At 71.8% G+C, this 54,683-nt stretch carries 59 protein-coding genes and 2 pseudogenes (2 of these 61 cut by a window edge); 17 read left to right on the top strand and 44 right to left on the bottom strand.

The window, feature by feature from the left end:
- Positions 1–1,916, bottom strand: the 5' portion of a protein-coding gene (locus JW592_RS09230) for a phosphocholine-specific phospholipase C (RefSeq protein ID WP_209264454.1). The gene continues 145 nt to the left of window position 1, outside the view; only the first 1,916 of its 2,061 coding nucleotides appear in the window; the start codon lies at positions 1,914–1,916; the stop codon falls past the left edge of the window.
- Between the two features lie 321 nt (positions 1,917–2,237).
- Here JW592_RS09230 and JW592_RS09225 point away from each other — a divergent pair, with 321 nt between their 5' ends.
- Positions 2,238–3,485, top strand: coding sequence for an FUSC family protein (locus tag JW592_RS09225; RefSeq protein WP_209264453.1), 1,248 nt, complete (start codon positions 2,238–2,240; stop codon positions 3,483–3,485).
- Positions 3,486–3,514: 29 nt separating this feature from the next.
- On the opposite strand, the gene JW592_RS09220 is transcribed toward JW592_RS09225, so the two are convergent.
- Positions 3,515–4,090: a hypothetical protein gene (locus JW592_RS09220; RefSeq protein WP_209264452.1), complete on the bottom strand. Its 576-nt coding sequence runs from the start codon at positions 4,088–4,090 to the stop codon at positions 3,515–3,517.
- Positions 4,091–4,231: 141 nt separating this feature from the next.
- Positions 4,232–4,759: a phospholipase A2 gene (locus tag JW592_RS09215; protein ID WP_209264451.1), complete on the bottom strand. Its 528-nt coding sequence runs from the start codon at positions 4,757–4,759 to the stop codon at positions 4,232–4,234.
- An 85-nt stretch (positions 4,760–4,844) separates the two neighbouring features.
- On the opposite strand from JW592_RS09215, the gene JW592_RS33325 reads away from it, so the two are divergent.
- On the top strand, positions 4,845–5,084 hold the full coding sequence (locus JW592_RS33325; protein WP_209264450.1) for a hypothetical protein: 240 nt from the start codon (positions 4,845–4,847) through the stop codon (positions 5,082–5,084).
- A 75-nt stretch (positions 5,085–5,159) separates the two neighbouring features.
- Here JW592_RS33325 and JW592_RS09205 read toward each other — a convergent pair whose 3' ends face one another.
- Together JW592_RS09205 and JW592_RS09200 are read right to left on the bottom strand one after the other, a co-directional pair.
- Positions 5,160–5,393 carry a hypothetical protein gene (locus JW592_RS09205; RefSeq protein ID WP_209264449.1) on the bottom strand — a complete coding sequence of 78 codons (234 nt, stop codon included), beginning with the start codon at positions 5,391–5,393 and terminating at the stop codon, positions 5,160–5,162.
- A gap of 587 nt (positions 5,394–5,980) precedes the next feature.
- A complete protein-coding gene (locus JW592_RS09200; protein ID WP_209264448.1) occupies positions 5,981–6,982 on the bottom strand; it encodes an ATP-dependent DNA ligase in 1,002 nt (333 codons plus the stop codon).
- Between the two features lie 403 nt (positions 6,983–7,385).
- On the opposite strand from JW592_RS09200, the gene tdh reads away from it, so the two are divergent.
- The 3 genes from tdh to JW592_RS09185 are packed head-to-tail and all read left to right on the top strand — an operon-like array spanning position 7,386 to position 10,563.
- A complete protein-coding gene (gene tdh, locus JW592_RS09195) occupies positions 7,386–8,414 on the top strand; it encodes an L-threonine 3-dehydrogenase (protein ID WP_209264447.1) in 1,029 nt (342 codons plus the stop codon).
- 35 nt (positions 8,415–8,449) lie between these two features.
- Positions 8,450–9,667: a glycine C-acetyltransferase gene (locus tag JW592_RS09190; protein ID WP_209264446.1), complete on the top strand. Its 1,218-nt coding sequence runs from the start codon at positions 8,450–8,452 to the stop codon at positions 9,665–9,667.
- A complete protein-coding gene (locus tag JW592_RS09185; protein ID WP_209264445.1) occupies positions 9,664–10,563 on the top strand; it encodes a LysR family transcriptional regulator in 900 nt (299 codons plus the stop codon). The genes JW592_RS09190 and JW592_RS09185 overlap by 4 nt, the downstream gene beginning before the upstream one ends.
- Before the next feature lie 61 nt (positions 10,564–10,624).
- Here the strand turns inward: JW592_RS09185 and JW592_RS33570 are convergent.
- From JW592_RS33570 to JW592_RS09150, 8 genes and pseudogenes are all read right to left on the bottom strand, one after another.
- Positions 10,625–10,795 (bottom strand): annotated as a pseudogene (locus JW592_RS33570) (uracil-DNA glycosylase); the annotation flags it as partial.
- 30 nt (positions 10,796–10,825) lie between these two features.
- A complete protein-coding gene (locus JW592_RS09180) occupies positions 10,826–12,373 on the bottom strand; it encodes a serine/threonine-protein kinase (RefSeq protein ID WP_209264444.1) in 1,548 nt (515 codons plus the stop codon).
- Positions 12,366–13,154 (bottom strand): serine/threonine protein kinase, encoded by a 789-nt coding sequence (locus tag JW592_RS09175; protein ID WP_209264443.1) that lies wholly within the window; start codon positions 13,152–13,154, stop codon positions 12,366–12,368. Before JW592_RS09175 ends, JW592_RS09180 begins: the two co-directional genes overlap by 8 nt.
- Positions 13,155–13,288: 134 nt before the next feature.
- Positions 13,289–14,437, bottom strand: a complete 1,149-nt coding sequence (gene dgoD, locus JW592_RS09170; RefSeq protein ID WP_209264442.1) for a galactonate dehydratase — start codon at positions 14,435–14,437, stop codon at positions 13,289–13,291.
- A gap of 15 nt (positions 14,438–14,452) precedes the next feature.
- Positions 14,453–15,313: a carbohydrate ABC transporter permease gene (locus JW592_RS09165; protein ID WP_209264441.1), complete on the bottom strand. Its 861-nt coding sequence runs from the start codon at positions 15,311–15,313 to the stop codon at positions 14,453–14,455.
- Positions 15,310–16,308, bottom strand: coding sequence for a carbohydrate ABC transporter permease (locus tag JW592_RS09160; protein WP_209264440.1), 999 nt, complete (start codon positions 16,306–16,308; stop codon positions 15,310–15,312). Before JW592_RS09160 ends, JW592_RS09165 begins: the two co-directional genes overlap by 4 nt.
- Complete coding sequence (locus JW592_RS09155) at positions 16,305–17,636, bottom strand: ABC transporter substrate-binding protein (RefSeq protein WP_209264439.1); 1,332 nt, start codon at positions 17,634–17,636, stop codon at positions 16,305–16,307. The genes JW592_RS09160 and JW592_RS09155 overlap by 4 nt, the downstream gene beginning before the upstream one ends.
- Positions 17,637–17,795: 159 nt before the next feature.
- Positions 17,796–19,841, bottom strand: coding sequence for a beta-galactosidase (locus JW592_RS09150; protein ID WP_209264438.1), 2,046 nt, complete (start codon positions 19,839–19,841; stop codon positions 17,796–17,798).
- A 163-nt stretch (positions 19,842–20,004) separates the two neighbouring features.
- Here JW592_RS09150 and JW592_RS09145 point away from each other — a divergent pair, with 163 nt between their 5' ends.
- Positions 20,005–20,733, top strand: a complete 729-nt coding sequence (locus JW592_RS09145; protein ID WP_209264437.1) for a FadR/GntR family transcriptional regulator — start codon at positions 20,005–20,007, stop codon at positions 20,731–20,733.
- A gap of 47 nt (positions 20,734–20,780) precedes the next feature.
- Here JW592_RS09145 and JW592_RS09140 read toward each other — a convergent pair whose 3' ends face one another.
- Complete coding sequence (locus JW592_RS09140) at positions 20,781–21,842, bottom strand: MBL fold metallo-hydrolase (protein ID WP_209264436.1); 1,062 nt, start codon at positions 21,840–21,842, stop codon at positions 20,781–20,783.
- Between the two features lie 149 nt (positions 21,843–21,991).
- Between JW592_RS09140 and JW592_RS09135 the strand changes: the two genes are divergently transcribed.
- Both JW592_RS09135 and JW592_RS09130 read left to right on the top strand, forming a co-directional pair.
- Positions 21,992–22,900: a LysR family transcriptional regulator gene (locus JW592_RS09135; protein ID WP_209264435.1), complete on the top strand. Its 909-nt coding sequence runs from the start codon at positions 21,992–21,994 to the stop codon at positions 22,898–22,900.
- A complete protein-coding gene (locus tag JW592_RS09130) occupies positions 22,897–23,805 on the top strand; it encodes a serine hydrolase (RefSeq protein WP_307805351.1) in 909 nt (302 codons plus the stop codon). Before JW592_RS09135 ends, JW592_RS09130 begins: the two co-directional genes overlap by 4 nt.
- Positions 23,806–23,869: 64 nt before the next feature.
- Here JW592_RS09130 and JW592_RS09125 read toward each other — a convergent pair whose 3' ends face one another.
- From JW592_RS09125 to JW592_RS09115, 3 genes are all read right to left on the bottom strand, one after another.
- A complete protein-coding gene (locus JW592_RS09125; protein WP_209264434.1) occupies positions 23,870–24,565 on the bottom strand; it encodes an HAD family hydrolase in 696 nt (231 codons plus the stop codon).
- 86 nt (positions 24,566–24,651) lie between these two features.
- Complete coding sequence (locus JW592_RS09120) at positions 24,652–25,701, bottom strand: SigB/SigF/SigG family RNA polymerase sigma factor (protein WP_229375473.1); 1,050 nt, start codon at positions 25,699–25,701, stop codon at positions 24,652–24,654.
- 564 nt (positions 25,702–26,265) lie between these two features.
- The gene (locus JW592_RS09115) at positions 26,266–26,496 is read right to left on the bottom strand and encodes a DUF6480 family protein (protein WP_209264433.1); all 231 of its coding nucleotides are present in this window, start codon (positions 26,494–26,496) and stop codon (positions 26,266–26,268) included.
- 101 nt (positions 26,497–26,597) lie between these two features.
- Between JW592_RS09115 and JW592_RS09110 the strand changes: the two genes are divergently transcribed.
- On the top strand, positions 26,598–27,368 hold the full coding sequence (locus JW592_RS09110; RefSeq protein WP_209264432.1) for an IclR family transcriptional regulator: 771 nt from the start codon (positions 26,598–26,600) through the stop codon (positions 27,366–27,368).
- Entirely contained in the window at positions 27,368–28,213 is an 846-nt protein-coding gene (locus JW592_RS09105; protein WP_209264431.1) for an SMP-30/gluconolactonase/LRE family protein, read from the top strand. The genes JW592_RS09110 and JW592_RS09105 overlap by 1 nt, the downstream gene beginning before the upstream one ends.
- A 72-nt stretch (positions 28,214–28,285) precedes the next feature.
- On the opposite strand, the gene mmsB is transcribed toward JW592_RS09105, so the two are convergent.
- From mmsB to JW592_RS09045, 12 genes are all read right to left on the bottom strand, one after another.
- Entirely contained in the window at positions 28,286–29,533 is a 1,248-nt protein-coding gene (gene mmsB, locus JW592_RS09100; RefSeq protein WP_307805350.1) for a multiple monosaccharide ABC transporter permease, read from the bottom strand.
- An 8-nt stretch (positions 29,534–29,541) separates the two neighbouring features.
- Entirely contained in the window at positions 29,542–31,134 is a 1,593-nt protein-coding gene (mmsA, locus tag JW592_RS09095; RefSeq protein ID WP_443742755.1) for a multiple monosaccharide ABC transporter ATP-binding protein, read from the bottom strand.
- On the bottom strand, positions 31,131–32,255 hold the full coding sequence (gene chvE / locus JW592_RS09090) for a multiple monosaccharide ABC transporter substrate-binding protein (RefSeq protein WP_209264430.1): 1,125 nt from the start codon (positions 32,253–32,255) through the stop codon (positions 31,131–31,133). Before chvE ends, mmsA begins: the two co-directional genes overlap by 4 nt.
- A 1-nt stretch (position 32,256) precedes the next feature.
- On the bottom strand, positions 32,257–33,174 hold the full coding sequence (locus JW592_RS09085; RefSeq protein WP_229375555.1) for a hypothetical protein: 918 nt from the start codon (positions 33,172–33,174) through the stop codon (positions 32,257–32,259).
- A 103-nt stretch (positions 33,175–33,277) separates the two neighbouring features.
- Positions 33,278–34,303 carry a zinc-dependent alcohol dehydrogenase gene (locus JW592_RS09080; RefSeq protein WP_307805349.1) on the bottom strand — a complete coding sequence of 342 codons (1,026 nt, stop codon included), beginning with the start codon at positions 34,301–34,303 and terminating at the stop codon, positions 33,278–33,280.
- A complete protein-coding gene (locus tag JW592_RS09075) occupies positions 34,300–35,466 on the bottom strand; it encodes a mandelate racemase/muconate lactonizing enzyme family protein (RefSeq protein WP_209264427.1) in 1,167 nt (388 codons plus the stop codon). The genes JW592_RS09080 and JW592_RS09075 overlap by 4 nt, the downstream gene beginning before the upstream one ends.
- Positions 35,467–35,756: 290 nt before the next feature.
- Positions 35,757–36,152 (bottom strand): DUF2795 domain-containing protein, encoded by a 396-nt coding sequence (locus JW592_RS09070; protein WP_209264426.1) that lies wholly within the window; start codon positions 36,150–36,152, stop codon positions 35,757–35,759.
- 10 nt (positions 36,153–36,162) lie between these two features.
- On the bottom strand, positions 36,163–36,888 hold the full coding sequence (locus JW592_RS09065; protein ID WP_307805348.1) for a VOC family protein: 726 nt from the start codon (positions 36,886–36,888) through the stop codon (positions 36,163–36,165).
- A gap of 192 nt (positions 36,889–37,080) precedes the next feature.
- Entirely contained in the window at positions 37,081–37,896 is an 816-nt protein-coding gene (locus JW592_RS09060; RefSeq protein WP_209264424.1) for an SAM-dependent methyltransferase, read from the bottom strand.
- Between the two features lie 40 nt (positions 37,897–37,936).
- A complete protein-coding gene (locus JW592_RS09055) occupies positions 37,937–38,719 on the bottom strand; it encodes an MBL fold metallo-hydrolase (RefSeq protein WP_209264423.1) in 783 nt (260 codons plus the stop codon).
- 76 nt (positions 38,720–38,795) lie between these two features.
- Positions 38,796–38,966, bottom strand: a complete 171-nt coding sequence (locus JW592_RS09050; protein WP_209264422.1) for a hypothetical protein — start codon at positions 38,964–38,966, stop codon at positions 38,796–38,798.
- 17 nt (positions 38,967–38,983) lie between these two features.
- Positions 38,984–39,340 (bottom strand): PRC-barrel domain-containing protein, encoded by a 357-nt coding sequence (locus tag JW592_RS09045; protein ID WP_209264554.1) that lies wholly within the window; start codon positions 39,338–39,340, stop codon positions 38,984–38,986.
- 392 nt (positions 39,341–39,732) lie between these two features.
- Between JW592_RS09045 and JW592_RS09040 the strand changes: the two genes are divergently transcribed.
- From JW592_RS09040 to JW592_RS09025, 4 genes and pseudogenes are all read left to right on the top strand, one after another.
- Complete coding sequence (locus tag JW592_RS09040; protein WP_209264421.1) at positions 39,733–40,104, top strand: hypothetical protein; 372 nt, start codon at positions 39,733–39,735, stop codon at positions 40,102–40,104.
- 214 nt (positions 40,105–40,318) lie between these two features.
- Positions 40,319–40,939, top strand: a complete 621-nt coding sequence (locus JW592_RS09035) for a carbonic anhydrase (protein ID WP_209264420.1) — start codon at positions 40,319–40,321, stop codon at positions 40,937–40,939.
- An 11-nt stretch (positions 40,940–40,950) separates the two neighbouring features.
- A complete protein-coding gene (locus JW592_RS09030; protein ID WP_209264419.1) occupies positions 40,951–42,456 on the top strand; it encodes a SulP family inorganic anion transporter in 1,506 nt (501 codons plus the stop codon).
- Positions 42,457–42,460: 4 nt separating this feature from the next.
- Positions 42,461–43,268, top strand: a pseudogene (locus tag JW592_RS09025) (SDR family NAD(P)-dependent oxidoreductase).
- 84 nt (positions 43,269–43,352) lie between these two features.
- Here JW592_RS09025 and JW592_RS09020 read toward each other — a convergent pair.
- From JW592_RS09020 to JW592_RS08960, 13 genes are all read right to left on the bottom strand, one after another.
- Positions 43,353–44,462: a M23 family metallopeptidase gene (locus JW592_RS09020; RefSeq protein WP_229375471.1), complete on the bottom strand. Its 1,110-nt coding sequence runs from the start codon at positions 44,460–44,462 to the stop codon at positions 43,353–43,355.
- Between the two features lie 200 nt (positions 44,463–44,662).
- On the bottom strand, positions 44,663–45,037 hold the full coding sequence (locus tag JW592_RS09015) for a DUF6479 family protein (protein ID WP_209264418.1): 375 nt from the start codon (positions 45,035–45,037) through the stop codon (positions 44,663–44,665).
- 118 nt (positions 45,038–45,155) lie between these two features.
- Positions 45,156–45,875 carry an MgtC/SapB family protein gene (locus JW592_RS09010; protein WP_209264417.1) on the bottom strand — a complete coding sequence of 240 codons (720 nt, stop codon included), beginning with the start codon at positions 45,873–45,875 and terminating at the stop codon, positions 45,156–45,158.
- Positions 45,876–45,903: 28 nt separating this feature from the next.
- A complete protein-coding gene (locus JW592_RS09005) occupies positions 45,904–46,206 on the bottom strand; it encodes a gas vesicle protein K (RefSeq protein WP_209264416.1) in 303 nt (100 codons plus the stop codon).
- On the bottom strand, positions 46,203–46,388 hold the full coding sequence (locus JW592_RS09000; RefSeq protein ID WP_229375542.1) for a gas vesicle protein: 186 nt from the start codon (positions 46,386–46,388) through the stop codon (positions 46,203–46,205). The genes JW592_RS09005 and JW592_RS09000 overlap by 4 nt, the downstream gene beginning before the upstream one ends.
- Before the next feature lie 76 nt (positions 46,389–46,464).
- Positions 46,465–47,259, bottom strand: coding sequence for a GvpL/GvpF family gas vesicle protein (locus JW592_RS08995; RefSeq protein ID WP_209264414.1), 795 nt, complete (start codon positions 47,257–47,259; stop codon positions 46,465–46,467).
- Positions 47,249–47,590, bottom strand: coding sequence for a gas vesicle protein (locus JW592_RS08990; RefSeq protein ID WP_372446475.1), 342 nt, complete (start codon positions 47,588–47,590; stop codon positions 47,249–47,251). Before JW592_RS08990 ends, JW592_RS08995 begins: the two co-directional genes overlap by 11 nt.
- An 8-nt stretch (positions 47,591–47,598) precedes the next feature.
- Complete coding sequence (locus JW592_RS08985; RefSeq protein ID WP_307805347.1) at positions 47,599–48,618, bottom strand: SRPBCC family protein; 1,020 nt, start codon at positions 48,616–48,618, stop codon at positions 47,599–47,601.
- Positions 48,611–49,303, bottom strand: coding sequence for a DNA primase (locus tag JW592_RS08980; RefSeq protein ID WP_209264412.1), 693 nt, complete (start codon positions 49,301–49,303; stop codon positions 48,611–48,613). The genes JW592_RS08985 and JW592_RS08980 overlap by 8 nt, the downstream gene beginning before the upstream one ends.
- Positions 49,300–49,533, bottom strand: coding sequence for a gas vesicle protein GvpG (locus JW592_RS08975; protein ID WP_209264411.1), 234 nt, complete (start codon positions 49,531–49,533; stop codon positions 49,300–49,302). The genes JW592_RS08980 and JW592_RS08975 overlap by 4 nt, the downstream gene beginning before the upstream one ends.
- 27 nt (positions 49,534–49,560) lie before the next feature.
- A complete protein-coding gene (locus JW592_RS08970) occupies positions 49,561–50,334 on the bottom strand; it encodes a GvpL/GvpF family gas vesicle protein (protein WP_209264410.1) in 774 nt (257 codons plus the stop codon).
- Positions 50,331–50,741, bottom strand: a complete 411-nt coding sequence (locus JW592_RS08965) for a gas vesicle structural protein GvpA (protein WP_209264409.1) — start codon at positions 50,739–50,741, stop codon at positions 50,331–50,333. The genes JW592_RS08970 and JW592_RS08965 overlap by 4 nt, the downstream gene beginning before the upstream one ends.
- Before the next feature lie 182 nt (positions 50,742–50,923).
- Positions 50,924–51,367, bottom strand: a complete 444-nt coding sequence (locus JW592_RS08960) for a hemerythrin domain-containing protein (RefSeq protein WP_209264408.1) — start codon at positions 51,365–51,367, stop codon at positions 50,924–50,926.
- A 112-nt stretch (positions 51,368–51,479) separates the two neighbouring features.
- On the opposite strand from JW592_RS08960, the gene JW592_RS08955 reads away from it, so the two are divergent.
- Together JW592_RS08955 and JW592_RS08950 are read left to right on the top strand one after the other, a co-directional pair.
- A complete protein-coding gene (locus tag JW592_RS08955; RefSeq protein ID WP_209264407.1) occupies positions 51,480–51,641 on the top strand; it encodes a hypothetical protein in 162 nt (53 codons plus the stop codon).
- Between the two features lie 139 nt (positions 51,642–51,780).
- A complete protein-coding gene (locus tag JW592_RS08950; protein ID WP_307805346.1) occupies positions 51,781–52,077 on the top strand; it encodes a gas vesicle protein GvpO in 297 nt (98 codons plus the stop codon).
- A gap of 40 nt (positions 52,078–52,117) precedes the next feature.
- Here the strand turns inward: JW592_RS08950 and JW592_RS08945 are convergent, their stop codons facing one another.
- The gene (locus JW592_RS08945) at positions 52,118–53,953 is read right to left on the bottom strand and encodes a PP2C family protein-serine/threonine phosphatase (protein ID WP_209264405.1); all 1,836 of its coding nucleotides are present in this window, start codon (positions 53,951–53,953) and stop codon (positions 52,118–52,120) included.
- Between the two features lie 103 nt (positions 53,954–54,056).
- Here JW592_RS08945 and JW592_RS08940 point away from each other — a divergent pair, with 103 nt between their 5' ends.
- Positions 54,057–54,470 (top strand): RNA-binding S4 domain-containing protein, encoded by a 414-nt coding sequence (locus JW592_RS08940; protein ID WP_209264404.1) that lies wholly within the window; start codon positions 54,057–54,059, stop codon positions 54,468–54,470.
- An 8-nt stretch (positions 54,471–54,478) separates the two neighbouring features.
- On the opposite strand, the gene JW592_RS08935 is transcribed toward JW592_RS08940, so the two are convergent.
- A protein-coding gene (locus JW592_RS08935) for a response regulator (protein ID WP_209264403.1) crosses the window boundary here: on the bottom strand, positions 54,479–54,683 show its 3' end. The gene runs 500 nt beyond the window's last position; only the last 205 of its 705 coding nucleotides appear in the window; the start codon falls outside the window, past its right edge; its stop codon occupies positions 54,479–54,481.

The raw sequence follows: 54,683 nt of genomic DNA, 5'->3' as shown, positions 1-54,683 counted from the left end.
ACCACCGTGCCGCCGGCCGGCACCTTGTGAGTGGCCTTGGCGCCGCCGTAGGCATTGGTCACCGTCAGCTCGCAGTCGGTGTCGCCCGCGTTGGTGAGGGTGAGCTCGATGTCGCCGCTCTTGTCCAGGTGACGTGCCCTCACCTCGGGTCCCGCCTGCTTGCCCGGTCCCTTGAAGGTGCGCAGAAAGCCGTTGGGTCCGTGCGCTGTCAGGTCGTAGCTGCCGTGGGAGTAGGCGCTGTTCCAGGTGTCGGAGAGCCGCTTGCCCGACTCGGTGCTGTAGGTCCAGGGGCCGTCGGTGCGGTTGGCCGAGGTGACCAGGAAGAAGGCGCCCGCCGAGGAGCCGCCGCTGAAGGTGAGGGTGAACTTGCCCTGCTCCGGATGGGCCGTGCCGTCCACCAGCGGCGCGTACGGCAGCGGTCGCGTGGGCCGGGAGCCCGCCTCCTGCTTGGGCAGCGCCGGCTTGGCCGGCGGCTTGGGCACATAGCTGTCGTGCCGCTCGTTGTCCGGCGGCTCGTAGGCGTCCGTGCTGGGCAGGTCAGCGGGGTCGGTGTCCTTGAGGGTGAAGTCGAAAGCGGAGGTCAGGTCGCCGCACAGGGCGCGCCGCCAGGGCGAGATGTGGGGCTCGTGCACACCGAAGCGGCGCTCCATGAAGCGGATGATGGAGGTGTGGTCGAACAGTTCGGAGCACACATAGCCGCCCGTGCTCCACGGGGAGACCACGAACATGGGCACGCGCTGGCCGAAGCCGTAGGGTCCGGGCTCGTAGCCGGCGACGCCGCCCTTGTAGTAGTCGGGCGCGGTGTCCACGGTGGAGCGGCCCTGGGCCGCGGAGGCCGGCGGGTAGGGCGGGACGACGTGGTCGAAGTAGCCGTCGTTCTCGTCGTAGGTGATCAGCAGCGCCGTCTTCGCCCACACCTTCGGGTTGGAGGTGAGCGCGTCCAGCGCCTGGGAGATGTACCAGGCGCCGTAGTTGGCCGGGAAGTTGGGGTGCTCGGTGAACGCCTCGGGGGAGGCGATCCAGGAGACCTGCGGCAGCCGGTCGGCCTTGACGTCGGCCTTGAGGAGGTCGAAGAAGCCCTCGCCCCGCTTGGCGTCGGTGCCGGTGCGGGCCTTGTCGTAGAGGGGATCGCCGGGCTCGGCGTCGCGGTACTTGTTGAAGTACAGCAGCGAGTTGTCGCCGTAGTTGCCCCGGTAGGCGTCCTCGATCCAGCCCCAGCTGCCGTCCGCGTCGAGGCCGTCGCCGATGTCCTGGTAGATCTTCCAGGAGATGCCCGCCTGCTCCAGCCGCTCCGGGTACGTCGTCCAGCCGTACCCGGCCTCCTCGTTGCCCAGGACCGGTCCGCCACCCTCGCCGTCGTTTCCTGCGTAGCCGCTCCACATGTAGTAGCGGTTGGGGTCGGTGGCGCCGATCATCGAGCAGTGGTACGCGTCGCAGATGGTGAAGGCGTCGGCGAGCGCGTAGTGGAAGGGGATGTCCTGGCGGGTCAGATACGCCATGGTGCCGGTGCCCTTGGCGGGAATCCACTGGTCGTACCTGCCCTCGTTCCACGCCTGGTGGCCGCCGCCCCAGTCGTGGTTGAGGCCCGCGATGAACTGCATGCCCAGGTTCTCGGCGTCCGGGTGGTAGGGCAGTACGTCCTTGCCGCCGCCGGACTGCTGCCAGACCGTCCGCTTGCCGGTCGGTGCGGCCGGACGCGGGTCGCCGAAGCCCCGGACGCCCCTCAGGGTGCCGAAGTAGTGGTCGAAGGACCGGTTCTCCTGCATCAGCACGACGATGTGCTCGACGTCGTCGATCGTGCCGGAACGGCGGGCTGCGGGGATGGCGGCGGCGCGCTCGATGCTGCCGGACAGGGCCGAGAAGCCCGCGGTCGCGCCGGCTATCTGCAGGAACCGGCGCCGGTTGAGTTCTGGCATGGGTCTGCTGACCTCACAGGGCGTGGTCGGAAACGTCGGACCGGCAGAGTGTGTCAAGGACACCCGCCACCATGGAAGGCCACCTGTATGAACAAGTTGGCAACAACCGGGGGCGAAACGGAGTACCAGCTCCCCTGCCACCAGCGAAGATGCTGACACCAGGCAGGACGGTCGTCGGCACACTGCGTTCCGTTGCCCGCGGGAACCAGCACAGTGACCACCGCCACACGCCACCGACCGGGAAAACGGGCACCCCGACACCTGCCCGGTTGCAGCACCGAGGCTTCGCAGGACGGACGATGACGCGGTGGGGGAACCACGATGAGCGAGGAGGCGGATGTGTCCCACGACGAGCGGGCACCGCGTAGCCAGAGCCGGCCTGCGCGGGCACGGCAATGGCTGGCACGCGCCAGGGGATCGGCGGGGCACGAACGCCACCTCCTGGAGATCATCGGCAAGAGCACCCTGGCGGCCTCCGCCTCCTGGTACGTGGCCCACAATCTGATGGCCGCCCAGTCTCCGGCGTTCGCCCCCTTCTCCGCCGTACTGATCATGCAGGTGACCATCTACCAGTCGCTGCTCCAGGCGCTCCGCTATCTCGGCGCGGTATCGGCCGGGGTGTTCGTGCAAGCCGCGCTGGGCTTCCTGGCCGGGCCCGACCTGCTCACCTTCGTCCTGGTCGCACTGATCGCGATGACGATCGGCCGCTGGGGACGGCTCGGCTCGCAGGGCTCGCAGGTGGCGACCGCCGCCTTCTTCGCCTTCTCCACCTACGCCTCAGCCACCGACAACACACAGCGGATCGAACAGCTCGGTCAGATCCTCGCGCTGGTCTGCATCGGCTGCGGGATCGGCGTGCTGGTCAACCTCACCGTGATGCCTCCGATGCGCTACCGCGGCGCCGAAGAGGGCATCCATGTTCTGGCCCACTCCCAGTGCGACCTGATGAGCGACATGTATCCCGCACTGCGCGAGGGCGACATGGACGAGGAGCGCACCCGTCACTGGCGGCGGCGCGCCGCGACGCTGGGCCCGCTGGTCACCCAGGCCCGCTCGGCGCTGCACACCGCGGTGGAGAGCAAGTACTACAACCCCCGGCGGCTGCTGCCCGGCCGTTGGGGGGACGAGGACTTCTCCGGCTACATCGAACTCGTCGACGCGCTGGAGCGCGTCACCCACCAGCTCACGTCCATGACCCGGACGCTGGACCAGTGGCCGCAGGACGAGGACGGCGAGGAGAGCCGCGCGTTCCTCACGGACTACGCCGCGCTGTTGGAGGCGCTCGCCGAGATCACCCGCCAGTTCGGCGAAATCGAACAGCGGCAGCTCACCCAGCAGGCCAAGAGGCTGTGCCAGGCGGCGGAGAGGGCACAGGAGACCCGGAAGACCTTGATCGAGAACACCCGCGAGACCTCACTGCCGCTGAGCGACCCGTCCCGCCCCTATGGCATCCTCCTCACCGAGGCCATCCGGCTGATGGACGAGGCCCAGCACTCCTGTGACACCCTCCAGCACTCGGTGCGGGAAGCCGCACAGACCGGCGAACTGCAGGAAAAGACCGCCCACTGAACGGGCGAGAGGCCCTCGTGGCTTCCTGGTCAACGCCGCAGGCTGTAGCGGATGATCCGGGATCTCGCCTCCCGTTCACTCAGGCCCAGGGCCTCGCCCGCCGCCTCCCAGGGGATTTCGTCGGTGTGGATGTTCCGGGCTGCCAGATGACCGACGTCCACGGTGATGCGCTCCAGCTCGGCCACGGCGCGGACCGCTGCCAGCGGCGCCTGGTCGGCGAGGGCTAACAGCTCGTCCCCCAGCTGCTCCAGCCGTTCCGTCAGCCCGACGGGCAGCGGCACCGAACGCCGCTCCACCTCGCGGATGTGCCGGCGCCACTCCTTGCGGGCGGCCGAGTCGTCGAAGCCGGCCCGGCTGCGCCACCGCTCCCAGTCGAGGGGATAGCGCTGCTCGCCCCGCCATCCGCAAGTGCACGCCGCACGCGCCCAGGCCGCCCGGGGCCGGGACGGCAGCCGACCGTCGTACGCCCACCACTCGGTGGTCTTCTCCATCCGGGGACCACTGCCGACGTCCAGGTACACCGGCCCCGGTTCGCTGCCGTCGGCCAGCAGCGCTCCGGCCCACCCCTCGTGCGACGCGCCGAACTCCTCGCTGCGCCATCCCATCGACGTCCCCCTCCGTGCCGCTGGCCCGGTGCCCCGGCTCCCTGCCCGAGCATGCCCCAGCAGCGCGCCCGGGACCCGGGGAACGGTCAGAAGACCTGGGGAAGGCCAAAAGAAGCCCGGAGAAGGCCAGAGGTCAGAAGGTCAGAAGAAGGAGGAGTCTCCGGCGAGCTGGACCGCCAGGTAGTAGGCCCTCGACGCGTTGACGCAGTTGGTGTGGCGCAGCGGCGTCTTGTAGCTGTCGTCGCAGATGCGCCGCATCTCGGTGCGGAAGCGGCCGTCGATCCAGTTCTTGGTCTTCCGGGTCGGGTCGAGCTTCAGCTCGTGGTTGCCGCCGTAGTTGCGGTAACCGAAGTCGTGCTGGACGCAGGCGGGGCGGAAGACCTCGCTGTAGGGCGCGTATCCGGTCGGCACGGAGCAGCCGTCCGTCGTCCAGTTGAACGGCGGCACGTGGGGGGCGCGCGCGAACTCACCGTAGGGGAGGTTCATCAGCTCGTCCGCCTCGGCCCGGACTGCCGGTGGCGCCGGCGCGACGGCCACGATTCCGCGGTCGGCACTCGGGTGGGGGTGGGAGGCCGCGGCGGCGGTGCCGGGGGCTGCGAGGGCGCCGCCCAGGGCCGCGGAGACGGCGAGGGTTCCCGCGGTCAGCGTGGTGGAGAACTTCGCGCGCATCGTGACCCCCAGGTCTCGGCTCGGAGCGCTGTCGGCCTGGGCAACGAGCCGCTTCGCCCTCCGGTGCGCCGCTTCCCTCCTCCGGGTGAGCGGGCTGTCTCCGCGTCAGAAGGCTGTCTCCTCGTCAGAGGGCCGTCCGCGTGGGGCGGTCAGCGGAGTGCGCGGCCGGCCCGCCGCGCGGCGGGCCGGCCGGCTGGGTCAGCGGCTGTTCCGCCCCATGGCCGTCGCGCTGCGCAACACGGCGCTGCGGCTCGCGCTCTCGGGGGTGACGCTCCGTACCGTGCTGCGGCACGCCGACCGGCGACCGCCCACGCTGGGCCGGTGAAGCCGCCTCCGAGCCGCCGGACTGCCGGACCGCCCGCTCCCGAGGGGTGCGAGCGGTCCGGCACAGGGGGTCGAGTCAGAGGAGCCCGAGCACGCCGAGCCCGAAGAGCCCCTTGCCGTTACCGAGCTTCACCAACTGCGGGCTGCCCTCGGAGCGGGCCTCCTGATACGGCGCCGGGGCCGAAGCGGTGGTCCCCCGGTCATCGGACGGGGCGGCGGCCTGGGCGACCCCGCACAGCGGCACCAGAGCGGTCACCGTGAGGGCTGCGAGGGCGGTCGCGGTGCGGGACAGCTGAGGAATGCGGCGCATGGGAACTCCTTCTGTTCGGCTGAGCCGCGCCCGGCGGTCGGGCCGAACGCGGTCGTGCACCTGGTCGTAGCGGCGATCGAGCGGTCCTCCCCGTTGGACGGCCGAAACCGGACCGCTCGGCTGACCCACCGGGCGGGACCTGGCTGCGGGCGCTGACTCCACGCTGCCCCGCCCCGGGGGTGCGTGCGCGCGCTGTTGAGCCGGACAGGGCACCCGATACCCCTGGGTGGCCCACTCGCGGGCCGAACCGCGCCCCGTGGCGGCTCACCCTCAGCGCCCCGCGCGGGCGGCGGCCCAGCGGCGTACCCCGAAGACACCGACGCCGAGGAGCAGGGCGGCGGCGCCCGGGACGACCGACGACAGCGGCAGCGCGCAGGCCAGGGCCAGACAGCCGCGGCATCGCTTTCCCCCTGCGTGGGCGGTCCGCCTCGGACCTTGGCCGAGGGAGGTTGCGGGCTCTTCCTCCCGCCCCTGCGCAGGGGGTGCCCCTTGCTCGACGTTGCAGATTGCGGGCGAGTGGTGGTTGCGCGCGCCCACGTGGCGGAGCCGCACATGAACACAGCCCCGCGCCCCCGAGGGGCGCCGTTCTAGCCCGGGTCGGGCTCGCCGAACTTCGGGACCTGGTCGGGACGCAGCTCCGCACGCACGCGGCGGGCCTGTACGGGGTGGCGCCAGCGGCCCTCGTCGAAGGCGACGTCCGCCTCGAATTCGACGACCCGGTCGGGGACGACACAGCGGTGGTCGAGGATGTCGCGGGTGCCCCAGCCGGAGCGGAAGCGCGCCCCGGTCCAGGGGTGGTCGGCGCCCGCGGGGGTGAGCATCCGGCCGATTTCGCGGCGCAGAACGTTGGTGACGGGCGCGCTCTGGGCGACCAGCCGGAGCACTCCGTCGGCGTCGTACCGGCCCAGGAGCAGCGCGTCGGGCGAGGTCACCGGGCCGGTCACCGCGCCGACGACGGCCTCGGCGGTGGCGCGGGCGCGCAGCTTGCGCCAGCCGCGTTCGCCTGGCCGGTAGGGCTGGCCCAGGCCCTTGACGACCATGCCCTCGACGCCGACCGCGCCCCAGGCAGGGTCGAGCCATTCGCTCGCCTGGTCCGGGTCGGTCGTCATCGGGCACAGCGCCCAGGGCGGCTGAAGGTCGTGCCGGGTGAAAATCTCCTCCAGCAGGGCGCGGCGCTCACGGTAGGGGCGGGCCATGGTCGTCTCGTCGCCGAGCTGGAGCAGGTCGAAGGCGATGAAGTGGGCCGGGTGCGCGGCGGCTGCGGCCTCGGCGCGGCGCCCGGTGCGCTGGGCCCTGGACTGGAGCGCGGAGAAATTGACGGCTCCCTCCTCGATCACCACCAGCTCCCCGTCGAACACGGCCTCCTCACCGAGTTCTGCGGCGGCCCGCAGGATGTCGGGGAAGCCGGGTGACAGATCGGTTCCGCGGCGCGACTGGAGGTGGGGCGCGTCGGCGCGAGCGAAGAGCAGTACGCGGTAGCCGTCCCACTTGGCCTCGTAGGCGAGGCCGGGCGCGCGGGGCGGCACATCGACGGTGCGGGCCGTCATCGGGGAGATGGGCGGGACGAGCCGCCTGTCGTTCTCGCCCATAGGTCACATATAGCCGGGAATGGCCGGCCTCGCGACCCGAAGAGGCGCTGGACCGGGCGCGCCCCGAAAGGGCGCGGGGAACTGCTCCCCTGGGGGCCCCTCCCGGCCGGAGGCTGGGGGACTTCGGCCGGGAGGGGCCCCAAAGCCACAAACCACCCGCAGCCTGCAACGGCCAGCAGGGGGCAGCCCCTGTCCAGCACGCACCCGGCGGCGTACGCGGGGAAGCGCGGCGTATGAAGGGAACCTGCGGGCGAGGTTAAGAAATCCTCGATGGACCCTGGAGCACCTGTACGGCACATTCGTCCCGGCGGTGCGCGCGAAAAGCGCCGCCCCCATCCCGTTCCAGGGCACAGGGCCGGCCGGCCCTGTGCCCTGCGTGGCGCGAGACGACAGGAGCCGTGGCGTGAAGGCGCTGGTCAAACAGAAGGCCGAACCGGGACTGTGGCTGGCCGATGTGCCGGAGCCCCAGGCCGGGCCCGGCGAGGTGCTGATCAAGGTGGAGCGGACCGGTATCTGCGGCACCGATCTGCACATCCGCGACTGGGACGGCTGGGCCCGGCAGGCGGTGTCCGCGCCGCTGGTGGTGGGGCACGAGTTCACCGGCGAGGTCGTGGAGACCGGCCGGGACGTCACCGACATCCGGCCCGGCGACCGGGTGAGCGGCGAGGGCCACCTGGTGTGCGGCAAGTGCCGCAACTGCCTGGCCGGGCGCCGGCACCTGTGCCGCGCCACGGTGGGGCTGGGAGTCGGCCGCGACGGCGCCTTCGCCGAGTACGTGTCGCTGCCCGCGGAGAACGTATGGGTGCACCGCGGCCCGGTGGACCCGGACATCGCCGCGATCTTCGACCCGTTCGGCAACGCGGTGCACACCGCGCTCTCCTTCCCGCTGGTCGGAGAGGACGTACTGATCACCGGCGCGGGCCCGATAGGGCTGATGGCGGTGGCGGTGGCCAAGCACGCCGGGGCGCGGAACGTCGTGGTCACCGATCTGAGCGAGGAACGTCTGGAGCTGGCCCGCAAGGTCGGCGCCTCGCTCGCGCTGGACGTCTCGCGGGAGAGCATCGCCGACGGCCAGCGGACGCTGGGGCTGCGCGAGGGCTTCGACGTCGGTCTGGAGATGTCCGGCAACCCGGTGGCGCTGCGCGACATGCTCGCCAACATGACCCACGGCGGAAAGATCGCGATGCTCGGCCTCCCCACCGAGGAGTTCGCCGTGGACTGGGCGCGGATCGTCACCTCGATGATCACGCTCAAGGGCATCTACGGCCGGGAGATGTTCGAGACCTGGTACGCGATGTCGGTGCTGCTGGAGGGTGGGCTCGACCTCTCCCCCGTGATCACCGGCCGGTACGGCTACCGCGAGTTCGACGCCGCCTTCGACGACGCGGCCAGCGGGCGCGGCGGCAAGGTCGTCCTCGACTGGACCTGCTGAGCCCCCACCCCTTCCACCTCCTGGAGACCCCTGGCATGTTCGATTCCATACGCGACCAGCTGCGCGCCACCCTCGACGAGATCACCGCGGCCGGGCTGCACAAACCCGAGCGGGTCATCGGCACCCCGCAGTCGGCGACCGTCGAGGTGACCGCAGGCGGCCGCCCCGGCGAGGTGCTCAACTTCTGCGCCAACAACTACCTGGGCCTGGCCGACCACCCCGAGGTGCTCGCCGCGGCGCACGCGGCCCTCGACCGCTGGGGCTACGGAATGGCCTCGGTCCGCTTCATCTGCGGCACCCAGGAGGTGCACAAGGAGCTGGAGGCCCGGCTCTCGGCCTTCCTGGGCCAGGAGGACACCATCCTGTACTCCTCCTGCTTCGACGCCAACGGCGGCGTCTTCGAGACGCTGCTGGGCGAGCAGGACGCGGTGATCTCCGACGCCCTCAACCACGCCTCGATCATCGACGGCATCCGGCTCTCCAAGGCCCGCCGCCTCCGCTACGCCAACCGCGACATGGCCGACCTGGAGAAACAGCTCGAGCAGGCGCAGGACGCGCGGCGACGGCTGATCGTCACCGACGGCGTCTTCTCGATGGACGGCTACCTGGCACCGCTGCCCGAGATCTGCGACCTGGCGGAGCGCTACGACGCGATGGTGATGGTCGACGACTCGCACGCGGTCGGCTTCGTGGGCGCCGGCGGGCGCGGTACGCCCGAGCTGCACGGCGTCATGGACCGGGTGGACATCGTCACCGGCACCCTCGGCAAGGCGCTGGGCGGCGCCTCGGGCGGCTATGTGGCGGCCCGCGCCGAGATCGTCGCGCTGCTGCGCCAGCGCTCGCGCCCGTATCTGTTCTCCAACACCCTGGCGCCGGTGATCGCGGCGGCCTCGCTGAAGGTGCTCGACCTGCTGGAGTCGGCCGGTGACCTGCGGGAGAGGCTGAGGGCCAACACCGAGCTGTTCCGCCGCCGGATGACCGAGGAGGGCTTCACCCTCCTCCCGGGCGAGCACCCCATCGCGCCCGTCATGATCGGGGACGCGGCCGAGGCGGCGCGGATGGCCGAGCTGCTGCTGGAGCGCGGCGTGTATGTCATCGGGTTCTCCTATCCGGTGGTGCCCAAGGGGCAGGCCCGCATCCGGGTGCAGCTCTCGGCGGCCCACTCCACCGAGGACGTGGACCGGGCGGTCGACGCGTTTGTCGCATCCCGGGCGGAGCTCGCGAAGGCGACTGGGGGACAATCGGCAGCGTGATCGAAGCGCGGCGGCTGCACATCCTCCGTGCGGTGGCCGACCACCGCACGGTGACCGCCGCTGCCGCCGCGCTCTATCTGACCCCTTCCGCCGTCTCCCAGCAGCTGACCGCGCTGGAGCAGGAGACCGGCCACCGGCTGGTCGAGCGCGGCACCAAGGGAGTACGCCTCACCCCGGCAGGGGAGATCCTGCTCGCCCACACCAACGAGGTCCTCGCGCAGCTGGAGCGGGCCGAGGCGGAGCTGGCCGCGTACGGCTCCGGCGCGGCGGGCCGGGTGGACCTGGCCTCTTTCGCGACCGGGATCGGCCTCGTGGTGGCCCCGGCGCTCGCCCGGCTGGCCCGTACGGCGCCCGGTATCCGGGTACGGGTGCAGGACGCGGAGGGGGACGCGAGCCTGCCGATGGTGCTGGACCGGGAGACGGACGTGGCGGTGGCCGTCGAGTACCGGGGCGCGCCGAGCCCTGACGACCCGCGGCTGACGCGGGTACCGCTGTACGCGGAGCCGTTCGACGCGGTGCTGCCGCAAGGGCACAGGCTGGCCGGTGCAGAGCGGGTGCCGCTGGGCGAGCTGGCCAAGGACACCTGGATCGGCCCCTTCCCCGGCAACCCGTGCCACGACGTGGTGGTGCTCGCCTGCGAGCACGCGGGCTTCGAGCCGGTCATGGAGCACTTCTCCGACGACTTCAGCGCCGTGGTGGCGCTCGCCTCAGCGGGCGCGGGCGTGGCCCTGGTACCGCGCTCCGCGCTGCTCGGCACCGAGCCGGCCGGGGTCGCCGTGCAGCCGGTCGAAGGCGCGGCGCCGACGCGGCGGGTCTTCGCGGCCGTGCGGCGCGGTGCGGAGGAACACCCGCTGATCAGCCCGGTGCTGGACGCGTTGCGCGAGGCCGCCGGCTGAGGGGTGCCCCGGCAGCGGACGCAAGAAGTTTCTCCGCATGACCTTCTCCGACGCGTGCATCCCCCTCGGCGGCCGCCGGTTCGACCCGCAGGCCGTGCCCGAACGCCGGGCGGGGGCGCGGGACGTGCCAGCCGAAGGCACCGAGGGCGACCACGGTGCGCACCGTGGGGTGCAGCAGTTCCATCTCCCGTACCAGCCAGGGGCGGCTGGTGTCGCGCTCGGCCGGGGTCGGCCCGGCGCCCTGCCGTGCGCCGCCGGGCCGTCAGCCGGTGTAGTCGTCCAGATAGCGCTCGACGCGAGCCACATGCGACCGCACCCGTGCCGGGACGCCCCCGGCCTCGATGACCGTACGGGAGCTGGTGCGGTACCCGGCGGCCATCAGCCCGGGCAGGTTCTCGCGCATGCCCTCCTTCTTGTACTGCCGGTCGAGCCAGCATACGAAGTCAGACATGGCCGAGATCGCGTCGGCCGGTGACATGTAGCTCTTCCTGCCGTCGCGGTCGCCGTCCCTGGCCCAGCCCTTGAAGACGGACGGGGTCCACATCGCGATGCCGTACTCGTCGGTTGCGGGCCGCCTGGCGTCGGCGTCGAAGCCGCTCTCCGCCTTCAGCATGGCGGCGAGGAGGGCGGGGGTGACCTCCTTCTCGGCGCACTGCAGCGCCGCCCTGGTGATGACCGGCCGCAGCTTTTCGGGCACGTCGGAGTCCGCGGGGATGGCGCCGGAGACGGACGGTGAGGCGCTGGGTGCTCCCCCGCCCCGTGAGGTGCCCCGGTCGTCCTCGGACTGGAGGAGGACGACGGTGCCGACGGCCACGAACGGAACGGTGACGGCGGTGGCGAGGGCGGTCAGGCGCCGCCTGCGGCCCGTACGCAGCCGGCCGAGGAGGCGTGGGCGCGGCCTGCCGGTGCGCTCCAGTTCCCGGACGCGGTCGGCGAGCCGTCCGGCGTCGAGCGCCGCTCGTGAGGTGTGGTCGGGCCCCAGGCAGTCGGAGATCAGCTCTCGCCAGTGCTGCGGGAGGCTGCCGTCCAGCCGGAGCTCGGCGTTGCCGCGCGCGTATGCCTGGGCGCCCAGCGCGCGGGCCCGCGGGGTGCTGCCGGGGAAGGGGTGCAGTCCGCCGGTGAGCACCTGGTGGGCCAGGACCCCGAACGCCCAGATGTCCGCGGTGGGCCGCACCACGCTGCGGCCGCCCTCGCGGTCGGACCACCACTCGGGCGGTACGTGGTCGAGGGAGCCGAGCGGCGGCACATAGGCGTGGGTGCCGTCCAGTTCGGCGGTGAGTCCGAAGTCGCCCAGCCACACCTCACCGTCGCAGGACAGCAGGACGTTGCCGGGCTTGAGGTCGCCGTGCACCCAGCCGCGTGCGTGGATGTGTGCGAGCCCCGCGCTGACGCCGGCGAGAACGCGGGCCGCGTCCGGCAGCGGCGCGCGCCCCTCGCGGGCACGCGCCGTCAGCCGTTCCTGGAGGCTGGCCTCGGCCCGGTCCATGACCAGCGCGGTGACGCCGTCCAGCTCAGGGCGGTCGGCGTCGTGGACGGTGAGGGCCTCGCGGGTGCGCACCACGTTGGGGTGCCGGGCCTCCAGGCTGAAGCGGACCTCGCGCCACACCAGTTGGGCCATGGACTCGCGCTGTCCTGGCGGCAGCAGGTGGGTCGGCAGGAATTTGACCGCGGCCCGGGTGCCGTCCGCTGTGCCGCGCGCCGCGTAGACGACGCCCCAGCTGCCCCTGCCGATCGGTCCGGTCAGTTCCCAGTCCCCCACCCGGTAGCCGACGGGCAGGTCGAGTCGGCCGGCCGGGTCGCCATCAGTCATGCGCGCCGCTCTTGCTCCGGCCGGGCCGCGCGGGGCGCAGCAGCGTGAGGTGCTCTTCGCGTACGAGGTCGAAGCGGAGGGCGAGGGCGACGAGTTCGGCGCGTTTGTGGTGGGGTCCTGTGGCGCGTTCCCCGTCGTTGCGCAGCCGCAGCTTCACCGTCGCCAGGTACTCGATGTGGTAGTTGACGGCGGAGCGCGTCAGCTCCTGGCAGCACTCCACGGCGCGCAGCCGGTCGAGGATCTCGCTGACGCCGGGGATGGCTCCGCTGGAGGGGTCGCGCAGCCGCGGCTCGCACAGGGCGAGCAGCACCAGGAAGTACTTGGCCGTGTGGTCGAGCGTGAACGGGCTCTGGGTCGGCTCCCCCGACCGCACCGCTCCCAGGCCGCCGTCCAGGTACATGTGCTCAGGCGCGAACACCTTGAAGTGCACCTCGCCGTCGCGGGAGGGCAGCACGACCCTGGAGAACTCGAACGGGACAGGCGCGCCCAGCCTGCCGGGCGCGACCTTGATGTGCTCCCCCGCGCCCTCCATGTTCTCCACCACGTAGGTGACGTTCCCGCTGTAGTTGGACAGCCGCCAGTAGTCCTCGGCCGCGGTGATCTGGCCGGCCCGCCGGGAGACGCCCGGGTCGGGCAGGGGGACCTGCACCGGGCTGTCGGGCCCGCCCCTGCCGAAGTCCGCCGTCTCGCCGGGGCCCAGGTGCAGCAGATGCGGCCGCGCGGTGAACTCGCCGGTGTGGTGGTCCTGTTGCTCCGGCAGCTGAACGATGACCGTGTCCAAGATCTGCCTCCCCCTTCGGCCGCGGGCATCCTATATCGGCCCTGACATCTGTCAGGGGCCACGCTGAACGCTCACCTGCCAGTGTGGAAGGTTTTCAGCCGCAGCCCACCCGCTCGTCACCCCCCAGGGTTACCTCACCACTCGGCGAACGATCCGTCCGGGTGACGCCATACGGGGTTGTGCCAGCTCGCGGCCTTGCCGTCGGCCTCGCGCACGGCCTTCTCGTCCACGGCCACCCCCAGCCCCGGCCCGGTGGGGCGGAGCAGATGCCCGTCGTGGAAGCGGAAGACCTCGCGGTCCACCACGTAGTCCAGCAGCTCGGCTCCGGCGTTGTAGTGGATGCCGATGGACTGTTCCTGGATCAGGAAGTTCGGGGTGCAGAAGGCCAGCTGGAGGCTGGCGGCGAGGGCCAGCGGGCCGAGCGGGCAGTGCGGGGCGAGAGCCACGTCCCACACCTCGGCGAGCGAGGCGATCCGCCGTACCTCGGACAGGCCGCCCGCGTGCGAGAGGTCCGGTTGGAGGACGGCGACCCCGGCGCGGAGCGCAGGCAGCACCTCGGTACGGGAGAAGAGGCGCTCCCCGGTGGCGATCGGCACCGTGGTCGCCGCGGTCACCCGGTCCAGCAGATGGGTGTACTCGGGCAGTACGGGCTCCTCCGCGAACATCGGTCCGTACGGTTCCAGCACGGCCAGTGCCCGGACGGCCCCCGCCGCGGAGAAGCGGCCGTGCAGGTCGACGGCGAAGTCGCGGTCGGGGCCCAGCACTTCGCGGGCCGCCTCGGCGCGCGCCGCCAGCGCGTCGAGGGCCGCCGGGGTGGGCAGCCGGTCGGTGCGCCCGGAGGCGTTCATCTTCACGGCGGTGAAGCCGGCCGCCACCTGCGCCGCCACCTGTTCGCGTACATCGGCCGGCTCGTCGCCGCCCACCCAGCCGTAGGCGCGCGCCCTCTCGCGCACCGGCCCGCCGAGGAGCTGGTGCACGGGCGCGCCGTACGCCTTTCCCGCCAGGTCCCACAGGGCCTGGTCGAGGCCCGCGACGGCCGAGGAGAGGACGGGGCCGCCGCGGTAGAAGGAGCCCTTGGTCATCACCTGCCAGTGGTCCTCGATGCGCAGCGGGTCGGCGCCGAGCAGGAACTGCTCGGCGAGTTCGGCAACGGCGGTGCGCACGGTCCGGGCCCGGCCCTCGACCACGGGCTCGCCCCAGCCGACGAGCCCGCTGTCGGTCTCGATCCGGCACAGCAGCCAGCGCGGCGGTACGGCGAAGGTCTCCACCCTGGTGATCCTCAAGAGCTTCTCCTCCTGCTACTCCTTGACGCTTCCCTCGGTCAGCCCGGTGCGCCAGTAGCGCTGGAGTACGAGCATGGCGACGGCGAGCGGGATGACGGAGACGAACGCGCCTCCGACGGTGTACTGGGTCAGTTCCGGCGCCCGGTCGGCGGCCTCCTTCCAGGTGACCAGGCCGAGGGTGATGGGGTACTTGCGGTCGTCGGAGAGCATCGCCAGGGGCAGGAAGTAGTTGTTCCAGATGTGCACGAACTGGAACAGGAAGACGGTCACCAGCGCCGGGGTCATCAGCCGCAGCACGAGGGTGAAGAAGATCCGCTCCTCCCGCGCGCCGTCCACCCGGGCGGCCTCCAGCAGGTTGTCGGAGATCGCGGACTCGGCGTAGATCCGGCACAGATAGACCCCGAAGGGGCTGACGACGCTGGGGATGAGGACGCTCCAGTAGGTGTTGGTCAGCCCCAGCTTGTTGAACATCAAGTAGAGCGGCAGCGCCAGCGCCGTGGACGGCAGCAGGACGCCCGCCAGCACACACCTGAAGACGGCCTCCCGGCCCCGGAAGCGGTACTTGGCCAGGGCGAAGCCGGCGGCGGCCGACAGCAGTGTGGCCAGCAGCGCCCCCACGCCCGCGTACAGCAGGGAGTTGAGCGCCCAGCGGGGGTAGATGTGGTCGTTGTAGGTGAACACCCGGGTCAGGTTGTGCCACAGCCGCGGGTTGTCGAACCACAGCCCGAAGCTGCCGTAGAGGTCCGCGTTCGACTTGGTGGCGGCGACGGTCAGCCAGTAGACGGGCAGCAGGAAGTAGCAGGCGGCCAGCGCGAGGAACGCCACGAGCAGAATCCGGCCCGGACGCGGCGCCCCGCCCGGCGGGGAGGCGGTCATCGGCCGTCCCTCCGCTTGCGGTTGACCAGGCTGAGGAAGGTGAAGGACAGCACCATCGCCACGGCGGCCAGCAGTACCGACTTCGCGGCTGCCAGATGGACATTGGCGTTGCCGAAGGCGTCGAAGTAGGCGCTGAGGTTGGGTGTGTAGTCGCTGGTCACCGCGGGTGCCAGTCTCTTGAGTACCAGCGGCTCCGCGAACAGCTGCATGGTGCCGATGATCGAGAAGACGCAGGTGAGGACCAGGGCAGGACGCACCAGCGGCAGTTTGATCCGCAGCGCCGTCTCCCACGGACCGGCTCCGTCGATCCTCGCAGCCTCGTAGAGTTCCTCCGGGATCGACTTGAGCTGGGCGACGATGACCAGCATGTTGTAGCCGGTGAACTCCCACACCACGATGTTGGCGATGGACCACAGGACATTGTCGTAGCCCAGGAAGTCCGGCTGGACATCCAGCTTGCCCAGCAGATCGGTGACCGGGCTGATCCCCGGCACATACAGAAACCCCCACAGCAGGGTGGCGATGACGCCGGGGACGCCGTACGGCAGGAAGTAGGTGGCCCGCAGCAGCCCGGCCCAGCGGTCCTTCACCTGGTCGAGCAGGAGGGCGAGGACGAGCGCCAGCAGCAGCATCACCGGCACCTGGACGGCACCGAACAGCAGCACGCGGCCGAAGCTCTCCAGGAAAGCCGTCTGCTCCAGCGCCAGCGCGTAGTTGTCCAGCCCGGCGAAGGCCACCGACGGCTCGCCCAGGCCCAGCGGGCCGGAGCGTTCGACCTTCAGCAGGCTCTGGTGGACCGCGTACCCGATCGGCAGGATCATCGCGAACAGATAGACGGCGAGGAACGGGGCGAGGAACGTCCACGCCTTGCGGTCGGGCCGGGCGCTGCGCCGGCGGCGGGCGGGTCCGGCTCCGCCGCGACCTGCAGGTGGCGCTCCGGTGGGAGGCGTCCCGGTGGGACGCGGTGGCCCGGTGTCGGTGCCGGAGGTCGTCATCGGGCGCTCCTCGCATCCAGGCCCTTGGCCTGGAGGTCGTCGACGAACATGCCCTGGGCGTCGGCGAGCGCCTGCTGGAGGGTGCCGTGACCGGCGACGGCGCGGCCGATGTTGTCCTGGATGTGGGCGTAGGACTGGGTGGTGGTGGGCGCGAAGCGCCAGCTGGTGTCCACGTTGCGGTCCGACGTCCGGAAGACCTCGTTGTAGACCTGGCCGCCGAAGAACGGGTCGGGCTTGTCCAGCGGGGAGCCCGCCAGCTCCAGCTCGGCCGAGGGCCAGCCGTATCCGGCGGCCACCAGCAGCTCGATGCTCCGGAGGTCGGTGTTGAGCCAGTGGGCGAACTTCAGCGCCTGGGCCGGGTGCCGGGTGCCCTGCAGGATCGCGGTCGCCGAGCCGCCCCAGTTCGCCGAGGCGTGCTCACCCCTCTCCCACTGGGGCAGCTCGGCGACCCGCCACCTGCCCTTGGTGCCGGGTGCGTTGCCGCGCAGGAGGGCGTCCTGCCACTGGGCGCCGAGCCAGCCGGCGAGCTGCCCGGTCTGCAGGCCCTTGAAGAAGGAGCTCTGCGAGTCCTGGAGGGGAGCGACGAGCTTGTCGCGGACCATCCCGTCCCAGAAGTCGGCGACCTGGCGCGTCTTCTCGTCGGTCAGGTCCACGATCCAGGTGTCGCCCTCGGTGCGCACCCAGTGGGCACCGCGCTGCCAGGGGAACGAGGCGAACCACTGGGCATTGACGGGCGGGAAAGCGGTGACGAACGACTCGCCCCCGCTCCGCTTCTTGATCTTCCTGGCGGCCTGCCGGAACTCGTCCCAGGTGCGGGGCACCTCCAGGTCCCAATTGTCGTACAGGTCGGCGCGGTAGAAGAACCCCATGGGTCCCGAGCCCTGCGGGATGGCGTACGTCCGGCCCGCGAAGACGCCCTGCTGCCACTGCCAGTCGACATAGTGCTTCTTGAGCCGGTCGGCGCCGTACGCGGTGAGGTCGGTCAGGCCACGTACCAGCATGAACTCCGGCAGCGCGTAGTACTCCACCTGCGCCAGGTCGGGCGGGTCGCCCGCCTTGAGTGAGGCGTGCATCTTCTGGTATCCGCCCGAGGTGTTGGCCGGGACCGTCTGCACGGTGACGTGGATGTCGGGGTGCAGCTTGTTCCACAGGGCGACGGCCTTCTGCAAAGGGACCCAGGTCCAGAAGACGAGGTTCACCCTCTCGCCGGGTGCGCGGTGTGCTTGCCGCGTCATCCGGGCCGCGCCGGCCTGCTCACCGCAGGCCGCCAGCGCGGGGCTTGCGGCTGCGGCAGTGGTTGCCGCCAGGAGAGTTCTTCGGGTTGGCATCCGACCTCCTTGTCGGAGAGGCTCAGTCTTTTCCCGCCGCGACGGCGAGGACCGTATGAGCGGTGTCCGGCGGTGCCGGGCGGCGGCAACCCGCCGTTGTACGACGGGAGGCGGCCGACTGCCGGTGTGCTGTGGCTGGTCGCGCAGTTCCCCGCGCCCCTAACTGGGCGCCATCTCTTCCAGTACGGCCACGCCGCGCGGCGGCAGGGTGAGAGTGGTGGTGGGCTCGGCGGAGGTGAGCAGATTCCGCATGGGGTGCGGCAGAGCCGGCGTCGCCGGGGCGGAGCCGTGGTTGAGGAGGAAGAGGAAGCGGCCGTCTGCTCCCTCGCGCCTGGTGGCCTGGACGCCTGGTGGCAGGCCGGGCAGTACGGGGGCCGCGCCGGATTCCTCGCGCACCCGGTCCATGAGGGTGCGCATCAGTGCGGGTTCCGGGCGGGTGCCCGCGTACCAGGCCACGCCGGCGCCGAAGGGGTGCCGGGTCAGTGCCGGGCGCCCGGCGAGCTCGCCGTCCCCGAACGTGGCCAGGGCCTGGGCCCCTTCCAGGTCGATGGCCTCCGACCACAGGTCGGCCCGGCCGCTCAGCTCGCCGCGCAGGGACACCTCGGCGCCCTCCGCCAGCGGCCAGAACTCCTCGACCCGCAGCCCCAGCACCTCGCGCAGCGGCGCCGGGTAGCCGCCGGGGTGGACGCGGTCGCACTCGTCGGCGATGCCGGTGAAGTACGACACGAACAGGTGGCCGCCGTCGCGTACGTAGGCCGTGAGCCGTTCGGCTGTCTGTTCGCTCAGCAGATACAGGTTGGGCACGACCAGCAGCCGGTAGCGGCCCAGTTCCCGGTCGGGCGGCAGGATGTCGCAGAAGACGCCGGCCTCGAACAGCGGCGCGTAGTGGCGCAGCAGCGTCTCGCGGTGGCTGAGGGCCGAGGAGGGGTGAGAGCCCTGTTCCAGCGCCCACCAGCTGTTCCAGTCGGCCAGCAGCGCTACTTCGGCCGTGCAGCGGGTGCCGGCGAGCTGCCCCACCGTGGCCAGCTCCTGGCCGAGCGCGCTGACCTCCCGGAAGATCCGGGTGTCCGTCCCGGCGTGCGGCACCATCGCGGAGTGGAACTTCTCGGCGCCGCCCCGGGACTGGCGCCACTGGAAGAAGAGCACCGCGTCCGCGCCCTGGGCGATCGCCTGCCAGCTCCACTGCCGCATGGCGCCTGGCGGCTTGGGACTGTTGCGTGCCCGCCAGTTGACGGCGCCCGGTGCCTGTTCCATCAGCATCCAGGGCTGTCCGTGACCGGCGCAGCGTGTCACGTCGAAGGCGGCGGCGGCGTCGATGTGCGTACGGGGGTCGTAGGGCTCGTGGTAGTAGTCAAGCGCGGTGACGTCCTCGTAGGCGGCCCAGCGGAACGGGTCGACCGGCTTGTGGTGCGGCATGTGGTTGGTGGTCACCGGCACGTCGGGGGTGATACGGCGCAGCACCTCACGCTCGGCCAGACAGCACCGCAGCAGCGCGTCGTCGCTGAAGCGGGCGTAGTCCAGCTGCTGGGTGGGGTTGGGGTGGGTCGGTGTGGTGCGCGGCGGCAGGACCTCCTCGAAGTCGCCGTAGCGCTGTGACCAGAACGTGGTGGACCAGGCCGTGTTGAGGGCTTCGACGGTGCCGTAGCGCTCGCGCAGCCAGCGGCGGAAGTCGGCGGCCGACACGTCGCAGTAGCAGACCGGGTTGCTGCAGCCGTACTCGTTGCCGATGTGCCACAGGGCCAGGGCCGGGTGTCCGGCGTAGCGGGTGGCGAGCTGTTCGACGAGGCGGACGGCATACCGGCGGTAGACCGGGCTGGAGGGGCAGTAGTGCTGCCGGGAGCCGGGCCACCTGCGGGCGCCCTCGGCGGTCGCCGGCAGGATCTCGGGGTGCTGCCGGCTGAGCCAGGGCGGCGGCGAAGCGGTCATGGTCGCGAGGCAGACCTGGATGCCGGCGTCGGCGAGGCCGGCCATGACGCGGTCGAACCAGTCGAAGTCGTAGGTGCCGGGCTGCTGTTCGACCAGGCCCCAGGAGAAGATTCCTGCGGTGACCATGGTGACCCCGGCCTGTCTCATCAGCCGGAGATCCTCGGCCCACACCTCCTCGGGCCAGTGCTCGGGGTTGTAGTCGCCGCCGAAGTGCAGACGGGCGGGCTCGAAGGCGGGGATACCGGTGCGGGTTGTCGGGTGGTGGTCGGCTGCCGTCATAGGTGCGCGCCCCCTGCGAGGAGTCGGGTGCCGGGCAGAGCGGAGGACCGTGATGACGCCGGACCGTACAAGAACTCGTTATTTATGAATAGTTCCTTGACGGCCATCCGTCCGGGATCGTGGACTGGAACCGCGGGTGTACGCGGACGCAACGGGAGGTCGGATGGCGGGGTACGCGCCACGGGGTGTGCACGGACAGACCGTGGAGGCCCTCGCCCACCGGGTGCTCAGCGGAACCCTCCGCGAGGGCAGCACCCTCGATCTCGGGTCGCTCCGGGCCGAGTTGGGCGTCAGTCTCACCGCGCTGCGCGAGTCCCTGAAGGTGCTGGCTGCCAAGGGCATGGTCGACGCCCGGCAGAAGCGCGGCACCTTCATCAGGCCGCGTACCGACTGGAACCTGCTGGACGCGGACGTGCTGCGCTGGCAGTTCCAGTCCGCCACCACGGCGTCCGAGGCCGCCCCTCCCCTGCTGCGGGACCTGGACGAAGTGCGGGGCATCGTGGAACCGGCCGCGGTGCGGCTCGCGGCCGAGCGCCGTACCGACGCCGACCTGGCCGCGCTGGAGCGGGCGCTGGCCGCGATGTGCGAGGCGTCCGACGGGGCGCCCGAGGCGGTCGAGGCGGACCTCGCCTTCCACCGGGCGCTGCTGGCCGCCTCGCACAACGAGCTGCTCGAGCGGATGGAGATGGTCATCTCCACCGTGCGGGCGGCCCGTGATCGGCTCGTTCACGGGCCGGGTCACCATCCGCTCGACCCGGTGCCCAGTCACCGTGCGGTGCTGGACGCGGTGCGTGCACGGGACGCCGACGCCGCGGAGGACGCCATGCGGGGGTTGCTGGCGCAGGCCGCGCAGGATGTGGCGCTGCTGCGGGAGAGGGCTCCCGAGATGTAGAGAGTGCCCCCTCTCCGGCTCCGGGGAGGGGTGGGAGGACGCGGGGATCAGAGTTCGAAGGGTTCCAGGTGGCGGGGGTCGACGACGCGGGTGCCGGGGCCGACCACGTCGCGGAGCCTGTCGACCGCCCCGCGGTTCACCGTGTCGTGAACCGCGGGATCGTCCAGCGGCGTCACCATGTCGTCGTGGTGGCTCGGCACGACGACGCGGGGCGGGCCGAGGGCTTTGACGGCGCGGGCGAAGTAGTCGTGCACGGCCGCGTGCCCGCTGGCCCCCAGCACCAGGACGTCCGGGGTGGCGCCGGAGACCTCACGCGCGGCGAAGTTGGCCGTACCGCTCAGGAACATCACGCTCAGCCGGTCGCCCACCGTCACCTGGTAGCCCAGCGTGCCGCCCTCCACCAGGTCGCCCAGCGTCCGGGGCCGGGCGGGCGGTGCGGTCAGGGTGCCGTACGGGTCGAAGCCGTAGCCGCCGACCTGGCTGTGCAGACTGCGCACCACCTCGACGGTGCAGTCGGGGCGTGTGCGCTTACCGGACGGCTGGAGCGGATGACGCAGCACCTCACCGCCGGAGACCAGGACGGGGCGGTGAGCACGCCCCTTGCCGGGGACGCCCATGGCTTTCAGCAGGTGCAGATGCGTCTCGGTGCCCAGCACGTTGATCTCCGCGCTCCGCCAGGACGGGTGGTCCAGGAGGTAGGGCACATCCGCGATGTGGTCCCAGTGACCGTGCGTCAGCAGCACGAACTCGGGAGCGCCGGTGAGGTGTTCACCGAGCACCAGGTCGATGATGCGCTGATCGACCTCCAGCTTCCTGGTCATGTCGGCGTTGCCCGCGGAGTCCGTGAAGCGCTGCCGGGTCAGATACGGGTCGACCAGCAGCCGGTGCCCGTCGAACGTCAGCTCCCAGCCCGCGACCCCGAGCCAGCGCAGCCGGACGCCGCTGCGCCCCCGGGCGCCGCTGCCGCGTGCGGGGCCTTTCTCGCGCGCCGCCGCCGGGGCGGCTGCGGCCGCCCCCGTGACGCCGGCGGCCCCGGCGGCGACGCCGGTCCGCAGCACACTGCGACGGCTCGGACTGCTGTGCGCTGCTGCGGGCTGCTGAGAGGACATGGGGTTGCTCCTTCATCTGATGCGGTTTCCACTGCTGTTCGTGTCCGGGCCCGGGGAAGGGAGTCAAGCCGCAGCCGCCGTCCGGTGTCGAATAGGCTCTCGGCCGTGTGCCGATTCGCTCGGCGTATCACCGCAGACCATGGGGGCACATGCTGACGGAGCGGCACCTGGAAATCTTCGTCGCGCTCGCAGAGGAAGGGCACTTCGGCGACGCCGCACAGCGCGTGGGCATCACCCAGCCACCCCTCTCGCAGGCGTTGCGGCGGCTGGAGGCGCTGCTGGGGGTGCGGCTGTTCGACCGGGAGCGCGGGGTCTCCCTCACCGAGGAGGGCGCACTGCTGCTGCCGCACGCCCGCCGGGCGCTCCTGGCCCTGACGGAACTACGGGAGACCGGGGCGCGGGAGCACGCAGACGGGCAGCGCCTGCGGATCGGCCTGCCGCCCGAACTGCCGCCGCCGCTGGGCGCGTCCGTCGCCGCCGCGCCCGTCCGCGCCGGCGTCCGCGGCCGGGTGTCGGTGCTGACGGCTCCCACGGCCGCGCTGCTGACGGATGTGTCCGCCGGCCGCCTCGACCTGGCCGTCGTCCGGCACCCCGCGGTGCTCCACGGGCTGGCCGCCGGCCAGGTGACGCTGCTGCCGACCTGGCTGCTGAGCCCGGACGGCGCTGACGTCCGTCCGGGAGGGCGGGCGGACGGGGCACGGGCCGCACGCCCGCTGCCGTACGCCGTCCGACCGCGCGCCGAGGCCCCCGCGGCGCACGACCTGTTCCTGGACACCCTCGCGGGACGCGGGCGCCGGGTGGAGACGGTGGTGATCTCGGACGAACGCGCCGGACTGGCCCTCGTCGCCGCCGGTCAGGCCGTACTCGTCACGGCCGACGAGACGCTCACGGCCGACAGCGTCAGCCGGCAGCCCACCAGCGACCCGGAGCTGCCACTGCGGCTGCGGGTGGTGTGGGACGCCCGGCGGTCGGCCACCGGGCGGACGGGCGAAGCAGCCGACGCCCTGATCGGTGCGCTGGCCGCGGCCGGCCGCACGGCCGGGGAGGGAGCCCGGTGAGCGGGGCGGTGCCCGGCGGGGCGATCGGGCGCACGCTGCGGGAGATGTTCGACGACGCCGGAGTGCGCGGCTGGCTCCACGTGGCCGAACTGCGCAGGCCCGCGGCGCGGATCACCGTCGACGCGGACGAGGCGGTGCTGATGGGCTCGGTCTACAAGGTGCCGCTGATGGTGGCCTACTGCCGCCAGGTGGACGCGGGCACGCTCGACCCCCGGCACCGGGTCACCCTGCCGCCCGGGGACCGGCTGCCGGGCCCCACCGGCATCTCGCTGCTCCAGGACGAGGTGTCGATGTCCCTGCGGGATCTGGTCGTGATGATGATGAGCGTCTCCGACAACGCGGCCGCCGACGCGGTCCTCCGCCACGTCGGGAGTCGGGCGGTCGAGGCCACCTGCCGGTCGCTCGGCCTCCTCCGTACCCGGATCGGCGGCGGGGCCGCCGACACTTTGCGGCGGCTGGTGGCCGAGACCGGCGCGGAGTCGGTGGACGCGGCGATGGCCCGGATCACCGACAACGACCGGGCGGTTCCGCCCGGCGTCTACGACCCCGCGTGGGCGACCTCCACCACCCCCGCCGAGATGGCGCACCTGCTGCGCGTCATCTGGCTGGACGAGGCGGCCTCTCCGGACAGTTGCGCTTTCATGCGCCGCACGATGGGCCTGCAGCCCTGGCAGCACAGACTCGCGTCAGGCTTCCCCTACGACGACGTAGCGGTCTACGGGAAGACCGGGACGTTCGGCGCCATGCGGCACGAGGCCGGGGTCGTGCAGCTGGCCGACGGCCGGTTGTACACGGCCGTCGTCTTCACCCAGGCCGCCCGCGCCGACCGGCGGCTGCCGCGGGCCGACGCGGTCGTCGGCGAGGCTGCCCGCGCCGCAGTCGAGCATCTGCGAGGCGCCGAGTAACGGCCGGGGCGCGCGGAGCACCCCGGCCGGAACGTCAGCGGGGCCGGTGCCGCGCCAGCCGCCCTCAGCTCTCCGGTGGCGCGGCGGGCGGATCGAGCAGTCGCCCCGCCACTTCGGTCAGGTCCGCTCCGACGACGTGCGGCTCCGCGAACATGTCGCCGTGCCGGCCCTCCAACCGGGCGCACCAGCCGGCCAGGCATCCGGCGCGTACCGCACCGTGGCAGTCCCAGGCGTGCACCGCCACCACGGCTGTCGCGGCGGGCGGCGCACCCAGCCGTTCGGCCGCCGCGTGGTAGAGGGCCGGTGCGGGTTTCCAGGCGCCCGCCTGGGCCGCGGTGACGACCTGACCGACGTACGGGGCGAGGCCGTTGCGCTCCAGGAACGCGCGGGTGACGGCCGCGTCGCCGACCGTCAGACAGCCCACCGTCACGCCCGCCTCGTGCAGCCGGCGTACGGCGGGCAGCGCGTCCTCGTACGAGGGAAGCTCGGGGAAACCGTCCAGTACGTGGGCGATCTGGTCGTCGGAGACGGACTGCCCGCTCTCCACCTGGAGCGCCTGCCGCGCCGCGAGGAGGAAGTCGGCGCTGTCCCCGCTGAGCGCGAGCGCCATGCAGTCGCGCTGCACGCGCAGGAACCAGGGGTGGAGCGCCGCCGCCGGCTGTCCGATCTCCTCGAAGCGGGCCGCAAGCGGGTCGAGTCGCATCAGCGTCTCCAGTACATCGAACGCGACGGCCCGCGGGCGTTGGAACGGCACTGCCATACTCGTCTCACCTCCGGTCGGCCGGACCCCCCCCGCGTACCCGGCACGGGGGGCTGCGAGGCGCAGGACGCGGCAGAGCAACGGTTTCAGGCCGCAGCACGCGGCGGCTTGGCAGGAGCCTCCTCGTCGCGTTCCTCCTCGATCTCCTCGCGTACCCGGCGGCACGCCGCCGCCAGCAGGCGGGAGACGTGCATCTGGGAGACGCCCAGCCGACTGGCTATCTGCGACTGGGTGAGCTCGCGGAAGAAGCGCAGGTAGAGCAGGCGCTGCTCCCGCTCGGGGAGCCGGCACAGACAGGACCGGACGGCTTCGCGGTCGACCACGTGGTCGTAGCCGTTCTCGTCGGAGCTGAGGGTGTCCATCAGACAGATGGCTCCGTCCGAGGTACCGTCCCCTCCTCCGCCTGCCTCGGAGGAGACAGGCGCGTCCAGGGAGAGGGAGTTGAAGCACTGGAGGGCTTCCATGCCGGTGAGGGTGTCCTCCTCGGAGAGACCACTGTGCGCTGCCAGTTCGGCGACGGTGGGTGACCGTCCCGAGGAGGTCAGCTCCAGCTCCCGCATGCTCGCGCGGACGCGGTTGCGCAGGTCCTGTACGCGGCGCGGGACGTGGATCTCCCACATGTTGTCCCGGAAGTGCCGCTTGAGCTCGCCGTAGATCGTGGGGATGGCGAAGGTCTCGAAGGCGTTGCCCCGGGCCGGGTCGTAGCGCTCCACCGACTTGACCAGCGCGAGCGCGGCGACCTGCTCCAGGTCCTCCAGCGACTCGCCCCGGTTGCGGAATTTGCGCGCCAGCCGGTGTGCCATCGGCAGCCACGCCGTGACCACGCAGTCCTGGAGCCGCTGCCGCTCGGGGCAGCCTTCGGGCAGCTTCACCAACTCGGCGAAGTCGGCTGCGGTATCGGGTGCGTCGTGGTGGGTACGCCGAGGGGCGTGGGACGCGGTGGTGGTCCCCTCCGTGGCGGCCGCGGCGCTTGCAGCGTCCACGGTTGCACCGTCAACGGTTTCCGTGTCGTCCACGGTCTCCGTGTCGTCCGTGGCGCATGGGGTGTCCGCGGCGCCAGGGGCGTCCGTGCCCTCGGCCGGAATGGCGGGGATGGTGCCGTTCTCGGTGGTGCGGAACCGCGTGGTGGTGTTCATGGGCTGCTCACTCCACGTCTCACATGGGTGCCGTGCAAGACAGGCGAGAAGCGATCCCCCAGTCCGCTTCCGGACAGGATTCAAAGGTGGTGCCGCCGGGTCCCCAGCGGCCCGATTTCACCGTGACACAAACCACGCCGCGCGGCATCTTCGCAGGTCATGTCCGTTTGCGAGGGGTGACCAGATGGCCGACTCCCCGTAGTCGCAGCGCCGGTGGGCGGCGTTTGCCACTGATCGGGAACGGGCACCCGGACCTTCTGCACGGCGGCCTCCCCCAGCCGCCGCCGCTGCGATGTGTGGTGGCCGCTGAGGAGGAACGTGATGAGGGTGCGACCGGGTGCGCCGTGCTGGGTCAGTCTGACGGCTCGGCGCCGGGGGAGGTCGCCGAGGGGCGCCGGGTCACGCTGTACGACCCCCACGGAGCCCTGTTCACCGTCGTCGCGGCGTGAGGCCCCAGGCGGCGGCCCGAGGCCCAGGCGGCGGCGTACCGCACCCTGGGCAGCGTTCAGCCCCCTGGCGCGTGAGGCGCCCGGGAGCCTCCCCGTGGGGCAGTCGCGCAGGCTACTACTGCAGGCCGACGAGGTAGCCCACGAAGAAGACGAGCATGGCCGCGACAACGAGCCCGATCAAGATGAGCGGCACCACGCTCCAGCCCTTGGTCGGGTTGTGCGTCTCGCGCGGGCCGGCTTCGGACAGACCGCCCTCGCCGGGCGGCGTCTCGCCGGGCGGGACCCCGCCGCCCTTCTCCAGGCCGGTGGTCTGCTCCGGGTCAGGGTCAGGATTGGCGTACCTCATGCCCTCCGGGTGGACCCCGACGCACCCTCGTACACCTGGGTCACCGAAGCTAGACTGTTCGGAGCTTCGATCGCTTGTTGATATCTCGAACAGGAGGCACCATGGGACGGCTCGTGCCCGCTGTGACCCGGGCGCTCGACATTCTGGAGCTGTTCCTGGAAGGGGACGGCACACTCTCGGCACCCGACATCGTGCGCAGGCTGCGCCTCCCCAGGACCACGGTGCACGAGCTGGTCGGCACCCTGGCCGCCCGCTCCTACCTCGTGCCCGTCCCGGGCAGGGCCGGCCACTACCGGCTGGGAGTGCGCGCCTACCAGCTCGGCAGCCGCTACGCCGAGCAGCTCGACCTCGCGGCCGAAGGGCAGCAAGTGGCCCGCTCGGTGGCTGAGACCTGCGAGGAGACGGTACATGTGGCGATCCTGGAGGACACCGACGTCATCTACGTCGCGAAGGTGGACTCCACCCAGGCCGTGCGCATGGTCTCGGCCGCCGGCCGGAGGCTGCCCGCGCACTGCACGGCGGTCGGCAAGATGCTGCTCGCCTCGCTGCCCGACGGCGAACTCGCCGCACGGCTGCCCGACAGTGCCGAGCTGCGGGCCATGACGCCCAACAGCATCACCGACGTGGCCAGGCTGCGCGAGGAGCTGGCCAGGACGGCCGAGCGCGGGTTCGCCGTCGAGGAGAGCGAGTCCAACCCCGACGTCAGCTGTGTGGCGGCGCCGGTACGGGACCGCTCGGGCCGGGTGGTGGCGGCCCTGTCCATCTCCGTACCGTTGATCCGGTGGAGCGAGGAACGCCGCGCCGAGCTGGCGGAGTTGGCACAGCGCGGCGCCGGACGGCTGTCCGAACGACTGGGCCACAGGGGGCTGTGATGAGGGTGGAGACGGCACTGCGCGCGTCCGCCGAGCTGGGTGAGGGGCCGACCTGGGACACCGCGGCCGGACGGCTGATCTGGGTGGACATCCTCGCCTCCCGGGTCCACACCTTCGGCCCTTCGACGGGCCACCGCACGCTGATGAGCACCGAGCAGCATGTGGGCGCCGCCAAGCCGCGCGCGGGTGGCGGAGTCGTCGTCAATCTGCGCGACGGTGTCGGGCTGTACGACGCGGACGGGCGCTTCTCCTGGCTGCGACGCGACCCGGTGCCGGGCCGCCGCGGCAACGACGCGGCGGTCGCTCCCGACGGCGCGCTGTGGGCGGGGACCGTGCGCTACGACGAGGCGGCCGGAGGCGGCGACCTCGTCCGGTACGCGCCGGACGGTACGGCGACCACCGTCCTCGACGACGTCACCGTCTCCAACGGCACCGGCTGGAGCCCGGACGGGACGCTGATGTACTACGTCGACACTCCTACGCGGCGTATCGATGTCTTCGACGTCCGCGACGACGGGTCGGCCACCGGCCGCAGGCCCCTGGCTCGGATCGATGAGGGCGCCGGCTTTCCGGACGGGCTGACCGTGGACGCGGACGGCTGCGTATGGGTGGCCCTGTGGGACGGCGGCGCCGTCCGCCGCTACACCCCTGAAGGGGCGCTGGACCGGGTCGTCACCCTGCCTGTCCGGCGCCCGACCGCCTGCGCCTTCGGCGGCACCGGCCTCCGCGACCTCTACATCACCTCGGCCCGCGTCGGCCTCCCGGCCCCCTCCCCGCAGGACGGCTCCCTCCTCGTCCTCCCAGAAGCGGGCCCCGGCCTGGCCCAGCCCCCCTTCGGAGGCTGACACCGGCCCAAGGGGCGGCCCTCCCCGGCTCTCACCGGGAGGGGCCGCCCCCGCAAGCGGAAGAACCGCCGGTCACCGACCGGCTTTACGCTTGTTCCAGACGTCGAACCCGACCGCGGCCAACAGCACCAGACCCTTGATGACCTGCTGGTAATCGGTGCCGATGCCGACCAGGGACATACCGTTGTTGAGGACACCCAGCACGAGGCCGCCGATGACGGCGCCCATCACTGTGCCGACGCCGCCGCTCATGGAGGCGCCACCGATGAACGAGGCGGCGATGGCCTCGAGTTCGAAGTTGAGGCCCGCCTGGGGGGTGCCGGCGTTGAGCCGCGCGGCGTAGACACAGCCGGCCAGCGCCGCGAGCACGCCCATGTTGACGAAGACGAGGAAGGTGACGCGCTGGTCCTTGACGCCGGACAGCTTGGCAGCCGCCTTGTTGCCGCCGAGCGCGTAGACGTGGCGGCCGACCACCGCGTTGCGCATCACATAGCCGAGGCCGAGCAGGAGTCCGGTCATCACCAGCATGACGACGGGTACGCCGTGGAAGCTGGCCAGGGTGAGGGTGAAGGCGACGACGGCCGCTGTGAGTGCCACGCACTTGGCGACCCACAGCCCGGTGGGCAGCACGTCGAGGTCGTAGGCCAGCTGCCGCTTGCGGTCGCGGCGCTCGCGCAGCAGCAGGAAGACGATGGCGACGAGGCCGATCACCAGCGTGGGGTTGTGGTATTGCGTGTAGGGGCCCATCTCGGGGATGAAGCCCTTGGCGAGGTTCTGGAAGCCGCTCGGGAAGGGCGAGAGGGACTGGCCCTCCAGCACGATCTGGGTCAGACCGCGGAAGAGCAGCATCCCGGCCAGCGTCACGATGAAGGACGGGATGCCGACGTAGGCGATGAAGAAGCCCTGCCACGCTCCGGCGACGGCGCCGATCAGCAGCGAGAGCGCCAGGGCCAGCACCCACGGCATATCGTGTTTGACCATCATCACGGCGGCCATCGCGCCGACGAACGCCACCAGCGAGCCGACCGAGAGGTCGATATGGCCGGCGATGATGACGATCATCATGCCCATGGCCAGGATGAGGATGTAGCCGTTCTGCTGGATCAGGTTGGAGACGTTGTTCGGCAGCAGCAGCGTGCCGTCCGTCCATATCTGGAACAGCACGATGATGAACACGAGCGCGGTGAGCATGCCGTACTGGCGCATATGGCCGCGCATGTTCTCCAGCAGCACGGCGCCCGCCGAGCGCGCGACGGCCTGCACGGGGGGCGGCGCGTCCTCGGGTGGGGTGGGTGAGGAGGGCTTGGTCGTGGTGGTCATGGCGGGCCTCAGCTTCTGTTCCGGGTCATGTGGCGCATCAGGACTTCCTGGGTGGCGTCCGCACGGTCGATCTCTGCGGTGAGGCGGCCCTCGGCCATGGTGTAGATGCGGTCGCACATCCCCAGCAGTTCGGGGAGTTCGGAGGAGATGAAGAGCACGGCCTTCCCCTGCGCGGCGAGTTTGTCGATGACGGTGTAGATCTCGTACTTGGCGCCCACGTCGATGCCCCGGGTCGGCTCGTCGAGGATGAGCACCTCGGGGTCGGCGTGGATCCACTTGCTGAGCACGACCTTCTGCTGGTTGCCGCCGGAGAGCCGGCCGGTCTGCTCGTGGACCGTGGGGGCCTTGATGTTCATGGACTTGCGGTAGCGCTCGGCGACGGAGCGCTCCTCGTGCTCGTCCACCACGCCGTGCCGCGCCATCCCGCTCAGCGAGGCCAGCGAGACGTTGCGGTTGATGGTGTCGAGCAGGTTGAGCCCGTACTGCTTGCGGTCCTCGGTGACGTAGGCGATGCCCGCGTCGATCGCCGCCGGCACCGTCCTGGTGCGCACCTCACGACCGCCGACCCGCACGGTTCCGGACTCGTAGCGCCCGTAGGAGCGGCCGAAGACGGACATGGCCAGCTCGGTCCGGCCGGCGCCCATCAGCCCGGCGATCCCTACGATCTCGCCCCTGCGCACCGTCAGCGAGGCGTCGTCGACGACCTTGCGCTGCTGGTCGACGGGGTGCCGCACCGTCCATCCGGCCACTTCCAGCGCGGTGGTGTGCTCGCCCTCGTAGGGGGTGCGGTCGGGGAAGCGGTGATCGAGGTCGCGGCCGACCATGCCGCGGATGATCCGGTCCTCCGACAGCTCGGGGGTGTCGCCGGGGTGTTCGCGCACGGTCAGCGTCTCGATGGTGCGGCCGTCGCGCAGGATGGTGAGGGTGTCGGCGATCCGGCGGACCTCGCCCAGCTTGTGGGAGATGACGATGCTGGCGATGCCCTGCTCGCGCAGTTCCAGGATGAGGTCGAGGAGGGTGGCGCTGTCCTCGTCGTTGAGCGCGGCCGTCGGCTCGTCCAGGATGAGCAGCTTCACCTCCTTCGACAGCGCCTTGGCGATCTCCACCAGTTGCTGCTTGCCGACGCCGATGTCGGCCACGGAGGTCTGCGGGTTCTCCCGCAGACCCACCCGCCGCAGCAGCTCGGTCGCCCGCCGCATGGTGGCGTTCCAGTCCACGAGGCCGCGGGCGCCGGAGCGCTGCTCGTTGCCGAGGAAGATGTTCTCGGCGATGGACAGGAACGGCACCAGCGCCAGCTCCTGGTGGATGATGACGATGCCGCGCTGCTCGCTGGCGCGGATGTCCTTGAAGGCGACCGGCTCCCCCTGGAAGAAGATCTCACCCTCGTAGCTGCCGTGCGGGTGGACTCCGCTGAGCACCTTCATCAGCGTCGACTTGCCCGCGCCGTTCTCACCGCAGACGGCGTGGATCTCACCGGGGCGCACCGTGAGGTTGACGTCGCTGAGCGCCTTGACGCCGGGGAAGGTCTTGGTGATGCCCCGCATCTCGAGGACCGGGCGCTCCTGCTCGGTGCGCTCGGCGCTGTCGACTGCCGGGCTCACTTGAGCTGCCCCTTGGTGAAGTAGCCCTCGTCGATGAGGAGCTGGGTGTTGGACTTGTCGACGGAGACGGGCTTGAGCAGGTAGGCGGGTACGACCTTCTTGCCGTTGTCGTAGTCGGTGGTGTTGTTGACCTCGACCTTCTTACCGGTCAGTACGGCGTCGCCCATCTGGACGGCCTGCTTGGCGAGCTTGCGGGTGTCCTTGAAGACGGTCTGGGTCTGCTGCCCGGCGATGATGGACTTGACCGAGGCCAACTCGGCGTCCTGGCCTGTGACGATGGGCAGCGGGTGGCGCTTGCCGCCGTAGCCGGCGCTCTTGAGCGCGGAGATGATGCCGATGGAGATGCCGTCGTAGGGCGAGAGGACCGCGTCCACGTCGGTGCTGCCGTAGTTCTTGCTGATCAGGTCGTCCATGCGCTTCTGCGCGGTGCCGCCGTCCCAGCGCAGCGTGGTGGCCTGGTTCATCTTCGTCTGCTTGCTGCGCACCACCAGCTGACCGGTCTTCATGAAGGGCTTGAGCTTCTTCATGGCGCCGTTCCAGAAGTACTTGGTGTTGTTGTCGTCCGGCGACCCGGCGAACAGCTCGATGTTGTAGTGCTTGTCCTCGGCAGCGTCGGCGTCCGGCTTCTTCAGCTCGAGCTTGTCGAGGATGTACTGGCCCTGGAGTTCGCCGACGCGCTCGTTGTCGAAGGACGCGTAGTAGTCGACGTTCTTGGTGCCGAGGATGAGCCGGTCGTAGGAGATGACCGGGATGTGCGCGTCGGCTGCCCGCTTGAGGACGTTGGTGAGGGCCGAGCCGTCGATGGCGGCGATGACCAGCAGCCGGTGACCCTTGGTGATCATGTTCTCGATCTGGGCGATCTGGTTCTCGACCTTGTCGTCCCCGTACTGGAGGTCGGTCTTGTACCCGGCCTTCCGGAACTGCTTGGCCATGTTCCTGCCGTCGGCTATCCACCGCTCGGACGACTTGGTGGGCATGGCCAGGCCGATGGTGCCGCCCTTGCCCTTGTCGGGCTGGTAGCGGCTGCCGCCGCGGGCCTCCTGACCGCAGGAGGCCAGCCCGGCGACGAGCGTGGTGGCCAGCACCGCCGACGCGGCGATGCGGCATCTGCGGGTGCGCATGTCAGTTCCCTCCAGGCTCGGTGTGCTCGAAGCGGTGCAGCGGGCCCGGCAGCCGGGAGCCGAGCGGGGACATACCGCCGTCGGCGCCGTGTCTGGCCAGCAGGTCCAGGGCGAGCCGGCCGCGGCGCACCCGCTCGCGCGCCGTGTCCAGCACGGTGTCGCGCATATGGCGGCCCGACGGGTAGATGCCGGGTGCCTTGGCCAGCCCGAACTTCAGGTAGAGCGGCGCTCCGCGGCGGATCAACTCGGCCAGCTCGTACATCCGCACATAGCCGCCGAGGTCGTCGGGCGCCTCGATGTACATGTCCATGGGCGCCCCGCTGACCCGCCTGATCTCGGTCAGGTGGTCGAGCGTCAGATCGCTGGGCACGTTCAGCGAGTCGGCGCCGAGCCGCTCGTAGACGGCGTAGGAGGCCGGGTTGACCGGCCCGATCAGCGCGGAGACCTTCAGCGTGGTGTCGGCGGGCAGGATGCCCGTGGCGCGGGCCCGGTGCAGGGTCCACAGCACGCCCTCGTCGGCGACGAGCAGGCAGCGGACCCCCAGTTCGGTGGCGCGCACCGCGTCCTCCACGCAGCCGGCGAGCGCGCTGTGGCCGCGGGCCCGCAGCCCGGCGCCGCCGGAGTCGGTACGGGTCGCCGCGCCGGTGTCCCAGGTGCCGCGCGGCCCGGTGAACAGGCACAGCTCGATGTCCCGTTCGGCACACGCCTCGACCATCTCGGTGATCTCGGCGTCGGTGAGCATCCAGACGCCGCTGCCCTGGCTGATGCGGTGCAGCGGTACGTCGAGCCGCGCGGACTCCTTCAGTACGACGGCCAGCGCCTCGGGTCCTTCGCAGGAGGGCACCTCGGTACGCCACAGGCCGCCGTCGGGGAAGGTGTGCGGGGAGGCGTCGGCGGGCTCGGGCCGGGGTACGGCCATCTCCAGCGCGCTGAGCGCGGGTTCGCCGGGGAGGCGAGGGGTGGTGCTGGTGGTCACGGGGCTCCTTCGGTACGGGGGCTGGGGCCTGGTGCCAGGCGGGTCTTCAGGGGTGCAGCAGCACCTTGCCGACGGCCGGATCGCCGTCGGCCACGAGCGCGACGGCCTTGTCGAACTCGGAGAGCGGCAGCCGGTGGGTGACCAGCGGCAGCGGATCCAGCAGCCCGCCGGCGAAGGTGCGCACCGCGTGTGCCCAGGCAGCGGGCGGGGCGCCGAAGACGGTGTCCACCCGCACCTGCCCCCAGACCAGCGCCGCCGGGTCGAGCTCGGCATCACCGGCCGGCGGGATACCGGTCAGCACCAGCCGTCCACCGCGGCGCAGCAGTCCGGCCGCCTGCCGCGCCGCACCGGGCACGCCCGCCGCCTCGACCACGGTGTCGTAGCCGCCGAGCCCCTCGGTCTCCCGGTGGTGGCGGTAGGCGGTGGCGCCGAACTCGGCGGCGAGCGCCGCGCGTCCGGTCCTGGCGCCGACCAGCAGCAGCTCGCCGGGCGAGCCCAGCCCCAGCAGCTGGACGGCGAGCATCCCCAGCGTGCCGTCACCGACGACGGCGACCCGGTCACCGGGCCTGACGCCGGCCCGGAGAGCGGCAGCGGCCACGCACGCCGCGGGCTCCAGCAGCGCGGCCGCCGTCAGGTCCGCGTCGTCGGGCAACGGGTGCAGCAGGCGGGCCGGGAGGGTGAGGGTGGGTGCCATGGCGCCCGGCTCGGTGAACCCGGTCTCCGCGTATCCGGCGGTGCACAGCGTGGTCTCGCCGACGTGGCAGCGCTCGCACACCTGGCAGTTGCGGAACCCCTCCCCCACCACCTTGCGCCCCACCAGCCCGCCGGGCACCCCCTCGCCGGTCTCCTCGACCGTGCCGGACCACTCGTGGCCCGGAGTGACGGGGTAGCGCGCGTACGGAGCCGGACGGTTGCCCTGGTACAACTCGCGGTCGCTGCCGCAGATCCCGGCCGCATGCACCCGCACCAGTGCCTCTCCCGGGCCGGGCGGGCGCGGGGTGTGCGGGAGGAGGCGGGCGGCGCCGGGCGCGTCCAGTACAACGGCCGGGCCCTCGCCCTGTGCGGCGTTCACCGGTCGCCGCCGTCGGGGTTGCGGGTCTCCCAGCCTTCGGCCCACAGGTCGAAACGGGCCCGCTGCTGGGGGAACTCGGCCGCCGCTTCGGTGTCCAGTTCGACGCCGAGCCCGGGCGCGTGGGAGAGGGTGAAGCAGCCGGTCTCCGGGTCGATCTGCGGCGCGCCCTTGACGACCTTCTTGATCTCGGCGTCGGCGAAGTCGTTGAAGTGCTCCAGCACCTTGAAGTTGGGCGTGGCGAAGCCCATCTGGAGACTGGCGGCGGTCAGCACCGAGCCGCCCACGTTGTGCGGGGCCACGAGCATGTAGTGGGTCTCCGCGGTGGCGGCCAGCTTGCGGGTCTCGGCGATCCCGCCGAGGTGGCCCAGGTCGGGCTGGATGATGTCGGCGGCCTGGCTCTCGAACAGCTCCCGGAACTCGATCCGGTCGTGGATGCGCTCGCCGGTCGCCACCGGCATGTCCACCTTCCCCGCGACCTTCGCGAGAGCCTTGAGGTTCTCCGGCGGCACCGGCTCCTCCAGCCAGGCGGGCCGGAACGGTGCCATCTCGTGGGCGAGGCGGACGGCGGTGGCGGGAGCGAAGCGGCCGTGCATCTCCAGCATCAACTCGGCGTCGGGGCCGATGGCGTCCCGTACCGCCTCGATGAGGGAGACCGCGTAGCGGGTGTCCTCGTGCGAGAGCTCCAGGTGGCCGGTGCCGAACGGGTCGATCTTCAGGGCGCGGTAGCCGCGCGCCATGACGCCCTTGGCTGCCTGGTGGTACGCCTCGGGGGTGCGCTCGGTGGTGTACCAGCCGTTGGCGTATGCCTTCACGGAGTCGGTGACGTTGCCGCCCAGCAGCTGCCATACGGGCACGCCCAGCGCCTTGCCCTTGATGTCCCAGCAGGCCATCTCCACACAGGCGATGCCGGACATCACGATCTCGCCGGCCCGGCCGTAGTCGCCGTACTTCATCCGGCGCACCAGGTCCTCGACGCGGAACGGGTCGGACCCGGCGATGTGGTTGGCCTCGGCCTCGCGCAGGTAGCCGAGCAGCGCGTCGGTGTGGCCCAGCATCCGGGTCTCTCCGACGCCGGTGAGTCCTTCGTCGGTGTGAACCTGGACGTAGGTCAGGTTCCGCCAGGGTGTCCCGACCACATGGGTGCTGATACCGGTGATGCGCACGAGAGCCGCTCCTGTGAAGTCGTTCGCTACGTTCGATATTTCGTCACGCGTTCGAAATAGCGATGCGACACTAAGGAGGGGCAAGGGGGGTGTCAATGGCGGCGACGCGCTTTTCTGTGCGAGTTTCTGGTCGGCGCTGATCGACCTTGTTGCCCGGTGTCAGGTATACCCAGAACTCCGGCGCCGTGCCCCGGCACCGGAGACCCGATTCACCGCCGCCTCCCCCTCAGGGGCGCGGGGAACTGCTCCCCTGAGGGCCCCTCCCCGCGAGGGGGAGGCAGGGGCACCCCTCAGCGGCGGCGGGTCTCGACGTGGAGGCCCATCGCTTCGACCAGCTCTTGCACATTGGTGAAGCGCGCATCCGCAGGAAGGCCCTGAGCCATCTCCACCAGGCGGTCCGGCGCGTGCTCCGCACGCAACGCGTCCAGCACCTCCTCGCGCCCGGTCGGGTACAGATGCCTGCCGAGGTACTGCGCGATCTCCGAGCGCAGCTCGACATCGCGCGGAGTCATCCCCTCGGGGGTGCCACCGCTGCGCAGGGACTGCGGGTCCCGGAAGGGCTCGGGCTGGTCCTCACCGGAGGGCTCCATCTCACGGGCTTCCTCGCGATTGGAGCGCAGGTCGCCGCGGAGCCGCTTCTTGGCCTCGTCGTCCTGGATCGGTCCGTTCTTGTCGTTCTCCTGCATGGTGTGCTCCTTAGGTGCTGAGCAGACAGAAGGAGGCGCCCTTGTGGTCGCGGAGCGTCGCCGACCGCCCCAGAGGTCCCTCCCGGGGCGGGGAGACGACTTCGCCGCCCTCCCGTTCCGCGACGCTCACCGCCGCGTCAAGATCGGGTACCCGGAAGTACGGCTCCCATCGCGGCCGGATACCCGGGTCGGGCGGCGACTCCAGCGCGCCGCCGCGCAACCCGGCCACCGGGTGGCCGTCCACCCGGACGACGATCTCGTCGTACTGCTCCTCATAGGTGACCCCGTGGCTGGGATCGTCCATCCAGCCGAAGATCTCGCCGTAGAACACCGCGGCGGCGAAGGCGTCGGCCGTGTGCAGCTGGAGCCACGCGGGTGCCGGGCCCGAGCCGACCCACCAGGAGGCGGGTCCGTCGCCCTGCCACAGTCCGAACGGCGCGCCCGACTGGTCGGCCGCGATGACGGCACGGCCGCCACCCTTTCTGAGCGGGCCCACCGCCACGGTCGCACTCCGCTCGGCGATCCGCTCGGCCACCAGGTCGGCGTCCTCGACGTGGAAGTACACCGTCCAGCGCTCGGCCTCGGGGCCCGCGCCAGCGGCCAGCTGGTTGATCCCGGCGACCGGCTGCCCTTCCACGGTGGCGATACGCGCGTCGGGGCCCGCGTCCGAGGAGACGAACGTCCAGCTCAGTACGGGTCCGTAGAACTCCTCGGCGGCCCGTTGATCGGGGGTCATCAGACTCACCCAGCAGGGCACTCCGCCGACCGAAGCCATGTGTCCGCCTTCCCACCGTGTGGCGACATCGTGCGTGCTCCACTCAGGGTACCTACCGGTGCTAAACAGGCATAACGGGCGGAGATCCCTGGGTGACACCAGGCCCCGGCGCCCAGGCCCGAGGGCCCAGGCCCCGAACCCCAGGGCTCACCCTCACCCGCGCTTGACCCCGATGCCCCCGTAGGCGTCCACGGCCGGGGCCTGCACCTCGCCGCCCTCGGGGCGCCACTCGGGGCAGGGCACGACCCCGGGTGCCACCAGCTCCAGCCCCTCGAAGAACGCCGCGATCTGCTCCGGCGACCGCAGGAAGTACTGCACCTCTCCCCCGGCGTTGTGCCGCCGCTGCGCCTTCAGCAGCTCCGCATTCGTGCTGGTGCCGTCGCACACCAGCAGATGACTGCCGGGCGCCAGCCCGGCCAGCAGCTTCCGGACGATGCCCCGGGCCTCGGCGTGGTCGGCCACATGCCCCAGGATGCCGCTGAGGATCAGCGCGACGGGACGTTCGAGGTCCAAGGTGGCGGCGGCCTGCTCGAGGATGGCCGCCGGCTGCCGCAGATCCGCGTGGAGGTAGGCGGTGAAGCCCTCGGGGTCGCTGGTCAGCAGCGCGTTCGCGTGCAGCAGCACCAGCGGGTCGTTGTCGACGTAGACGATCCGCGCACGGGGGTTCACCCGCTGTGCGACCTCGTGGGTGTTGTCGACGGTGGGCAGCCCCGTACCCACGTCGAGGAACTGGTCGACACCCGCCTCGTCGGCCAGCCAGCGGATGCCTCGGGAGAGGAAGAGCCGGAAGGAGCGGGCGTTCTCCACGATGCCGGGGAACGCCTTGCGGAACTGGTCGCCCGCCACCCGGTCGGCCTCGTAGTGGTCCTTGCCGCCGAGCCAGTAGTTCCAGATCCGCGCGGAGTGCGGCCGGTCGGGGTCGATCTCCTCCGGCCGCTCGCCGGGCGCTGCTGTCAGGTCGTCAGCCATGTGAACTCCAGGTGTGCGGGCCGGTGTTGACCCGCACAACTTAGACGCTGCCGCCGAGCACCCCACAGTGCCCCCCGAGTGCGGTCAGGTCGAGGACAAGACCTGGCGCAGCGGCACCGAGCGGCCCCTGCCATACTCGCGCGGCGGCTTCGTGAGCGGCGTGCGGATCGGTTCCCGGCCACAGATGGGTGAGGAGGAGCGCGGCGGCGCCCGCCTGGGCCGCGTACTGGCCCGCCAGGCGTGCTGTCAGCAGATACGGTGCGTCGGCGGTCGGCACTTGGTGGACGTAGGTGGCCTCCGACAGCAGCAGGTCGGCGCCGCGTGCCAGGTCGGGGATGTCGGGGCTGGGCCCGGTGTCGCCGGTGTAGGCGAGCACGGCGTCCGGGGTCGTCAGCCGCAGACCGGCGTTGGGCACGAAGTGCGGCAGCAGCCAGGTGTCGACCGCGAACGGACCGATCTCGAACTCGTCGCCGGGTCGGAACTCACACAGCCGGTAGGCCGCTCGCAGCATGCTCGGCTTGTCCAGCGCGAGGACGGCGTCGAGGGCGCCGTGCGGGGCGTGGACCGGCAGCGCGGGCGGCGGGGTGTCGCTCAGGCCCCTGGCGCGCAGCAGCGGGTTGAGGTCGGCGCAGTGGTCGGGATGGCCGTGGCTGACCAGCACGGCGTCGACCGCATCCGCCGTGCCGCTCGCGAGAAGCCGCGGCAGCGTGGCGTACCCGGGGTCGACCAGCAGCCGGAATCCCTCGTGTTCGACGAGGTAGCCGCTGCACGCCTGGTCGGCCGTGGGCCAGGCGCCGCAGCCGCCGAGAACAGTGAGTCGCACACGGCGGACCCTAGCGCGGGGCGACGGGGGCGAGCAGCCGCTTTTCCGGGCCTCTGCGGCAGCGCTTCGCCGACGGTCAGCGTGGTCGGCGGCGGGTGGCCTTGCCGGTGATCCGGTAGGCCGCGTAGAGGAAGGCGATCAGCGCGACGAAGATGCCGATGATCAGCAGATAGAAAAGCCCCTTGATGAGCGAGCCGAAGATCCCCAGCGCGAGCGCCACCAGGACCAGGAACAAGAACAGCGCCATGTCGGCCTCCCGGCTTCTCAGCGGCGCGCGAGGCGGCGCTCGCCGCCCGCGCCCGGGATGTACTCGATCTCGTAGTGCGCGAAGACGGAGGGCTCGTCCGAGGCGGGCAGCACATCGTCGGTCCCGATGGACGGAGCGCCCTTCACCAGGTTCTTGGGGTAGCGCACCTTCAGATATCCGGGCCCCACGCCGGCCCCCGCCAGCGGCACGAAGACGAGCCGGCGCCGGGTCGGCGCACCGACCGTCACGGTCGCGAAGGACGGCTGGTCGGTCGCGGTGTCCACGTACACGGACTCCAGCGAGCCGATCTTGCTGCCGCCCTCGTCCACCACGTCGTGCCCGCGCCACTCCCGGATGTCGTCCGGCTCGAACATCTCTTCCTCCACGTCGGGGAGCCCTGCACCCATGGTGGCACCGCCTCCCCCGCCCCTCGCGGAGGCGCCCCGGGGCCGTACAGGTGTTTGTCGCCGGTCGCAATCGCGTACTCGGGGTAGCGGTTGAGCTCTTCCCCAGGCTTGTTGCGGTGGCGTTTCCAGGGTCGGCATCGCGGGTCAGAGGCACACCTGTACGGATATCGGCCACCTGAGCGGACCTTTCGAGGGATCAATTCTCGCCGTTGCGGCGGAAAACAAGAGGCTGTAAGCAGAACTCCCCGTATCTCCCAAGCGAGTTCACCTCCCGTTCACCTTCGCCGTGCGGGTTCGTCACACTCTGTGGGTGAGGATGGAATCGGCCCAGCTCGGAGCCATCTATCGAGGGGAGGACGATGCGACGCTGCGTGACCGTCATCCGGACATGCGTCTCCGCCCTCGCCCTGCTCCTCTCCGTCCTGCTGACCGTCGACTGCGCCGAAGCGCGGCCCGCTCCGCCGGGCGGCACCGAGGTCGCCACCGGAACCGCCTCGGCCCCCGTGGCCGACGAGACCGAGCACGGTGCCGACGACTGTCATCCACGCCGCACCGTCCGCCACCAGCAGACGCCCCCGGCTCCCGGCGAGCGTCCGCTCTACGCCGGAGGCCGCCAGGCCCGGTCCCTCGCCGCGGACTTTCCGGCCGCGCTGCCCGGGAACGGCAGTGCCGGCATGCCGTGGCGCAGATCCGTAGAGGTTCCCGTACTGCACCAGGTGTTGCGGCACTGACATCGGCCGCGGCAGCCGCGTAACGGCGCGCCTGTCCGCGACCAGCCGGTACCGGCCCACGCTGCCGTGCCCGACTTCTCGCCGACTTCCGACCGCAGAGTCCGTACCGCGACCAAGCACACCGCGGAGTCCTCCCCCGGCTCCCCGGTGCCGCGGGGTCCGTACGCGACTCCGTACGCCGACTGCGTACGCACCTGAACGCAAGGTAACCCTGATGCGCTCTCTCATTCCTCACGCACGTGCCTTCTCCGCACGGATAGGCGACCGCACCGACGAACGCGAAAGCTACCGCCGGCTGGCCCAGGGCCAGTCACCGGAAGCCCTCTTCATCTCCTGCTCCGACTCCCGCGTACAGCCCGCCGTCTTCACCGGAGCCCGCCCCGGACAGCTGTTCGAGCTGCGTACCGCGGGCAACGCGGTGCCGCCCTACGGCGGGACCGACCGGCCGCACGGGGAGTCCGCGACCATCGAGTACGCCGTCCGGGTGCTGGAAGTGCCCGAGATCGTGGTGTGCGGGCACTCGCACTGCGGCGCTGTCGGCGCCCGGGTGCGCGACGAGGACCTGGCGGCCGTGCCCGCCGTACGCGGCTGGCTGACCACCCAGCTGCCGCCGCCCGGCGAACTGGCGCCCAGCGACGACGAACGCGGGCAGCCCGATGTGGCCGCCGCCGTGCAGCGCCACGTGCGGGCGCAGCTGGCACGGCTGCGGGAATACCCGTGCGTCGCCGAACGGGAAGCAGCCGGCCGACTGGGGCTGCGCGGCTGGTTCTACACGGTCGACACCGGACGGATTCTCGAACTCGACACGCGTTCCGGCGCGTTCCTCCCGCTCTGAGAGGTGGCGTCATGACGTACTCGAAAAACCTGCTGCGGGCGGACTTCACCGCCTCGCTCGTCGTCTTCCTCGTCGCGGTGCCGCTGTGCGTGGGCATCGCCGTCGCCTCCGGGGTACCGGCCGAACTCGGTCTGGTCACCGGCATCGTGGGCGGGCTGGTGACCGGCTTCCTGCCGGGCAGCAGCATCCAGGTCAGCGGCCCGGCCGCCGGGTTGACGGTACTGGTGTACGAGGCCGTGCAGACCTACGGCGTCAGCGCGCTCGGTGTCCTGGTGCTGCTGGCCGGGCTGCTGCAGCTGCTGATGGGCGCGCTGCGGCTCGGCCGCTGGTTCCGGGCGATCTCCGTATCGGTCGTCCAGGGCATGCTCGCCGGTATCGGCCTGGTGCTGATCGCCGGTCAGCTCTACTCGCTGGCCGACGCCAAGGCCCCCGGCAGCGGCCCGGAGAAGATCCTCGGTCTGGGCGGGCTGGTACTGGACACGGTGGGCGACAGCGCCGCGCTGACGGCGTTCGCCGTCGGCGCCGGGACGATCGCCGTGCTGCTGTTGTGGCCCAAGTGGTCCGCCGGGGCCCGGGTGCTGCCCGCGCCGCTGGCCGCCGTTCTGCTGGCCACCGCCGCTACGGCGGTCTTCGACCTGCCCATCGCACGCGTCGAGGTCAAGGGACTGCTGGACGCCGTACAGCCGCCGGGGCTGGGCGACTTCGGCAATCTGGCCTCGATCGGCATGCTGAGCACGGTGCTGGCCTTCACGCTGATCGCCTCCGCCGAGTCGCTGTTCAGCGCGGCCGCCGTCGACCGGCTGCACGACGGGCCGCGTACCGACTACGACAAGGAGCTGATGGCCCAGGGCGCGGGTAACACCGTGTGCGGGGTGCTGGGCGCGCTGCCCATGACGGCGGTCATCGTCCGCAGCTCGGCCAACGTGGCCGCCGGTGCGAAGACAAAGGTCTCCCGGGTGCTGCACGGCGTGTGGCTGCTGGTGTTCGCCGCCGCGATCCCCGGCGTACTGGGCATGATCCCGCTCTCCGCGCTGGCGGGCATCCTGGTCCACGCGGGCTGGAAACTGATCCCGCTGCGCGAGCTGGGCCCGATGTGGCGCCAGCACCGGGCCGAGGCGGTGGTGCTGGCCGTCACCGCGCTGGCCATCGTCCTCACCAACATGTTCGAGGGCGTGCTGCTCGGGCTGCTGATGGCGGTCGTCAAGACCGCCTGGGAGACCTCGCACATCCACGTGGAGACGGAGGACCCGGGCGAGGACCTGCCGCTGCGGGTCACCGTGCTGGGCAACGCCACGTTCCTGCGGCTCCCCAAGCTCCAGGACCAGTTGGACGCGCTCCCCGCCGGCCGCCGCGTCGAGCTGCGCCTGGAGAAGCTGCGGCACATGGACCACGCCTGCGGACTCGCCCTGTCCACCTGGGAGGAGCAGCACAACAAGATGGCCGACCAGACGGCGGAGCGGTCCCGGACAGCGGAACCCGCCGCGGCCGAGCGCGAGGGAGAGGACCTTCTGACATGATCGGATGATGCGATTCGACGGGTACGGGGCGCTGGTGACCGGCGCCGGACAAGGCATCGGGGCGGCCGTCGCACGCCGCCTCGCCGAGGAGGGCGCCCGGGTCCTGGTCACGGACCGGGACCCGGAGCGTGCGGCCCGGGCCGCCGCCGGTATCCGCGCCGACGGCGGCCGGGCCGAGTCCCACGGCTGCGACGTGACCGACGGCGCGGCCGTGCAGGCCGCGGTCGACCGCGCCGCCGAGGCGTTCGGCGGCCTGGAGGTCCTCGTCAACAACGCCTACGCCTGCCACCGCGACCCGGCCCGCTTCGAGGAGGGCGAAGAGGCACCCTGGTACGAGGACTTCGAGGTCTGCCTGCACGGTGCCGCACGGTGCGCCCGCGCTGCGCTGCCGCTGCTGACCCGGGCCCCGGGCCGGGGCGCCGTCGTCAACATCGGCTCGGTCAACGCCGAACAGCACTTCGGCAACCACGCCTACAGCGCCGCCAAGGCCGCGCTGGCCTCCCTCACCCGCACCCTGGCCGTCGAATCCGCACCGCGCGGGGTGCGGGTCAACCTGGTGGAGCCGGGCACGGTGCGCACCGACGTGTGGCGGGACCGGGCCCAGGTGCTGGAGGAGGTCCAGGCTCTCCCCAGACTCCGTCCGGGAGGTGCCCCCACCGCTGGGCCGGGTCGGCGAGCCGTCCGACATCGCCGCCGCCGTGGCCTTCCTGGCCTCCCGGGACGCCGCCTGGATCACCGGCGTCAGCCTTCCGGTGGACGGCGGACTGCTGGTCTCCAACCTGGCGATGAACCGCACGATGGCACAGCCGTGACCGCCTGAACCGCCGGTCGGTGCGGGGTGTGCGGTGGAGCCGGCGGTCGGGCTCCACCCTGATGTGCTTGCGGACCGGGTCTGCTCAGACGTTCACCCCGCGGCTGCGCAGCCACGGCACCGGGTCGATGCCCGAGCCCACCTCGGGGGTGAGCCGTACCTCGAAGTGGAGGTGCGGGCCGGTCGAGTTGCCGGTGTTGCCGGACAGGCCGATCTGCTCCCCTGTCCGTACACGGTCGCCCGGCCTGGTCTGGATACGGGACAGGTGCGCGTACTGGGTGTAGTAGCCGTTGGGGTGCCTGATGACGATGTGGTTGCCGAACGGCCCGCCACAGTTCGTCTTGACGACGGTGCCCGCGCCGACGGCCCGCACCGGGGTGCCGACGCCGACCGCGAAGTCCTGGCCCGTGTGGCTGCCGGCCCAGCGCTTGCCCGCTGAGGCGAACCCCGCCGACAGCTGGTAGTCCTCCACCGGCGTCACCCAGCTCGCGCCGACGGGCCGGTGCTTGGGCGGCGGGCTGTAGGCGCAGCCACCGGAGCCGGGCTCGGCCCGCAGCGCCGCGCGGGAGATCGGGCCCGCTGCCCGCGCCGCACGCTCCTCCCGCGCCTGGCGCATCCGCTCCCTGGCCTGCGCCAGCCGCTGTTCGACGACGTGCTTGGCGCGGCGCTGCCGCTCGGCGCCGGCCTGCAGCGTGGCCAGTTGGGTCCGCTGTCGCGTCCGGTCGCGGACCAGGTTGCGCTGGGTGTCCCGGGTGGCGTGCAGCAGCCGCCGGAAGGCGTGATCGCCCTGACGCTGGGAGCGCAGCTTGTCCAGCAGGGTGTCAGGGGCGCTGGTCGTCAGCAGCCGGGTGGCGGGGGCCCAGCCGCCCTCCTGGTACTGCTTGCGGGCGACGGCGCCGAGCTGCTGGTGCAGCCGCCGCAGCTTGTGCTCCCCCGCTCTGACGGCCCGGCTGGTGCGGGCGAGATCCGCGCGCTGCGCCGCCGCCTTGCGGTGGGCGGCCTCGTAGCGCGCTGAGGCCACCGCAGCCTCCCGGTAGAGCGAGGCGATCCGGGCGGGCATCGGCTGCGCGGCCTCGGCCGCGCCCTTCGTGGGGGCGTCTCCCGCCGCCCGGGGGGCACCGCTTGCGAGAACCACGGCACACACCAGTGCGGTCAGCGGAGCCGCCGTCCGTCTCTTGCGTACGACCTGAGTCATGCCACGATCGTGGGGCCGCGCACCGGGTGAGAGCGGGTGCGACGACGCGGCACGCGGGGGGCTTGGGCCGTTCGTCGCAGCGTGCTGTCCCCAGGACGGGTGTACTTCGGCGCCGGAGCGGGAGCCCCCGGACTGCTGCGGGAGCGCCTGCGTACCGGCGCCGGATGCGCTTGGTGGCCGTCAGTGGCGGAGTGTCCGGGTCAGCCGGGACCTCCGCTGCCGAAGGATCCGCTCTTGCCGGGCTCCCACTTCTTGCGCCTGGGCGGCTCGTCGGGGTGGCTCTCGCGGTCGCCGTGGTCGTACACACCGCTGTGCGGGAGCCTGCGGATGCCGTCGCGGGGCAACTCGTCCGGCTCGCGGTTCTCCGTGACCTCCACTGTCGGGCCGCTGTCCGGCAGGTGCGGCTGCTCGTCGGGCTCGGGCGGTTCGGGCTCGCGGTTCTTGATCCGGATGCCGAGCCAGACGGCACCGATCAGCGCGGCCACGATCAGCAGCCCGATGAGCCCGGGCACCAGGCCGATCAGGTGGTCACGAGCGGCGAGGTCCATGGCCGTCGCGGTGACGTCCGCGTTCATGTGCTCAGCCCCCTTCGGCTCGCGGTGTCACCACTCGGGGTTTCCGTGTGGGACGAAGGGAAACCTGGCTCCTGCTCCGGAGGCGAACAACTGAACGGGACCCGGGGCGGGGCGACGCTCAGTCCCCCTCGTGCGCGCCGGCGGCGGACCTGCCGTTGACCGCGAGCACACCGGGCACCGTCATCAGCTCGCCCACCAGCTCCGGCACCGAGCCGGGTCCTGACACCGAGAGGGTGAGCTTGGTCAGGTCGGGGCGCGGCTCCTCCACTTGCTCGACGTTCGTCTCGGTCACCACGAAACCGCGCTCCGTGCACAGGGTCAGCGTGGTGGCCAGCACTCCTCTGCCTTCCTCGTAGGTGAGCCGCAGCCGGCCGGGTTCCACGCCGGGCAGCAGGTCGCTGAGCTTGGTGAACCCCCACACCGTGAGGAAGTGCATCGCCACCACCGCGACGGCCAGCAGCGGCAACCCGGCGCCGCACGCCATCCCGACCGCCGCCGAGAGCCAGACGATCGCCGCCGTGGTCAGCCCGCGCACCACGTCACGGCGCAGGAAGATGACGCCGGCGCCGAGGAAGCCGACGCCCGAGACCACCTGGGCCGCGATCCGGGACGGATCGAAGGAGACGTCCTCCATGCCCATCAGATCGGCGAAGCCGTACTTGCTGACCAGCATGAAGAGCGCGGCACCGAGCCCCACCAGCGTATGGGTGCGCAGCCCGGCGCTCTTGCGCTTGGCCCGCCGCTCCAGGCCGATCAGCGAGGTCAGGACGAAGGCCAGGGCGAGGTCGGCGAACTGCGGCCAGCCCTGGCCCAGCGAAGAGAAGAACGCGTCGTTCATAGGCGAGATCCAACAGCTCGGGGCGGACTCAGTCGGTAGGCAGCAGGGGACCCAGCGGGCCGAGGTCCAGGTTCAGCTCCTCGGGTGTCAGCCCGAATCGTTCCCGCAGCAGCTCCATGCGGTCCTCCAGGAGCATCAGCGTCATCCCGATGCGCTCCTCCTGGTCCTCGTCCAGGTCCCCCACCTCCACGCGGCGCAGGGCCTGCCGCTCCACCAGTTGCCGCAGCAGCTCGACGACGGTCAGCACCAGCGCGGCGAGGTCGTGCTCGACCGTGTCGGGGTCGAAGTCGAGCCGCCGGGGCGCCGAGCGGGTCTCGGTCGTACGTGTCACAGGGGCTGCCCTCCCTCCCAGGGCGAGGGGACGCGCGCGTTGACGGAGCTGATCAGGGCGCGCAGATCGATCCGCACCAGGTCCACATCGGCGATTCCCAGGGTGAGCGACCCGGTGAGCACAGCGCCGGTGCCCAGCAGCCGGTCCAGCAGATCGACCAGGGCCACCTGCCGCCTGGCCAGCGGCTCCTGGGAGTCGACGGCCACCGGGCCGCCCGGCTCGTACGGCGGCTCGAACGGCTCGTACGGCTCGTACGGCTCAGGAGACGGCGCTGTCATGGGCACCCTCCCGGCCCGGTGCGTCCGCCGCCGCGAACGAGTACGGCGCCCACGGGCCGGTCAGCTCGACCCGCACCGTGGGATCGTGCGCGCCCAGCCGCTCCACGCGGCCGACGAACTCCTCGGACCGCTCACGGGGCACCAGATAGGCGGCGTTCAGCAGATTCTGCCCGGGCACCCGCGAGAGCTGCGGGTTCTGCGCGGGGTACACCCGCACGTCCTCGGCCTGTGCCGTGAGCGCCGCGTGCAGCGTACGGCCGAGTTCCTCGGCCTCGGCCAGCGCGTTCTCCCGCGAGGTGACCTCCTGCCTGCGCCGGCGCAGGAACTCCCGCCCGCTGGCCGGCGCCGACCCCGCCGCTGCGGCCGGTTCGGTGGCCGGGCGCGCGTAGACCTTCACGCCCCACTCGACGCGGCCGTCCAGCCGGTCCAGCGTGGCTCTGAAGTCCTGACCGCCGTCCTCCAGCGCGCGCCGCACGCCCTCCTCGTCCCGGTAGACGGTGGCCAGGCGCAGCGGCAGGGGGCAGGTGAGGGCGGTGAGCGCGTCCACCACGGCCTGGTGGGCCCTGGCCGTCTCCTCCAGCCACGCCAGGTCCTCCAGGTGGGCGCGGAGCGGCTCCTCGGCGAAGTCCGCCTCGGGGACCCGGCTGACGACGGCCTGCAGTCCCGCGTGGTGGACGGCGTACGGGACGGCGCCGCTCACGCCCCGTACTCCGTCGGGCAGAGGCGCCGGGAGGGGCGCGGTCACCGCGTAGACGTACCGCAGCTCACCGTTCATGGCGCTCTCCCTCCAGGCGTTCCGGCCCGCGCTGCTCCAGTTCCGCGATACGGCGGCGCAACTGCTCGTTCTCCTCGGCCAGTTGCCCCCGCCTTGCGCGGGAGCTGAGCGCGGGGTCGGTCTCCCACCAGTCGATGCCCATCTCCTTGGCCTTGTCGACGGAGGCGACGATCAGCCGCAGCTTGATGGTCAGCAGTTCGATGTCGAGCAGGTTGATGCGGATGTCACCCGCGATCACCACGCCCTTGTCCAGAACCCGCTCCAGGATGTCGGCGAGGTTCGCGCTGCTGCCGCCCTCGTATCGCTCGGGCAGCCTGCTGCCGGCGGGCATCGGCGTACTCATCGGCGCTCACCCGCCGTCGCGTAGTCCTCCTCAGGCTCTTCCTCGTACTCTTCCGGCTCGTCGACGTACTCGTCGACGTACTCGTCCCCGTAGTCGTCCTCAGGGGCCTCGGCGTCGACCTCGTCGTAGTCCTCCGCGTCCTCCTCGGCGGTTCGCTCCTCTTCGGCGACCGCGTCCTCGTGGGTGACGACGACCTCGCCGTCGCGGATCTCCCCGCGCCAGCCCTCGTCCGCCTCGCCCTTCATGGAGATGTGGCGCACATAGTGCTTGAGGTCGAGCCGTGCCCTGCGGCCCTGGGCGCGCCAGATGTTGCCGGTCTTCTCGAACAACCCCTTGGGGTAGTACTCGATCAGCAGCACGACGCGGGTGAGTCGCTCGGTGAGCTCATGGAACGTCACCACTCCCTTGGTGCTGCCCTTGGCACCTTCCGACGTCCAGGCGATGCGCTGATCCGGAATCTGCTCGGTGGTGGTCGCCTTCCAGCTCCGGCTGGACCAGAAGATCTTCGCCTTCCAGTCGGAGGTGGTGTCGTCGGCAACCGTGACGTCCTGCACGCCCTTGGTGAAGGAGCTGAAGTCCTGAAGCTGTGTCCACTGGTTGTACGCGTCGGAGACGGGCACGCCCACATCGACGTACTCCAGGATCACGACGGGCTTCTGGCCGCCGCTCCCCTTCCGCTGCTTGCCCGCGCCGCCGAACATGCCCTTGACGCCCTCGACGGCCTTGTCCTTGAGCCGGCCGCCGCCGACCTCCAACGCGGTACGCAGGGGGCCCTTGCCCTCGGTTGTCTTCCGTACGCCCTCGCGAACCAGCTCGGCGAAGCCGGGGCTGTTGCCCTCCGCCACATCGTTGAGTTTCCCGGTCGCCTGGCCGAGCTTGCGGCCCAGCCCGGCGAGCAGCCTCTCCGCCTCGGCCATGGCGAAGTCACGTGCCACCGACTTCAGCCGGTCCGTCGCCTCGGGGTCGAGACCGCCGGGCAGTGTGCCGCCACCGTTGTCCGTCCGCGTCTCAGCCACGGCTCCGGCCTCCCTTCGCACCGCTGCTCTGCGCCCTCGTAGGGGAGGACTTCGCGGTGGACTCGGTACCGGTGCCGGTCCGCTTCGCCGGCCGGGAGCGGCCCGAGGCCGCCGAGGAGGACGATGCGGCCTGCTTCGCGGGTGCCCGGCTCGCCGTCCGCTTCTTGGCGGGCCGCTTGGCCGGAGTCTTCTTCGCGGTGCCAGTGGCCCTGCGCGCCGAGCCGGCGCTCTTGTCGGCTGCGTTCGAGGCGCGGGCGCCCGGCGCATCGGATGCGCTCTGGTCGTCCGCCTCGGTCCCGCTCCCCTCGGTGGTGTCCGCAACGGTGGAAGCGGCGTCCCGCGCCGTGCCCTCGGCGTATTCCCCGACGCCGGCGAGCTGATCACGTACGTCGAGGGTACGCTCGTGCAGCCGGTCGGCCAGCGCGTTGACCTGGCGGTTGACCAGGGCGCCGGTCGCGGCCCTGCCCGCACCGCGCAGATCGGTGCGCAGTTGGTCGCCCAGCTGTTTGAACTGCGGGTTCCTGGCCAGTTGTTCGGTGGCGAAGCGGGCGACGGACTGAGGGCTCACCTGCATCCGTTTGCCCATCACCATCGTGGCGACGCCCAAGGCGAACTTGGCCTTCTTCGTCCGGCCGAGGAGATATCCCCCGCCGACGGCCAGCGCCGTCGTCAATCTGTTGTTCATGTCCATGGGTTCCTGTTCTCCAGCCGCGCGAGGAGCTCGTCCTCGCGGCGGTCGAACTCGTCTTCGTCGATCTCGCCGGCGAGCAACTGCCGCTCCGCCTCCGCGAGCTCGCGCTGGACGGTGGCGGGGTCGCGGTACTGGCGCTCCGCCTCGGCCTGCACCTGGCGCAGCACCCAGGCGGTGCCGCGCAGCGGGGCCGCGGGCAGCAGCAGTTCGCTGATCAGCCCCATACGGACCTCCCGGCCGCTGTCGCCCCGTCAGCCGGCCGCCGGTGCGGTGCGTGCACCCGCGGCCGGGTCGGCCGAGGCGTCGGTCTTCTCCACGAAGCTGTAGGGCGGCAGCGGCCCGTTCACCTTCAGTTCCAGCTGCGGCGCCGAGGTGTCCAGCTCCTCGACCGCGGCGAGCAGTTCGTCGGCCGCCTCCCGTTCCACCAGGACGGAGAGGTTCGTCAGCCAGCCCGCGCTCTGCGGGCCCTCGCTCACCTCGGCGGCCAGCGGCTCCAGCGCGCGGCGCAGCAGGGCCGCATCCACGGGCTCGCGGGCCTTGACGGCGCGGGCCACCTTCTCGCCCAGCGCCAGCTTCTGCTCGTAACTCCCGCCGCCAGCAGCACGGTTGGCCTCGCTCTCGGCGCGCAGCTCCGGCTGCTCGGCCAGCACGATGTGCAGCACGGCCTCCTGGTCGTGGCTGGCCTTGATGTTGTACTCGACCTTGCCCTCGAGCGTGTCGAGGCGTTCCAGGAAGTGCTCGGCGCGCTCCACCAGCACCTCGCCGACCGTGCTGTCGTCGTCCGAGACGCTGCCGAAGCGCATCGGAAGCACCACGCGCTCGGCGTTCACCTGCGCGAGAACCTGCTGGTGCGCGAGCAGTTCACGGCGCTTGGGCCGCAGGTCGGCGGGCGCGTCGCTGACCACCGCCACCAGGCCGTCCCGCTGGAGCACCCGCACCGGGCGCGGCGGGTCGCCCACCCCGGTCAGCCCGTCGCGCAGGGGTGGTGCCGGGGTCCGGGTGATGCCGTAGACGTAGGTGCTCACTCCCGCTCCTCCTTCTTGCGGGGGGCGGTCCGCCTGCGCGTGCCGCTCTCCTGTGACTCGTCACGCGCCTGCTGGAACGCGTCGGACACGGTCTGCGCCGCGCCGCTGAGCGCCCCCTTGGTCTTTGCCTGAGCACCGGACTCGGTGACCTGGCCCACCACATCGGGCAGGCCGGGGCTCTTGTTGCGGCCCGACTCCAGGTCGAGGCGGTTGCACGCCTCGGCGAACTTCAGATAGGTGTCGACACTCGCGACGACGACCCGGACGTCGATCTTGAGGATCTCGATGCCGACGAGGGACACCCGCACGAACGCGTCGATGACCAGACCGCGGTCGAGGACGAGTTCCAGTACGTCGTAGAGATTGCCGGTTCCGCCGCCTTGTTGCTGTGCCGGAGCGACAGTCATGAGGCAGAGCCTCCTTCGCTTCTTCTGGCGCCGCTTGTGGCTTGGCTTCACGGGAAGCTCCCGTGCGGCCCGGAACGGGTAGCCTCCGCGCCCGGGGCCAAACCCGCGGCGGCCCGGAGCCGCTCGTCCCCGGCCGGTCACCCGGCCCGTCTTCCGCCCGGCCCCTCACCCGTCCCCGCCGGTCAGCCGTCCGTCAGCCGGCGGGCCGCCTCGGCGCCCAGTGCTCGCAGCTCCCGGCGCCCGAGTCGTTCCCGCAGCGGGGCGAAGACCTCGTCCTGCTCGCGTGCGGCGTGTTCGCGCACCTGGTCGAGCAGGGCGCTCATCCGGTGCCGCGCGGTGGCCGAGTCCGGCTCGGCGGCCCGCAGCTCCCGCACGGTCGCGGCCGTGTCCTCCCAGCGCCGCCGAGCCGCGGCGACGAGCCGGTCGCCGTCGGGGAGCACCCGGCGGACGGCGGGGTACAGCGCGTGCCCCTCGGCGAGGGCGTGCCGCTCCAGGCCGGCGGCCAGTTCCGCGGCGAGGGCGGCGCGGCGCTCCGGGTCGCGGGCCGCCTCGTAGGCGGCGACGAGGCGCTCGGTCTCCGCGCGCTCGTCCGTGAGTAGTTCGAGCAGGTCCGGATGGTGCGCCATCGCCCCTCCTTGGTCCGCTTCCGGCCACGGCGACCGTTACCTCCCGGTCGCCGTTTCGCCCCTGGGAGGCTGGGGACCCGCCAGCGTGAGCCGACAACGGAGGTGATCTCACGTGCAGCAGGACCAGTCGACCACCCGTGACGAGACGACCCTGGAATCCAGCACGACGGTGAACGTCTCACGGACGGTACGCGACGGCCCCATGGGCTACGGGCCGCACGCCACGTCCGGCGACCGGGACCCCGAGTCCCACATCTTCCGCGGCGAGGACTGATTCCGCGGGCGACTGAGCGGGCCGCTCTTCCACTTCGTCCCAGGTACCCGGCTCCGGCCGGTTCACTCGGCGTGCGGCGGGCACCCGGTCTCCCACAGCAATGGGGAAGGACGGGGAAGGACGAGGAGGAGGATCGCGCGTGAGTGACGACAAGACGCCCGCCGTCGAGCCCAAGGCCCCCGGCACCGCACAGATCCTGCGCTCCGCGCGGGAGGCCATCGAGGAGCTCACCGGTCTGGAGTCGGAGTCGGTCTCGTCCGTGGCCAGAGGCGAGGACGGAAGCTGGACGCTGCACGTCGAGGTCGTCGAGCTGCGCCGCATCCCGGACAGCGTCAGCATGCTCGGCTCGTACGAGATGACCCTGGACCCGGACGGCGAACTGACCGGCTACCGCAGGCTCCGCCGCTACGAACGCGGCAAGGCCGACCCGCGCTGAGGCGCGGGGCCCGGGCAACGGACGGCCCAGGCGATCGACATCAGGACAGGTACAGGGCGAGGACGGTCGCGTCGTCCTCCGCCTCGTCGCTCAGCAGGCTGGCGACCAGGCAGTCCGTGGCCACTTGGGCCGACCTGCCGCGCGCCGCGCACTCCCCTGCCGCCGCCAGCAGCGCCTCGACCCCCTCGTCCAGGTCCTTGCCACGGCGTTCGATGACCCCGTCCGTGTAGCAGAGCAGCAGGTCACCGGCGCGCAGCTGGGTTTCGTTGATCTGGTACGCCGTGTGGGCCGTGACGCCCAGCATCAGGCCGTGCTCGGCCTCCAGCAGCCGCGGTACGCCGTCCCGCACCAGGACCGGCGCGGGGTGCCCGGCGCTCGCCCAGCGGAAGACGCGGGAGTCGGGGTGCAGATGCCCCACCACGCAGGTCGCGGTGGTGTCCAGTCCGCCGTAGTAGACGACCTCCCCCAGTGCCATGGTCAGCTCGGCCGCGTCCTGGTCCGCGTAGGCGAGCCCGGCCAGCGCGGAGCGCTGCTGCACAGCACGGTGCGCCGCGTCCACGCCGTGCCCCGAGGCGTCACCGACGGCCAGCAGCACCCGGCCGTCGGGCAGCTCCCGGCACTTGTACCAGTCGCCGCCGACCCCGGAGTCGGACGGCACATAGGCGGCGCTGACCGACAGCCACCGCGGGGTGAGCACGCCCAGTGGCGGGGTGAGCGCCTTGCGGAAGGTCTCGGAGACGCGGTGCTCGGCGGCCGCCTCCTCGCGCAGCCGCTCGGTCTCGCTCAACGCCCGGCGCAGCTGCTCCTCCTGGCCGCTGACGTTCCGCGCCGCGAACAGCACGGACTCGGGAACCTCGGCGCCTTCCGGCTGGGCGTGACCGAGCCAGCGCACGCGGCGGGTGGCCTCCCCCACGTGCACGGTCAGCTCCCGGTCGGGGACCTCGCCGCCGGCCAGCAGAGTGCGCAGGTCGTCGACGAACGCGGGCAGGTCCGCCACGTCGACCATCCGCCCCACGGTGAACAGGTCGGTGGCGACCTCCTTGGCCGAGGTCACCGAGCGCGCTGCGCCCACCAGCTCGTGGCTCTCCTCCGCCGAGTACCCCTCCGGCGGCGGCGCGACGAGGCCCAGCAGCTCGCGCATCCCCCGTGACCAGCGCATCCGGCCGGTGACCAGGTCCCACTCCGCCCATCCGAGGCGGCCCCGCTCCTGGATACGGCGGCTGAGCCTGGCCTCGCCGATCGGCTCCCAGTTCGTCAGCAGCAGCCCCTCGTCCGGCAGCAGGGTCACGGTGCCGCGCAGCCGGGCGCGCTGCAGGACACCGTCGATGATGTCGACGTAGTCGATGGTGTCGCCGGAGACCGGGCCGCCGCTGGCCAGGGCCGCGCGGTAGACGTCGTACATCCCGCTGGTGCGGACGCCCGGCCTGGTCTCGGACAGCCGTTTGCCGAGGAAGTCGTAGGAGCCGCGTTCGACCCCGCTCAGCTCGAAATGGTTGGCGCCGACGACGATGAAGTCGCAGACCGTGCCGTCCGGGGCGTACTCGGGGCGCAGCAGCGTCGAGCTGCCCCGCAGCACGCCCAGCACAGCCGGCATCCAGGACGGCAGTCCGGGCAGTACCGCCACATCGCTGGGCGGTGCGGTCTCCGCGCCGTCGTAGGCGAACGGCCCGGTCGTCGGCCGGCCCGACCGGTCCCGGGAGGGGCCGGTGCGTGCGGGGTGCGGGGGGTGCGCGGGGTTCGCCTCGGCGATCCGGACGCGGGCTCGGTGCCGGGCACGCGCCACCGTGCGCATCGCCACCTGGTTCAGCTCCTGGAGCGCCCGCTCCGGGACTGCCGCGGCGGCTGCGGGGTCGCGCTCCACAGGTGAGGCGTTCATATGTCCCCATTGTCGCCCTCGCGGGGTTTCTTCGCCGAGTGACGAGCCGCCCAGGAGACCGATCGGGGCACACTCGCAGCCCCGCTCGCCTAAGGTCGGGACCATGACGGCAGACGAGGGGTCGGTACGGGTCGACAGCTGGATCTGGTCCGTACGGCTGGCAAAGACGCGCTCCCAGGCGGCGACCGCGGCCCGCGGTGGACACGTCAAGGTCAACGGCGAGCGGGTGAAGGCCGCACACGCCCTCCGGGTGGGCGACGAGGTGCGGGTGCGCCAGGCGGGGCGGGAGCGCATCGTGATCGTCAAGCGGCTGATCAAGAAGCGGGTGGGCGCCCCGGTCGCCGTCGAGTGCTATCAGGACAACAGCCCGCCGCCACCGTCACCGGTGGAGGTCCCTGTTGTCGCCCGCCGCGAGCGGGGGGCCGGGCGCCCCACGAAGCGCGACCGGCGCGAGCTGGACCGGCTCCGCGGTGTGCAAAGCGGAGCCGCGCCTCAGGCGCCACCCCCGCGCTCCTGACAGGGCGTTCAGGTCTCGCGCAGGCGCTCCGCGATGACGGCCGCCTGGACGCGGCGGCCCACGCCCAGCTTGGCGAGGATGGCGGAGATCCGGTTCTTCACCGTCTTCTCCGCGAGGAACAGCCGCTCGCCGATCTGCCGGTTGGTCAGCCCCTCCCCGATCAGCGCGAGCACCTCCCGCTCGCGGGGCGTGAGCCGGGCGAGCTCCGGCGGG

The sequence above is a fragment of the Streptomyces spirodelae genome, assembly GCF_017676385.1.
Taxonomy (GTDB): domain Bacteria; phylum Actinomycetota; class Actinomycetes; order Streptomycetales; family Streptomycetaceae; genus Streptomyces; species Streptomyces spirodelae.
This window is presented reverse-complemented; position numbering and strand designations above follow the sequence as displayed.

Bases quoted from the DNA above. Each gene is read 5' to 3' on its own strand.
- JW592_RS09225 (WP_209264453.1), top strand. From the start codon at position 2,238: ATGAGCGAGGAGGCGGATGTGTCCCACGACGAGCGGGCACCGCGTAGC.
- JW592_RS09220 (WP_209264452.1), bottom strand. From the start codon at position 4,090: ATGGGATGGCGCAGCGAGGAGTTCGGCGCGTCGCACGAGGGGTGGGCC.
- JW592_RS09215 (WP_209264451.1), bottom strand. From the start codon at position 4,759: ATGCGCGCGAAGTTCTCCACCACGCTGACCGCGGGAACCCTCGCCGTC.
- JW592_RS09205 (WP_209264449.1), bottom strand. From the start codon at position 5,393: ATGCGCCGCATTCCTCAGCTGTCCCGCACCGCGACCGCCCTCGCAGCC.
- JW592_RS09200 (WP_209264448.1), bottom strand. From the start codon at position 6,982: ATGGGCGAGAACGACAGGCGGCTCGTCCCGCCCATCTCCCCGATGACG.
- JW592_RS09190 (WP_209264446.1), top strand. From the start codon at position 8,450: ATGTTCGATTCCATACGCGACCAGCTGCGCGCCACCCTCGACGAGATC.
- JW592_RS09180 (WP_209264444.1), bottom strand. From the start codon at position 12,373: ATGACTGATGGCGACCCGGCCGGCCGACTCGACCTGCCCGTCGGCTAC.
- JW592_RS09165 (WP_209264441.1), bottom strand. From the start codon at position 15,313: ATGACCGCCTCCCCGCCGGGCGGGGCGCCGCGTCCGGGCCGGATTCTG.
- JW592_RS09160 (WP_209264440.1), bottom strand. From the start codon at position 16,308: ATGACGACCTCCGGCACCGACACCGGGCCACCGCGTCCCACCGGGACG.
- JW592_RS09155 (WP_209264439.1), bottom strand. From the start codon at position 17,636: ATGCCAACCCGAAGAACTCTCCTGGCGGCAACCACTGCCGCAGCCGCA.
- JW592_RS09150 (WP_209264438.1), bottom strand. From the start codon at position 19,841: ATGACGGCAGCCGACCACCACCCGACAACCCGCACCGGTATCCCCGCC.
- JW592_RS09145 (WP_209264437.1), top strand. From the start codon at position 20,005: ATGGCGGGGTACGCGCCACGGGGTGTGCACGGACAGACCGTGGAGGCC.
- JW592_RS09140 (WP_209264436.1), bottom strand. From the start codon at position 21,842: ATGTCCTCTCAGCAGCCCGCAGCAGCGCACAGCAGTCCGAGCCGTCGC.
- JW592_RS09135 (WP_209264435.1), top strand. From the start codon at position 21,992: ATGCTGACGGAGCGGCACCTGGAAATCTTCGTCGCGCTCGCAGAGGAA.
- JW592_RS09125 (WP_209264434.1), bottom strand. From the start codon at position 24,565: ATGGCAGTGCCGTTCCAACGCCCGCGGGCCGTCGCGTTCGATGTACTG.
- JW592_RS09120 (WP_229375473.1), bottom strand. From the start codon at position 25,701: ATGAACACCACCACGCGGTTCCGCACCACCGAGAACGGCACCATCCCC.
- JW592_RS09115 (WP_209264433.1), bottom strand. From the start codon at position 26,496: ATGAGGTACGCCAATCCTGACCCTGACCCGGAGCAGACCACCGGCCTG.
- JW592_RS09110 (WP_209264432.1), top strand. From the start codon at position 26,598: ATGGGACGGCTCGTGCCCGCTGTGACCCGGGCGCTCGACATTCTGGAG.
- JW592_RS09105 (WP_209264431.1), top strand. From the start codon at position 27,368: ATGAGGGTGGAGACGGCACTGCGCGCGTCCGCCGAGCTGGGTGAGGGG.
- mmsB (WP_307805350.1), bottom strand. From the start codon at position 29,533: ATGACCACCACGACCAAGCCCTCCTCACCCACCCCACCCGAGGACGCG.
- chvE (WP_209264430.1), bottom strand. From the start codon at position 32,255: ATGCGCACCCGCAGATGCCGCATCGCCGCGTCGGCGGTGCTGGCCACC.
- JW592_RS09085 (WP_229375555.1), bottom strand. From the start codon at position 33,174: ATGGCCGTACCCCGGCCCGAGCCCGCCGACGCCTCCCCGCACACCTTC.
- JW592_RS09070 (WP_209264426.1), bottom strand. From the start codon at position 36,152: ATGCAGGAGAACGACAAGAACGGACCGATCCAGGACGACGAGGCCAAG.
- JW592_RS09065 (WP_307805348.1), bottom strand. From the start codon at position 36,888: ATGACCCCCGATCAACGGGCCGCCGAGGAGTTCTACGGACCCGTACTG.
- JW592_RS09060 (WP_209264424.1), bottom strand. From the start codon at position 37,896: ATGGCTGACGACCTGACAGCAGCGCCCGGCGAGCGGCCGGAGGAGATC.
- JW592_RS09050 (WP_209264422.1), bottom strand. From the start codon at position 38,966: ATGGCGCTGTTCTTGTTCCTGGTCCTGGTGGCGCTCGCGCTGGGGATC.
- JW592_RS09045 (WP_209264554.1), bottom strand. From the start codon at position 39,340: ATGTTCGAGCCGGACGACATCCGGGAGTGGCGCGGGCACGACGTGGTG.
- JW592_RS09040 (WP_209264421.1), top strand. From the start codon at position 39,733: ATGCGACGCTGCGTGACCGTCATCCGGACATGCGTCTCCGCCCTCGCC.
- JW592_RS09035 (WP_209264420.1), top strand. From the start codon at position 40,319: ATGCGCTCTCTCATTCCTCACGCACGTGCCTTCTCCGCACGGATAGGC.
- JW592_RS09030 (WP_209264419.1), top strand. From the start codon at position 40,951: ATGACGTACTCGAAAAACCTGCTGCGGGCGGACTTCACCGCCTCGCTC.
- JW592_RS09020 (WP_229375471.1), bottom strand. From the start codon at position 44,462: ATGACTCAGGTCGTACGCAAGAGACGGACGGCGGCTCCGCTGACCGCA.
- JW592_RS09015 (WP_209264418.1), bottom strand. From the start codon at position 45,037: ATGAACGCGGACGTCACCGCGACGGCCATGGACCTCGCCGCTCGTGAC.
- JW592_RS09010 (WP_209264417.1), bottom strand. From the start codon at position 45,875: ATGAACGACGCGTTCTTCTCTTCGCTGGGCCAGGGCTGGCCGCAGTTC.
- JW592_RS08995 (WP_209264414.1), bottom strand. From the start codon at position 47,259: ATGAACGGTGAGCTGCGGTACGTCTACGCGGTGACCGCGCCCCTCCCG.
- JW592_RS08990 (WP_372446475.1), bottom strand. From the start codon at position 47,590: ATGCCCGCCGGCAGCAGGCTGCCCGAGCGATACGAGGGCGGCAGCAGC.
- JW592_RS08980 (WP_209264412.1), bottom strand. From the start codon at position 49,303: ATGAACAACAGATTGACGACGGCGCTGGCCGTCGGCGGGGGATATCTC.
- JW592_RS08975 (WP_209264411.1), bottom strand. From the start codon at position 49,533: ATGGGGCTGATCAGCGAACTGCTGCTGCCCGCGGCCCCGCTGCGCGGC.
- JW592_RS08965 (WP_209264409.1), bottom strand. From the start codon at position 50,741: ATGACTGTCGCTCCGGCACAGCAACAAGGCGGCGGAACCGGCAATCTC.
- JW592_RS08960 (WP_209264408.1), bottom strand. From the start codon at position 51,367: ATGGCGCACCATCCGGACCTGCTCGAACTACTCACGGACGAGCGCGCG.
- JW592_RS08945 (WP_209264405.1), bottom strand. From the start codon at position 53,953: ATGAACGCCTCACCTGTGGAGCGCGACCCCGCAGCCGCCGCGGCAGTC.
- JW592_RS08940 (WP_209264404.1), top strand. From the start codon at position 54,057: ATGACGGCAGACGAGGGGTCGGTACGGGTCGACAGCTGGATCTGGTCC.